We start from the raw sequence: 43,154 nt of genomic DNA, 5'->3' as shown, positions 1-43,154 counted from the left end.
CTTCCTTCTTTGCATTCCCACTCTCCAGTTCCGTCAAACACCTTATCTCGGTGTCCACGAAACCGGCAGCAGGCCAGTTTGCCAATCGAGACCGTGGACCAACAATCACCATCCGAGCGATCTCAAGCGACATTCACGCTCTATGCAGAGCGTCGCCGATAGCAGAAGAGTGCTTGTTCGATAGTGGGTCTAGGGATGTAACGGTCTCCCGACTCGAACCCCTGAAGTCAGACAACCATCCTATTTATACGCCGTGACCGCAATCCACCGCAGGACTTGATCGGCGCCCTTCCGGCGGAGATTGATACAATCTAGACCCTGATCTTGAACGGAAGGATGCCGGCAGCAAGATCATGAAAAGCGAGTCTTTCTCCTATCCCCCTCGAGGTCTCTCACGTGAAGAAGCCGCCCGATATGTTGGCGTGGGCATAACCAAATTCGACCAGATGGTTGCTGACCGCCGCATGCCGAAGCCGAAGAAAGTTGACGGTCGCGTGATTTGGGATCGGCTCAAACTCGAAGCGGCCTTTGGCGAACTACCTGGAGACGATGAAGACAATATCGTCGACTTCCTGTTGCAAGGGAATCATCGCAGGGAATAGATTCATTCCGCCATGACCGACAAATATCCTGGCCTTTCCTCCTACACCGATCGCCACGGCAAACGTCGCTGGCGCTATCGGACGAAGGAGCGTGTTGTCAGTCTGCCGGCGCCAAACCAACCCGGTTTCAAGGATGCCTACCAAGCAGCGGTCGAAGGCCGGAAAGTCCCCAAGGCTCCGGTCGTCCGCATGCCTGGAGCCGCCCTGCCCGGCACGTTCGGAGCGGCATTTCAACGGTTGAAGATCTCGGTCAAGTGGCTGGCGCTTGACGAAGCCAGCAAGCGCAAGAACACGCGTCTGATCGAAGAGTTTCTGGACCTGCGAGTGGTCCCTGATCACCCGCTCATCTGGCGGGATGTAGCGGTTAAGAACCTTAGACGCATCCATGTTGAAGAGCTTCTTGGCCGCTTCATCGCCACGCCCCACAAGGCCAAACACTTATTGGTCGGTATACGCAAGCTAGTCTATGTCGCGCTAAGGCAAGACTGGATCGAAATCGATCCCACAGCGGCGGTCGAGTGGCGGCCCGCCTATGCCGGCTGGAAAGCGTGGCCGCGCGAGGCGATGGCGCAGTTCGAAAACCGTTGGCAGCTGGGCACGGCGGCACGCACCTGTTACGGCTTGGCGCTTTGGCTCGGCAACCGCCGCGGCGACGTCGCGGGCCTGCGCTGGGACCAGAGGGTCACCCGCCGAGTCTTCATCGACGGTGTCGAGCGTCACTTCGACGGGTTTGATATCGTTCAGGCCAAAAATAAGGGACGAACGGGCGGCAAGCGGCTTTTCGTGCCGATCACACCGATGCTGTCTGAGATCCTGGATGCGGCCGACAGACGTGGCGAGACCGTCCTGGTTAACGGCTATGGGGAGCCGTTCTCCGCCAAGTCGCTGACTGGAATGATGGCGCATTGGTGCAAGCTTGCCGGCTTGCCGAAAGGCTTAACCCTGCATGGGCTGAGAAAGTCGCTTGGCGTTTATCTGGCGGAAGCAGAGGCCTCAACCAGGCAGCTCATGGATGTGCTCGGCCACGACGACATCGATCATGCCGAGCTCTATTCGCGCGAGGCCTCGCAGGTTCGGCTAGCGGTCCAAGGGATGGATCGAGTCGTGCGTCTCGTGACTCGCAAGCCGATGCTTGGCGAACCTATTGGCGAACCTCGTGGCGAACCACCCTATAAAGCATTGATAAATAACGATAATGGTGGGCCCGGAGGGACTCGAACCCCCAACCAAGCGGTTATGAGCCGCCGGCTCTAACCATTGAGCTACAGGCCCCACGCGCGCTGGCTTAGTGTTTTTCTTATCGTCGCACAAGGCTTTCGAAAGCGATGGCGCAGACCGCCAAAATCAGCCCATATTCGCTGCGTAGAGCGGCTTGCGCCCATAAGGTGCGTGAACAGGTCCCGGCCCATGCGCCGCATTGCAGGGAATCGATGCCTTTTGCCGGGTCGATGCAAGCGCGGCACGGGCTGCGGACCCCAGACATCGAGGAGTTTTCATGACCAGACATCTTTTGCCTATCGCACTCGCTGCCGCGGTCGCGTTCCCGGCGCTGGCAAGCGCCGCTGACACACAGCCCCCACCCCGCATCGTCGTATCTGGCGAAGGCGAAGCGACCGTGGCGCCGGACATGGCGATCCTTTCGCTGAGCGTCATGCGCGAGGCCAAGAGCGCCCGCGAAGCGCTCGACGCCAACAACGACGCCATGGCCGCGGTGATCGCGGCGATGAAATCCGCCGGCATTGCCGAGCGCGATCTGCAGACGGCCGGGATACAGATCAACCCGCGCTACAACTACACCAACAAGGCCGACGGCAGCCAGGAGGCCGAACTCGTCGCCTATCAGGTGACCAACACGCTGTCGGTGCGCGTACGCGACGTGGACAAGACCGGCGAGATCCTCGACAAGGCGGTTTCGCTCGGCGTCAACCAGGGTGGCGGCATCGCCTTCACCAATGACGATCCTAAGGCAACGATCACCGAGGCGCGCAAGAAGGCCGTCGCCGACGCGATGGCCAAGGCAAAGACGCTCGCCGAAGCGGCAGGCGTCAGCCTGGGCAAGGTGCTCGAGATCACCGACCAGAATATTGCGCCGGTGCCGATGCCGATGGCTGCCAAATCATTCGATGCGGCCCGTTCGGCCGTGCCGGTCCAGGCCGGCGAGAATTCCTACAACGTCCAGGTCACGGTCACCTTCGAGCTGAAGTGACGATCGGCCGGCGCACCGCAGGCGTCGCGACCGACATGCAAAAAGCTCCGGAGGATCGTTTCCTCCGGGGCTTTTTTCGAGCCGCGCCTCACCTCGAGAGGCTCCAATACTTAAGATTGATCTTCGCAGAAGATCATATCCCAAAGGCGATCCTCGCGAGCATCGTCGTCTCAGCCTCAGCGATAGATGATCGGGCAGCCGCGCTCGTTGGCGAACACAACCACGACACGGTCGCCATACTGGCGGCCGACCACCTTGACGGTGCGGCGGCTCATGTCGACGATGCGGGCGCGGTGCAGGCCCATGCGCTCGGCCTTGTCGAGGGCGCGCTCCGGCGAGCAGCCGCGCCAGTCGCGGTCACGGCGCCAGTCGCGGCGGTAGTAGCCGTCATCGTCGCCCGAATATACGCCGAAGCGCGGATCCTGGTTATTGCCGAAACCGAGATAGAGGCTGTCCGCATGTGCCGGAATCGCGGCAAGCGTGCCGAGCCCGACAAGCGCCGAAAGGGCAACCGTCTTGATCATGTTGAACATCGTCTTCTCTCCTTGCTGTCGGCTTTCGTCCATGGAACCGATGATTGGACAATGCCTTCTTGTGTCTGAATTTTCCGCGAACCATCCATTCATGTCCGGTTCATCTAAGCGCGAAGCCGCCGGGGTTCGTCGCTTGTACTCAAAAACGCCCCCCACGGGCTCTAAGCCCGAACGCGCAAGGTTCGTTGCTCGTGGCCAAAAACGCTAATCCCTAGACGCGAACACATAGGGTTCGACGTTGCTCGTCAAAAGCGCGCGCTCAGGGTTCGTCATCAAGGTACGACCCGGGTTACGGTTCGTCGTCCAGTATATAGTCAAAGTAGTCGTCCGGCTCGGCCAGATCGGTCTCCTTGGCTTTCACCCGACCCTGGATCGAAATGCCGGCTTCATGCACGGTCGTGTCGCTCCCCGAAACAAGCCTGTGCCACCAGTAGAGGTCATGGCCCTCGGCGATCAGCCGGTAGGCACAGGTCTTTGGCAGCCAGGTGATGGTACGCACATTCCGCGGCGTCAGCCCGACACAGTCGGGCACGCGCGTCAGGCGGTTTGCATAGTCGGAGCAGCGGCAGCTTTCGGCGTCGAACAGCCGGCAGCCAACGCTTGTCCAGAAGATCTCGCCCGTATCCTCGTCCTCGAGCTTCGACAGGCAACATTTGCCGCAGCCGTCGCAAAGTGATTCCCACTCGGCCGGGGTCATCGCCTCAAGCGTCTTGGTTTTCCAGAATGGTGCGGTCATTTCGGTGGATTTGGCCCTCCGCGACCTTCCGGTCAAGCACTGCTGTCACACAGACTCACTATCAACATTGGAAAAACACGAAATTGCCCTCAAAAGGCCGGCCGGGCATCCTTGGCTGGCGCCAATGCCTGACGGAACCAATTCCGGTCGATAAAAGTTTGGGCAGGGATGGGACCCCACTAGGAGAAATTGATATGAAACGCCAACCACGGATTCTGGCGGGCACGGCAATCGGCCTGCTTATGGCATCCGCGCCGTTGGGCGCGTACCCGCTGCAGGGGGGTGTCGCTTCGGGCAGCCTGCATGGCGCGCCGCTCGTCCTCGCTCAGGCGGCTTGCGCAGAAGGCCAATCGGCGGAGCAATGCGCCCAGGGCGGAGCGGAACAGCCGAAGAAGAACAAGCGCCAGCAGCAGCAAAGCGAATCGGCGCCGGCAGCCGAACAAGCCGCGCCTGCCGAGAGCGATCAGAAGCCGCGCAAGAAGCGGCAAGAACAGCAGCAGATGGATAATGGCCAATCCGGTGAAGCCGCCCCGGCCGAGCAGCAATTCAAGCCGCGAAAGAAACGCGACCAGCAGCAAATGGAAGCCGCACCTGCGGATCAAGGCGCCCAGCCTGCGACCAATGAACAGCAATTGAAGCCTCGCAAGAAGCGCGACCAGCAGCAGCAGATCGAGGCCGCGCCAGCAGATCAAGGTGGGCAGCCCGCGACCAACGATCAGCAGCCGCGCAAGAAGCGCAACTCGCAAGTGGCGCCGGCTGAACAGCCTGCCGATCAACTGGCTCCTTCGACTGATAATCAGCAGCAGCAGGGCAACCAGTTGCGCAAGAAGCCCAAGCAGCAAACGGAGGGCGCCACCACCGAGCAGCCCGCTGGCCAGGCTGCGCCCGCCGACCAGGCTGCACCTGCCAACGACAATCAGCAAGGCGGCAACCAACTCAGGAAGAAGCACAAGCAGAACCAGCAGAGCGAAACCACCCCGGCCGAGCAGACGCAGACCAACGAGCCGGCCAAAAAGCCGTCGCCGACAGGGGAGCCGGTGCCGCAGGCCAAGCCGCTGCAGAATGGCGAGCAGCCGGCTCAGAGCGAGCAGACCCAGGACCAGAAGAAACGCGGCAAGAAGCCGGTGGGCGAGCAGCCTGCTACCGGGCAGCAACCGGCGACGGGCGAGCAGCCGGCAACAGGCACTCAGCAGCCAACCACGGGTGAGCAAACCCTAGGTAGGAAGCAGCTCGGCAAGAAGCCGTTAACCGAACAGCCAACGACTGGAGAGCAGCCGGCGACAGGCCAACAGCCTGCTACAGGTGAACAGCCCGCCAACGGCAACCAGCCGGCCAACAACAACCAGCCCGCCAATGGCGGCAAGGCCGCGCAGGGCGAAACCGCCAATCCGAATGAGGCGCCCGTCCTCGACAGCCAGAAAGATGCCGTGCGCAAGCACCGAGTCCGCAACGACAACGCCCAGAACGGCGGTGCCCAGACCGGTGGCGCTCAAACTGGAAATGCCCAGACCGGCAATGGTCAGACCGCCAATCAGACTGGACAGCAGCAAGGCGGCGAGCAGGCCCAGAGGCCGGCTCCGATCGATCAGGGTCCCCCGCCCACCGACGACAAGACCGCGCAGCAGGCGATCAGGCCCGAGAAGATTGTTCCCGTCGATCAAGAGAAGGGCAAACGGATCGACCTTACGCCAGAGCAGGTGGTGCGTGAGCGTCGCCGGCCGCAGGGCGCGGACGTCGTCAAGCAGTTTGGCGACCGCGTCATCCTCCAGTTCAACAATCAGACATTCGTGGAAAGCAACGAGGCGCCTCGCATCACCCGCGGCGCCCGGGACGTCTACTATGAGGATCTTTCGGGCGGCCGCACCCGCGAAACGGTCGAACGAAGCAACGGCATCCGCGTCGTCACCATCCGCAACCGCTATGGCGATGTCATCCAGCGTTCGCGCATCATGCCGGACGGCCGAGAATATATCCTGAGCTATGTCGACGAGCAGCAATACCAGGGCGACGGCGACTGGCGTGATCCCGGCGATGACCTGCCGCCGATGCGGCTGACCATCCCGCAGCGGGACTACATCCTGAACTCCGAGGATGTCGAAAGCGACGACGACTATTACACCTTCCTCGAGCAGCCGCCGGTGGAAAGGGTGCAGCGTCTCTACTCGATCGACGAGGTGAAGCGGTCGGCCCGCGTGCGCGACATCGCCCGCCGCATCGATCTCGACACGCTGAACTTCGACTTCGGCTCGGCGACGATTTCCGACACCGAGGTACAGAAGCTCGATGGCGTCGCCAGCGCCATGGAAAAACTGCTGAAGAAAAATCCGGCCGAGACCTTCCTGATCGAAGGCCACACCGACGCCGTCGGCACGCCGGAGGCAAATCTTGCCCTCTCGGATCGCCGTGCAGAAGCCGTTGCCGAGGCGCTCACGAATGCCTTTGGCATCCCTGCCGAGAACCTCACCACGCAGGGCTACGGCGAGGAATATCTCAAGGTGAACACGCCCGGTCCGAACCGCGAGAACCGCCGGGTCGCCATCCGCCGCATCACCTCGCTGGTGGCGCCGGTGGCGAGCAACAGTGACCAGCAATGAGCGTTGGATTTCAAGATCCTGATCGGATTTTTGGATTCAGAGCTTGAGATGAAGGCCCGTCCGCATCGGACGGGCCTTTTCCTTCCCTGGCTCAAGAAGATTTATCCTGTCGACTGGGGCTAACTCATTGAATTGCCGCATTGCGACACCCAAATTCCCTGCAGGGCGTTCCCTGCCCTGTCCCGACTCCAGCGGGACACACTGAGCCCCGCCGGTCCCCTCTCCGGCGGGGTTTTTGTCTTGAAAGCCGGCCCTGTCTGGCCGAACTTATCGCAATCCGACCGGAACCCTTCATGAAGCATCTCGAACTCGCCATCGAATCCGTCATCCTGGCCTCGCGCTGGCTGCTGGTCGTCTTCTATCTCGGCCTCGGCGTCGCGCTGGCGATCTATGCGCTCTCCTTTTGCAAGAAGCTCTACGAGTTCGTGACGAGCGTCTTCACGCTCGGGGACACGGATACGATCCTTAAGATGCTCGGCCTGATCGACGCTGCGCTTGTCGCCTCACTGGTGGTGATGGTGATAATCTCGGGCTACGAGAATTTCGTCAGCCGCTTCGACGATCAGGATGGCGAGGTCCATTGGCTGGGCACGATCGATGTCGGCTCGCTGAAGGTCAAGGTCGCGTCGACCATCGTCGCGATCTCGTCCATCCATCTGCTACAGATCTTCCTCAACCACGCTTCCTACACGGCGGAGCAACTGATGTGGCTGACCATCATGCACCTGGCCTTCGTGCTTTCAGCGCTAATGCTGGCCTATATCGACCGGGTCATGGCGTTGGCGAAAGGCAAGAAGGCCGCGGCGGACTAAGGCCGCCGGCGCCTTCAGTAGATTCTTCTGACTTTCGTCTGCGAGTTCGCAAACACCTCGTCGGGAACAAAGAAGTCGCCCGCGAGTTGATCGGCCCCGCCCGGTGAGTAGACCGAAAAATCCGTCACGCCTTCGGCGCGCAGCACCTCTTCGTCGATGTAGAAATTGCCAGTCGCCTGGCGCGACGGGCGCATGAAGATCGCATGTGCCGCATCGGCCATGATGTCGGGCGAGCGACTCATCGAAGCCACCGTGGCTCCGCCCAGAAGATTGCGCACCGCGGCCGTATCGATCGTCGAGATCGGCCACAGCGAGTTCACCGCGATGCCATTCTTGGCGAACTCGGCGCTCATGCCAAGCGTGCACATCGACATGCCAAACTTCGCCATCGTGTAGGCGACGTGGTTCTTGAACCATTTGGCCTTCATGTCGAGCGGCGGCGCCAGATTCAGGATGTGAGGGTTCTTGGCCAACTTCAGGTGCGGAATGCACATCTTGGAGACCAGGAAGGTACCGCGCGTGTTGATCTGATGCATCAGATCGTAGCGCTTCATGTCGGTCTCCAGCGTGCCGGTGAGTTGGATGGCGCTGGCATTGTTGACGCAGATGTCGATGCCGCCGAATGTTTCGACCGTCTTGGCCACCGCCTCGGCGACCTGCGCTTCGTCGCGGATGTCGCAAATCACCGGCAGTGCCTTGCCGCCGGCCCGCTCGATTTCTTGCGCTGCGGTGTAGATGGTACCGGGCAGCTTCGGATGCGGCTCGGCGGTCTTGGCCGCGATCGTCACATTGGCGCCGTCGCGCGCCGCGCGCAGCGCGATCGCCAGCCCGATGCCGCGCGATCCGCCCGAAATGAACAGCGTCTTTTCGCTCAGCGACATCCTTCGCCTCCCTCTTTAATAAGGGAGGCAACTTGCGCGGCAGACAGCTGTGGCGCAAGGGGTAAGACGGATTACGCAGCGTCGCCGGATGGCCTATACCAGAACCAGCCCCTGCCGCATCGCGATCGCGATCGCATCGGTGCGGTTGGCGGCGCCGAGCTTGATCAGGATTGCAGCGACATGGAACTTCGCCGTGTGCACGGAAATGTTGAGCCGCCGGGCGATCACTTTGTTCGGGGCGCCTTCGGCCAGCAACGCCAGCACCTCCGCCTCGCGCGGCGACAAGGCCGGACGCGCCTGATTGTCCTCCGGCACGTCTTCTTCCGCGAGCCCGTCATGGAAATCGCCATGCGCGACCTCCGACGGCCCGGCCCTGTCGATGCGATAACCGGAAGCTGCGAGCCGCGCTGCCGCGGCGATCAACAGGCCGTCTGCCGATGGCGGCAGCACTGCGACCACGTTGCCGGGAAAGCGTTCGTGCCCACCGCGGCGGGACAGCAGGACAACAGGCATCGCCGAGCCGACGGCCCGGCTTTCCAAGGCCGCATCGTCGGTCACCGCGACATCCGCCGGCTGGCCGGTGCTGCTTCCGGCCAGCGTCGGCAGCAGATCGTCACTGGCGGCAAGCGCATCGGCAAGCTGCTCGGCGAGCTGGACATCGCCGAGCGCCACCAGCACCGTCAGCCGGTGGGCTGACGGTTCCGGTCGTGCGATCACTTGCGCCGCGCTGCTCGCCATCGATCCTCTCAGCTCAGCGGCTTCTCGCCGATGGTGATCGAGACGTCGCGTTGCGTGCCGCCGCTCGAGATACCAAGGGTCACGGTGGTGCCCGCGCTGTCCGGCCCGAGCTTGCGGATCAACTCGCGCGGGCCATGCACGGCCTCGCCGTTCCAGGAGACGACGATGTCGCCGACATGCAGGCCGGCGGCCTTGGCCGGACCGGTGTCGTCGAGGCTCATCACCATGGCGCCTTTCGTGTCGCCATTGCGGATCGGGTGCAGCCCGGCGCCGAGATAGCCGCGCGCCACGTGGCCCTTCTCGCGCAGCGTGGCAACCGCGCGCTCGATCGTCTCGTAAGGCATGACCAGCGCCCGCCGGCGGGGGCCGAACAACAGCATGCCGATCAGGCCGCCCTTGGCGTCGAGCACCGGCCCGCCCTCGAAACGCCCGCCGGTGTTGATGGCGAGGTTGATGCGTCGGTCGATCGTGCCGCCACGCATCGAGCGCCAAGCCGGCCCGACCTCGCCGACCGTGCCGAACACGGCAAGCGCGTCGCCATCGCTGTTGCCGACGGCAATCGCAAGATTGCCGGGGCGCACGGTGCCGGCCTGAGCGAGTTGCGGCAAACCGGCAGCGCCAGAAGCCGGCTTCAGCAGGGCAACGCCCGTCGACGGATCGCGGCCGGCAAGCTCTGCCTTCACGGTTTCGCCGGACGCCAGCGTCAATTCGATCTCCTCGCCGGCTTCGACCGCTTCCTCGGCGGTGACGAAGTAGCCGTCGCGCCAGTGAAAGGCGCTCGCGGTCCGATGATGGTGCGTAACGAAACTCGCCAGCGCGGGGGCAGCGGTTGCCGCGACATCGGCGATCGCGTCGGAAAAGGCACTGAGGTTGAAGTCGCTCATAAGACTGTCTCCTGGGTTCGGTGACCCAGATATCGCTCGCTAGCGCAGCCGCGGGTACTCGCCTGACGGCTAGTCACCGGCCCGACTGGCCATCTGGTCAGGTCGCGGCGCCCTTGGCCGCTCCGCACATATAGTCATCATTCTATGAGGGAACACGCTCATGGCTTTCGCAGCCGAAAAACTTCCATCCGATGACGCTTTACTCGATGCTTACTCGGCATCCGTTTCCGAGGCCGTCGACCGCATCGGTCCGGCCGTCTGCCGCATCGAGCGCATCGGCGCCGGCGGTCACGGTTCCGGCTTCGTGATCGCGCAGGACGGGCTGGTCGTCACCAATTTCCATGTCGTCGGCGATGCGCGCGCCGTGCGCGTGACCATGCCGGATGGCGCCTCGCGCGAGGGCCACGTGCTTGGCCGCGATCCCGACACCGACATCGCGCTGGTTCGCGCCGACGGCAGCTTCGCCGATGTCGCGCCGCTCGGCGATTCCAAACGCCTGCGCCGCGGCCAGATCGCGATCGCCATCGGCAATCCGCTCGGTTTCGAATGGACCGTCACTGCCGGCGTCGTCTCGGCGCTCGGTCGCTCGATGCGTGCCTCGACCGGCCGGCTGATCGACGACGTCATCCAGACGGACGCCGCGCTCAATCCCGGCAATTCCGGCGGCCCGCTGGTGTCGTCGGCGGGCGAAGTGATCGGCGTCAACACCGCCATGATCCATGGCGCTCAGGGCATCGCCTTCGCGGTCGCGTCCAACACCGCCAATTTCGTCATTTCGGAGATCATCCGCTTCGGCCGCGTGCGTCGCGCCTTCATTGGCGTTTCCGCCGACACCACCAACCTGCCGCGCCGAGCCGCGCTCTTGTCGCAGGTGACCACGAACACGGCGGTGCGCCTGCGCGGCGTCGAGAAGAACAGCCCCGCCGCCAAGGCCGGCCTGAAGGAAGGCGACATCATCGCGGCGATCGACGGCCGGCCGGTGACCGGCGTCGACGACCTCGTGCGCGTGCTCGATGCCGAGCGTATCGGCCGCGAGACGCTCTGCACGGTGGTGCGCCGCACTGGCGTCAGCCAGGTGACGGTGACGCCGGTGGCAAGGGGCTGAGCACACAAGGGCCGACGGACGGAATCCGGCGACGGCACGGATCATGTCATCGGCTTGCCATCTGGCGAGCTTATGGGAGAACTCTCAACAGAACTCCCAGAGGAAATCGACATGAACGCAAAAGTACTGGCGGTCGCGCTTGGCGTCTTGGCGGCGGCGAGCGGCAATGCACCGGCCGCCGACACGTCGCTAACGATGATGGCGTTCAACATCTGGGGCGGTGGCGGCAATGCCGGCAAGCCGGTCGATGAAACCGTGGCCGCAATCAGGGCGGCGGGCGCTGACATCGTCGCCATTTCGGAGACGCGGCTGGAGGGTGATCCCTGCACGGCGGATGTCTGTACGCCGCGCGGTGAATCCGTCGCACCGAAAATCGCCGCCGCCCTTGGCTTCCATTACTACGACCAGACCATGGCCAACCCGGCGATCTGGGCCAATGCCGTCATTTCGCGTTATCCGATCGTCAAGCCGACAGCGGACGATCTCGGCGTCGCCATCGATGTCAAGGGGCGAAGCGTCTATGTGTTTTGTGTCAACCTGGACGACGCGCCCTACCAGCCCTACCAGCTTCTTAACATCGAATATGGCGCTGCCCCTTTCCTCAAGACAGCGGACGAAGCCATCAAGTCGGCCGAGTCGACCCGCGGCAAGGCCTTCAATGCACTGATCGCCGATGCTGATGCCGCAACCAATGCCGACGCGGTCTTCATCGCCGGCGACTTCAACGAGCCTTCGCACCGCGACTGGACGCCGGGCACGGTCAAGGCCGGCTTCCAGCCACTGGCCGTCGCGTGGCCAGGCACCACCAAGCTGGAGAAAGCGGGCTTTGTCGACCTTTTCCGCGCTGCCTATCCCGATGAGGTTGCCAAGCCCGGCATCACCTGGACGCCGACCACCGAGGCCAGCAATCCGGAAGACCATCACGATCGCATCGACTTCATCTTCGCCCGTGCCAAGGCGCTGAAGGTTCACAGCGCCGGCGTCGTGGGCGAGAAGACCCCTGAAGCCGACATCGTCGTTTCACCATGGCCGTCGGACCACCGTGCGGTGGTAGCCAAAGTGTCATTTTGACGCGGGAAAAGTCAGCTGAAATAATGAGATAGAGCTGCGCGTTGATTCTGTTTGATCACGCGCCGTGCAAGAATTCATGAAGGCAGCGATCCCGGCAGCGCCGTCATGGAGCTGCGGGATGGGACGGCCAAGCGGCCGTCCAGGCCCCTCTCTACCGGCAGGATCTGTCGTTCAGACCCCCGCCGTGCCCTCCGCGTACTGCGCCAGGAATTCCTCGCTCGGCGGGATCGGCTTGATGACATCGATCAGCACGCCATTGGGATCCCTGGTGATGAAATGGCGCTGGCCGAACGGTTCGTCGCGCAAGCTGCGAAGGATCGGCAGGCCGGAGGCGACGACGCGATCATAAACGGCGTCGGGATCGCGGACCTCGAAATTGATCAAAAGGCCTGACGTGCGTCCCCGCCCCTCCTCCGGGATCGTCTCATGGTCGCCCTGGACGATGCCGAGATTGACGCGCCTGTCCTCGCTCGAGCGCAGGTGCACATACCAGTCGCTCGCAAACAGCGCCTCGAAGCGGAAATGCTCAACGTAAAAATCCGCCGTGCCCGCGATGTCCCCAGTCATCAGCACCGGATAATAGCTGGTCGTCTTCATCTTTCCTTCTCCTCTCATCCAACATACAGTCTGTATGTAAATGCGATAACATACAGGCTGCATGTATGCAACAAGAGTCCGGACGTCGCTCCAACCGCGACCGCACCGAGGCGACACGCGCCGATCTGGTCCGCGCGGCGCGGAAGCTGTTCACGGAAAAATCCTATGCCGAGACCGGCACGCCGGAGATCGTCGCCGAGGCCGGTGTCACGCGCGGCGCGCTCTACCACCACTTCGCCGACAAGCAGGCGCTGTTCGCGGCGGTCGTCGAGCAGGAGGCAGCGGCCGTGGCGGCCGAGATCGATCAGGCCTCGCCGCCCTCGCTGTCGGCGCGTGACGCGTTGATCGCCGGCTCGGACGCCTATCTCGAGGCAATGCGGGCGCCCGGCCGCACGCGGCTCCTGCTGCTCGACGGGCCGGCCGTGCTCGGCCGCGCCGCCATGGACGAGATCGACAACCGCCACGGCAACCGCTCGCTGCGCGAAGGCTTGGTCGCCGCGATGCGGGCGCAGGCGCTGACCAGATTGCCGGCCGAGGCGCTGACCGCCCTGCTGGCTGCCGCCTTCGACCGGGCGGCTCTGGCCATCGAGGCCGGCGCGCCCGCCGAGGACTATCGGGCGGTGCTGATCGCGCTCATGGGCGGTTTGTCTCCGGCCCCTCCTCGATCCACACGCCCGGCTCCATCTCGTTGAAGCAGCCAAGCTGGCGCTTGAATTCGTCGATCAGCCAGGTCGCCGCCGGCTTGGGACTGCGATCGTTGCGGTGCATGGCATAGAGCGGGGAGCGAACCTCGCGATAGGGCTCCAGATCGAGCTCGACCAGCCTGCCGTTGGCGAGGTCGTCGGCAATCAGCCAGCGCGGCAGGCCGCCCCAGCCGAGGCCTTCGCGCATCAAGGCATGCTTGGTGCGCACATCGGTCAGCCGACAGGTCCGATAGGCAAACACGCCATAGTCGCGCCCGCGCGTCCGCTCCGACTGGTCGGAGACGACGAGTTGGATATGCTCCCGCAGGTCCTCGACAGCCACCGGCTTCGGCAGTTTGGCCAATGGGTGGTCTGGCGCCGCCGCAGGCACCATCGAGGTGAAGCCGATGCGCAGCAGGTTGACGTCGGCATCGCCTTGCAGGCCGCCGAAGCCGAGATCCGCCTGGCCGTTGACGACCTGGTCGACGATCAGGCCGAGCGAGCCGATATAAAGTCGGAGCATGACCGCCGGGAATTGCGCCTCGAAAGCCCTGAGCACGCGCACCAGCGCCGGCGAAGGCAGCGCCACGTCGACCGATATCGCAACTTCCGCTTCCAGCCCTTGCCGGTAGCCGTCGGCGCGCGAGCGAATGCGCTGCAGCACGCCGATCATGCGCCGCGCATCCTCCAGCATCGCCTTGCCGACATCGGTCAGTTGCGGCTCGCGCACCCCTTCGCGCTCGAACAGCTTCAGGCCGAGCTGCGCTTCGAGATTGGCGATGCCGTAGCTCACGACCGACTGCGCCCGGTTGAGCTTGCGCCCCGCTGCCGAGAAGCTGCCGGTATCGGCCACAGCCACCAGGATTTGCAGTTGATCCAGGGTCGGGTTCGGCTGCATGGCTACGCCATCCATTTTGTTGATGGATTGTATATATATTATACCAGTTATCCTGATGGAGCAGCAATCCCCATATTGGCGTGGAAAGTTTCAATCCAACCCCAAGGGGAGACCGCCATGTCTATTCTTCTCGTTACCTCCAGCCCGCGCGGCGCCGCTTCGCACTCGACCCGCGTCGCCACCGACCTTGCCCAGAAGCTCGTTGCCGCCGACCCGTCGAACAGCCTCGTCGTGCGCGATCTCGTCGCCAAGCCGCTGCCGCATATCGACCCTGATTACGCCACCGGCATCTACACGCCGGCCGAAGCACGCACGCCGCGGCAGGCCGAGGTGGTCGGCGTTTCCGACGCTGTGCTCGACGAGCTTTTTGCCGCCGACACCGTGATCCTCGCCACCGGCTTCATCAACTTCAACATCTCCTCGACGTTGAAGTCCTGGGTCGACCACGTCGCCCGCTCCGGCAAGACCTTTGCTTACGGCGAAGGCGGTCCGAAGGGCCTCGTCAAGGGCAAGAAGGTTTATATCGTGCTCGCTTCCGGTGGCATCTATTCGCAAGGCGCCGCGGTGCAGATGGACCATGCGGTTCCTTATCTGCGCAGCGTGCTCGGCTTCCTCGGCATGACTGACATCGAAGTCATCCGCGTCGAAGGCGTCGGCATGGGCGCTGACGCCGTCACGGCCGCGCTTGCCAAGGCCACTGCCAAGGTCGACGCGATCGCCGCCGCCACGGCCGGCCAGATCGCCATCGCGGCCTGATTGCCGATGGTAGGAATGGAAGAGGCAGGCGCCCGTCAGCGCCTGCCTTTTTTCGCATCGCGCTCCCGGCCGGCGCTGGTGGTCGTGGCGATCAGAACGCGGTTCCCGATCTGGAACGACTTTTTCTTCCCGCTGGTGCTGATCATCTTCGATGATTTGAAGACACTGCCGCAAGGGCTGACCGTGTTCGTCGGCGAATTCACCACCGACTAGGGGGTGCTGTTCTCTGGGCTGACACTGGCGCAGCTGCCGATTACCTTGCTTTACATCGTGTTGTCGAAACAGTTCATCTCCGGCATCACGATAAGAGCGGTGAAATAGGCGCAGTCGAAATAACGAGAGATCGAGGATCATAAGTGGCGAACCTGAACAAGATCATCATCACCTGCGCCGTAACCGGCTCGATCCACACGCCATCGATGTCGCCGCATCTGCCGGTGACGGCGCAGGAGATCGCCACCGCCGCGATAGACGCCGCCGAGGCGGGCGCAGCGATCGTCCATCTCCATGCCCGCAATCCGGTCGATGGACGTCCCGACCAGTCGACCGAGGCCTTCGCCCCTTTCCTGCAGATCATCAAGCAGCGCTCCAACTGTGTCGTGAACATCACCACCGGGGGTGCGGCGACGATGAGCGTGGAGGAACGCGTCAGGCCGGCGAAGGTGTTCGCTCCGGAAGTCGCGTCGCTCAACATGGGCTCGATGAACTTCGCCCTGTTCCCGATGCTGGAGCGGTTCAAGACCTTTGAGCATGAGTGGGAGCGCCCCTATCTCGAATCCTCGCGCGACCGCATCTTCCGCAACACCTTTGGCGACATCGAGCACATATTGCGCACCTGCGCCGACAACGGCACGCGCTTCGAGATCGAGTGCTACGACATCGGCCATCTCTACACGCTGGCGCATTTCGTCGAGCGCGGCCTGGTCAAGGCGCCGTTCTTCGTCCAGAGCGTGTTCGGCATCCTGGGCGGCATCGGCACGCATCCGGAAGACGTCGCGCACATGAAGCGCACGGCCGACCGCCTGTTCGGCAACGACTATCACTGGTCGGTGCTGGGCGCTGGCCGGCATCAGCTGCCAATCGCCACGCAGGCGATCGCGCTGGGCGGCAACGTGCGGGTCGGCCTTGAGGATTCGCTGTGGATCGGCAAGGGCAAGCTCGCCCGCTCCAGCGCCGAACAGGTGACCAAGGTCCGCCAGATCATCGAAGGCCTCGGCGCCTCGATCGCTACACCCGACGAGGCGCGCCAGATCCTGCAACTCAAGGGCGGCGACAAGGTCGCTTTCTGATCGAGGAGAAGTTGGCCAGCGCTGCCTAGAGCAATTCCAGGACAAGTGTGAGCGGTTTTCCGCCCCGAATTGCGTAAAAACAAAGGGAAAGAGCGTTTCGCCGTGAAACGGTAAAACGCTCTAAGCTACGGCAGCTAGCCGAACATTCGCTCGCCCTGCTCGTCGACCAGCTGGATGCCCTTCTTGATCGAGATGTCGACGGCGTCGTCCAGCCCGGCGAAGCGATCGGCGCGGATGAAGCGGTGCTCTTTCATCACGCCGTCCACTTCCTTGGAGACGACCCCGCAGGTTTGGTATTGGCCTTCGGCCTTGTAGGGCGTCGCGCTGACTAGGAATCCCTTGTGCTCGACCTGCTTGGCGGGCTTGGCAGGGCCGGTCTCCGTTGCCTCACTGCTGCCGCCGCCGAAGAGCTTCTTCAGAAAAGACATTTTCAAAACTCCATTTTACGCGGGCGCCGAGGATCCACAGCGTCCTGTTTATTCAGGCTTTGTCTCAGCATGCGCGAATGCGCCGCCGTGTTCCAGTCCCTTGACGAAAACGCCGATCAGAAGCTCGATCTGATGCCAGATCTCATCGGCCTGCCGGCTGTTGGAATTCGCCACATAGCCGCTGGTCACGATGCCATGCACGCTTGACCACAAGGTCCGCGCCGCAAGCGCGCGGCGGTCGTCGTCGAGGCCGAAATCGCCTGCCTTGAGCACGCCGGCGACAATGTCGAACAGCGCGTCGAGCAGCGCGTCATAGGCATCGGGTCCCAGCCGCGTCGCACGGCGGCGGTTGAAGGCAAGCACCGCCGGCCAACTGCCGGGATGCGCCTCGACGAACCTCACATAGGCCGCGGCCATGGCCAGGATGCGGTGCTGGACATCCGTCACCCCTTGCCTTTCCAGATCGGCCATGGCCGCCAAGCCCGTCGCGCCGAGCCGGTCGAGCAGCCGAATGTTGACGGCGCGATGCACCTCGTCGAGATCGGCAAACAGGTTGTAGACCGATCCGACCGAAATGCCGGCCTGCTCGGCGATGGTGCGCGCTTTCAGGTTCTCGGCCCCGCCCTCGTTGAGCAGCGCCTCGGCGATGGCGAGCACCTTCTCGCTCATTTCTTCCTTGTCCAGCGCCATGCTCTGTCCTGTGCTTGTCTTCCGAATCCGGCCAGCCGGTCCCGATGCATTCCATTTGGCTGAATTTACCATTTCCGGCACTCTATGAACAGCGTTCAAAATTGATCTGAGCCATGTGTATTTGCGTCATACGAGGTCAGTGACCATCGTTCACACGCCCTAGAGCGCCCAGCGCTGGCCCAATCAAGACGCAGCTGGACGGCGTCCTTGTGCTCACCGGCTGCTCGGTGCACATGGTCAAGTACCGCGCCGAAGACAGGATCGCGGCCAAGCACCGCCATGATCGAGAAGGCGCGCAATGAAAGGCCAATGAGCGAGTATGTCGGCAAGGATGGGCCGATTCCGGCCGATCAGCGACAAGAAAAAAGCCCGGACCGCTCCGGGCTTTTCGTTGAATTGACGGGCTCAGGCCGCCTTAGCGCCGCGCCAGTGCCTCGATCGCCTCGGCGGCGTCTTCGAGGATGCTGATCGCCTCGGCCTGCTTGTCTTCCGGCGCCTCGGCGATGTCGCCGAGCGCGGCACGCAGACGATGTCGCAGCGCGCGGAACTGGTCGCGCTTTTCCGAACGGCCGCGGCGCCCCTCATCCTTGTCGTCGCCCCAGCCGAACCATTCGCGCGCCGCGGCCATCTTGCGGCCGAAGCGCTCGAGATGGTCGAGCACGCTGTCGATCATCTCGCGGTTCTCCTCGAGATGCGCCCTGCCGGCCTCGGTGATCGAAAACACCTTCTTGTTGCCCTCGCTCGAGGATACCGCGTAGCCCGCCTCCTCCAGGAAGGTCAGCGTCGGATACACTATGCCCGGGCTCGGGCTGTAGACGCCGCTGGTGCGCTCTTCCAGGGCCTTGATGATGTCGTAGCCATGGCGCGGCGCATCGGCCAGCAGCGACAGGGTGATCAGCTTGAGATCGCCGTCGGCGAGCATGCGCCCGGCGCGGAACATGTCGCCCGGGCCGCCGCGGCCGCCGCCCCTGCCGCCAAACGGACCGAAGCCGCCGCTCCCTCTGCCACCGAATTTGCTCCCAAACTTGCCGGCCATTTGCATGAACATGCGCTCGCCGAAATGGTGCTCGGAATGATCGTGTCTGTGCATGAATTGCTCCTTGAGTTATATCTTACGATACATCTTAAGTAAGACGCAGCTCTCATCGAGTCAAGATATATCTTACGATGTATCTCAAGATGCGCCAAGGCCTCAGGCATGCTGTCATTGGGAGCTGGAGATTCCTACCAGCGGCCCTTGCTTCGGTTCCAGGCGTAGAGAAGGTCCGCGAATCGGTCATAGGCGATGCGCGTCAAAGGCAGCGCGATCACGTTGCCGAACAAGCTCGCCAGCCACCCCTCGCCCGGCGTCAGCCGCCAGACCGCAATCGCCACGTCGGCGCCGACCAGCAACCGGCCTTCGCTGTCGGTCGCGTGCAAGCGCCGCCGGATATCCTCGAGCGAGGCGCCGAAGACCGAGAGCGCTTCAGGTTCGCAATTGATGTCGCGGAATGCAACGCGGCCGGCCTTGACCGCTTCGACCAGCCGCCGCTTCTGGCGGCGGATGCCCGCGTCGCACACCGGACAGCGCGTGTTGTACCAGACGGTCAGCAGCGGCTTGGGCATGGCGCGACTATCGGGAATGCGGCGCGGCTTCGCAACAGCCGTGCCGATCCCGGCTTGAGCCGCCTACCCGAGCGAACTGATGATCTCGCGATAGGCGAATTCCGGGAACGCCTTCATCGTCCGCGTCCTGACGCTCCCGCCAGACGACAGCATCAGCGCGAAGCGGGCGAGCACCGCATCGTCCGGCGCCTCGACGATGGCGACCATGTCGCATTCGCCCATGGTCAGATAGAATGCCTTGAAAGATCCGCCCATTTCCCCCAGCAGCTTCTTGGCGGCATCGAGCCGCTTCGGCGAGTCCCGCACATTCCTGGCGCCCAACTCGGTCCAGTTGATAAGCACGATATAGGTTGTCATGGCACACCTCACACCGGGAGCCACGGAGCGGGCGCCGGCTGTCACAGCCAGCGCCGGGGCGGGCATCCGGCTTGTCGCCCACAAATGCATCCGACACCCGAATTATCCTCCTGTCGGGCAAACCCGGCAAGGCGGCATCGCGGTGACCGGAAACGCAGCGTCAGCGAAGCCAACCCTCGCCAAGCATAACCGGCCCGTTAGGTGCGACGTCAATTCTCGCCGCAAAAAGCCCATTTACCGTGCCGCGTCCGGTCAACAAGACCTTCATGCCCGGATAAAGCGTCCTACGAACAGCTTCCGGGACGTCGCATAAAGTGCCAGTCATCATCGGCATGTCCGCGAGACTGACCATATGCGGGCAACGCATTGATGAACCAGTTATATCTCTGATGGAAAATTCGAGTTGCGTGTCTCCGCCCGCCACTGCCGCCAGCCACAGCGGGTATGCGGTGAGAACAATTGCTCGAGCAAAAACCCCGAAAATGAGAGGCACGACAAGAACACCGAAGCCGGAAACAAGGAAGGTCTTGGTGGATAAGCTCGGGCTCTGGAAGTCCTTCGCAAACTTCCGGCAGCAAAAAAACAACATCAGGCAGCCAACCGGTATAGCTACCGATTTCGCGATCAAATCGTGGCTGCTGACATAGGCTTGCGACGGCACAAAGGGGTGGCCGAAAATCAAGGCCCCAAGCAAAACCCACAGGTGGATTGCAAAGCCGAACAGACAGAAAAGAAAGACCCGTGGGAGAAGATGGCGAGGAGATTTGGCCACCGTCTCTCCCACGAGTGCTTAACTCAGCTGTCCAGGAAGCTTCTCAGCTTGCGCGACCGGCTCGGGTGCTTGAGCTTGCGCAGCGCCTTGGCTTCGATCTGGCGGATGCGCTCGCGCGTCACCGAGAACTGCTGGCCGACTTCCTCCAGCGTGTGGTCGGTGTTCATGCCGATGCCGAAACGCATGCGCAGGACGCGCTCCTCGCGCGGCGTCAGAGAGGCAAGCACCCGCGTCGTGGTCTCGCGCAGATTGGCCTGGATCGCCGCGTCGATCGGCAGGATCGCCATCTTGTCCTCGATGAAGTCGCCCAGATGCGAATCCTCCTCGTCGCCGACAGGCGTTTCGAGCGAGATCGGCTCCTTGGCGATCTTCAGAACCTTGCGCACCTTTTCCAGCGGCATGGCGAGTTTCTCCGCCAGTTCCTCCGGCGTCGGCTCGCGCCCGATCTCGTGCAGCATCTGGCGCGAGGTGCGCACGATCTTGTTGATCGTCTCGATCATATGCACCGGAATGCGGATGGTGCGCGCCTGGTCGGCGATCGAGCGGGTGATGGCCTGCCGTATCCACCAAGTGGCGTAGGTCGAGAACTTGTAGCCGCGGCGGTATTCGAATTTGTCGACCGCCTTCATCAGGCCGATATTGCCTTCCTGGATGAGATCCAGGAACTGCAGGCCGCGGTTGGTGTATTTCTTGGCAATGGAGATGACGAGACGCAGGTTCGCCTCGACCATTTCCTTCTTGGCGATTGCGGCCTCGCGCTCGCCCTTCTGCACCTGGTTAACGATCTTGCGGAATTCCAGGATCGAGATCGCGGTTTCGGTGGCGAGGTTCTGGATCTCGGCGCGCAGCTCCTTGATCGTGTCCTTCTCGTTCTTGGTGAATTCCTTCCAGCCGCGCGAGGTCAAATTGGCGATCGAGCGGGTCCAGTTCGGATCGAGCTCTGAGCCCTGATACTCCCTGAGGAATTCCTCGCGGCGCACGCCATAGCTCTCGGCGAGGCGCAGAAGCTTGCCCTCGTTCTGCACCAGGCGCTTGTTGATATCGTAGAGCTGCTCGACCAGCGCCTCGATGCGCGCGGCGTTGAGCGACAGCGACTTCACCGCCTTGATCAGCTGGTCCTTGAGCTCCTTGAGCCTCCGGTCCTGGCTGGGCGAGAGCGTGCCGGCGGCGGCGAGACGATTCTCGACCTGCTGGTCCTGCAGCTTGCGCAGCTTCTTGTAGGTGTCGGCGATTACGTCGAGCGTCTCCATCACCTGCGGGCGCAGTTCCGCTTCCATCGCGGCCAGCGACAGGCTCGCCTCGTCCTCGTCGTCTTCCTCTTCCTCCAGCCCGCGCGTGTCGCCGCCGACATTGGTGATGTCGTCTTCTTCTTCGCGCGCCGCCGCGCGGCCGCGCGGCTTCTCATCGGGCTTGGGCGCTTCCTCGATGCGTTCCACCACCGGCGCCTGCTTGGCCTCGGGGCCGGCATAGGTCGCCTCCAGATCGATGATCTCGCGCAGCAGGATCTTCGATTCGTTGAGCTCGTCGCGCCAGATGATGATGGCCTGGAAGGTCAGCGGGCTTTCGCACAGGCCCGCTATCATGGTCTCGCGGCCGGCCTCGATACGTTTGGCAATGGCGATTTCGCCCTCGCGCGATAGAAGCTCGACCGAGCCCATCTCGCGCAGGTACATACGCACCGGATCGTCGGTGCGATCGGTCGGCTCTTTCTTGGTGGTCGTGGCCGCAACGGCGGTGCCGGTCTGCTCGGCCAGCTCGTTGGCGTCTTCCTCGCTGTCGCCGGCGGGCTCGGCCTCGGCCTCTTCGCCCTGCTCGTCATCCTCGACGACATTGATGCCCATGTCACTGAGCATCGCATTGATGTCTTCGATGCGGTCTGGATCCGTCTCTTCCGAGGGCAGCACCGCGTTCAGTTCGTCGAGCGTGACATAGCCGCGTTTCTTCGCGGCCTTGATCATCTTCTTGACAGCATCGTCGGAAAGGTCGAGCAGAGGGCCATCGGTGGCGCCTTCGCGTTCGGTCTCGACCTCTTCCTTTTCCTTTGTCGCCATTCTTTGTCGTCTCCAAGCGGCCCAATATCGAGGCCGCGTAAACTGTCGGACCGGTTACGCCGGATGTTGTGCTCGTACCGGAATGCTTTTTACCGGCCCGGCAACCGCGTCATCTCTTTTGTTTTGCGCATCTCGTTTGCCCCAAATCGGTTTCCACTTTTGGGCGACATGCATTAAGTCCAGATTAACCCTGATATCTGGAGCAGGCATTTTGCCTGTCCAGCCGTCACCGGCACCTCACATCGCTCAAATTTCCCGCCGACGCCGGGGCACGGTTAACGTTTCGAATCGTCCTGATTCCGCCAATCTGCCAGAAGGTCAAGCGCCTCTGGCATGATTCGCATGAAAAAAGCGAATCAATTACCCGACTTAGAGGCGTCGATTCGACGCGTTGCGCATTTCCGTTTCACTTCCAATGGGTGGTGTCGGCCCTAAACGCGGCCAACCCTGCCCGACGAAACGCCGAACCCTTCGATCAGCGCTTCCGTTGCCTGCACATCGTTGAATTGCGCTTGAATCTCGACGAGATGCCGGAAATTTTCGTCCGAAGGGTCTGCATCGAGCGCCGCCTGCGCCTGTTTCAGTTCTCTATGTAAGGTGCGGGCGCTGCGCTGCAAGTGCATCGCCTGGTTGAAGGCGTCGCGGGCGTCGTCGAGCGCGGCAGTCTCGAGCGCCGGCCATTGCCGCGCCCGCTTGATCAGTTCCACCGCCCGCTCCCAGATGCCGCCGCAGCCGGCGCGCTCGATGGTAGCGATGACCGCGCCGCGCTCGTCGGCCGCGTCATGCGCCATCGAGTCGAGAATGGCAGCGTGGAGCTTGCGCAAATCGGAATTGGCAAGATCGAGGAATTCGACATGCTCGAAATTCTCGTCGATCAGCGCCGGATGGTTGACGAGCGCCACGATGATCGTCGCCTCGCGAACCGACATACCGTCGCCGCCGCGCTTGACCAGCGCCGACTGGCCAAGGCTTTCGGTGATGGCGATGCGGCCGCTTCCACCCTTGGCGAACTGTCCGCCGGGCGCCGCTGCCTTGCCATGGCCGCGCTCTCCTGGCCGGCCGCCATCCTGCCGGTTCTGCCTGGTGTCGCGTTGGGCGCCGAAGAAGCTCCGCACCCGTTCGCGCAACACCTGTTGATATTCGTAGCGCACGCTCTCGTCGCGGATACGGCTGGCGAGTTCATTCAGCCTCTTCCCCAGCTCGGCCCGCCGCTCCGGCGTTTCGAAGACGCCGCCTGCGGTCTCCCGCATCCACAGAAGGTCTACAAGCGGTCGCGCCTCCGTCAGCACCGCCCGGAACGCATCCGGCCCATCGGCCTTGACGAGGTCGTCCGGGTCCTTGCCTTCAGGGAGCAGCGCAAACCGTGCCGAGCGTCCTGCCTGCACCGAAGGCAGGGCCAGATCCGCGGCACGCCAAGCCGCTTTCAATCCGGCCTTATCGCCGTCGAAGCAAAGCACCGGCTCGGGCGCCATGCGCCACAACAGTTCAAGCTGGTTCTCGGTGAGCGCGGTGCCGAGCGGCGCCACGGCATTCTCGAAGCCGGCCTGCGCCAGCGCGATCACGTCCATATAGCCTTCGACCGCTATAACCGTGCCGCCTTTGGCCAGCGCCTTGCGGGCGCGAGCGAAATTGTAGAGCACATTGCCCTTATGGAAGAGTTCCGTCTCCGGCGAATTCATGTATTTGGCCAAGGCATCTGGGGCCAGTGCCCGACCGCCGAAGGCGATGATCTTGCCGCGCGAATCCGGGATCGGAAACATGATGCGATCGCGAAACCAGTCATAGGAGACCGGAATGTCGTCGCCGTGCCGCACCAGGCCGCAAGCCTCGATATCGGCCTTCGGCACGCCCTTGGCGGCGAGATGCTCTTTCAAGGCATTGCGGCTGTCGGGCGCGTAGCCCAGCCGGAATGATTGCTGCGTTGCCGACGTCAATCCGCGCTCCCTGAGATACGCACGGGCTTTGGCACCGTCGGCGCTCTGCAGCCGCTCCTGGAAGAAGGCGGTTGCCATTTCCATGACGTCGGTCAGGCTGGCGCGCTCCTTCTCGCGCCGTTCCTCCCGTTCATCGCGCACCGGCATCGGCACGCCGGCCATTTCGGCGATTTTCTCGACCGCCTCGGGGAAACTCATGCCGTCGAGCTCGGTGAGGAACTTGAAATGGTCGCCCGACACCGAGCAGCCGAAGCAGTGATAGCGGCCCTTCTTGTCCTCGCAATGGAAGGACGGGCTTTTCTCGCCGTGGAACGGGCAGCAGGCCCAATAGTCGCCGCGCGACGCGTTGGTCTTCTTCCTGTCCCACGCGACACGCGTGCCGATCACCGATGAAATCGGCACGCGGTCGCGTATCTCGTCGAGGAAGGCGGGCGGAAAGCGCATCTAAGAAAGCTCGTTTGCCCTCCATATAATCAAGCCGCCCGGGCACGGCGACTCTGTCCGGCGCATCGTACCCGCTTTTCACAGACGAAAAGAAGGCGGCCGGGGCGGCCGCCTCCTTTCCCCATTACCGATTGTCGCGGATCACTGTGCGGCGATCGCGCCGAAGACGATGCCGGACAGGATGCTGACCAGCACATAATCGTTGCCGACGCGGATCCACTCCTGGCCCGGGCCGGGGCGGCGCAGGCCGTAGCGGTTCCAGTCGCGGACCGGCCGATGGCGCTTCCAGTTCGAATATTTCTGGCCGGTGCGCCAATGGCTGCGCTTCACGACCTTCCTCTTGACGATGACGCGCTTGTCGACATGCCGGTCGGGCTTTTGCCAGTCGACCTGCGTGTAGTTCGAGTGCGGCGCGCTCGGCTGGGCGAGCGGCGCGGCCTGGCCGGAGAAGGCCGAGGCGGTCAGCATCGAGGCCGTGACGGCGCAAAGTATGAGACGCTTCATGGTCGGTACTCCTGGTTGTCGATAGACGCAGGGGTAGCCGCCACCGGATGAACCGAACCTGAACGCTATAATTAAAATTCCGTAATGATTTCCGAGGCTTGCGTAGACGACTTCAACGTCGGCTCGGATTGCCCTGGCCGCGCGATCGGGCGTCGAGCAGTATGGAGCGAAGCGCCCCCGCCAGGCGGTGCAACCAATGTCTTCTCCATTCATTTCCGACATGCGCCGTCGAGTCGAGACGATCATCGCATCAGAAAAATCTATTACTCGGCTAATCTTAATTGGTGTATTTCGACGCGTTGAATGGCTAAGAATCGTAACCCTCTCCGCATCGCCGGAGCCACCCCGCGAGGTTGGCTGTGAGCGGCTCCGTCGTTCTCCTGCACCTTGCCGGCGCGGTGGCGCTGATGCTGTTCGCCACCCGCATGGTGAAGACAGGCGTCGAGCGCGCCTATGGTGACGTGCTGCGCCACCGGCTGCGCGCCACCATGCGCAATCCGGTCATGGCGGTGCTCACAGGCTGTGGCCTGGCAGTCGCGCTGCAGAGCTCGACAGCGGTGACGCTGCTGGTAGGCTCCTTCGCCGGCGCCGGCATCGTTTCGGGTGCCGCCGGCCAATTGGCTGTGCGCGGCGCCGAGATCGGCTCGGCGCTGGTGGCCAAGCTGCTTACGTTCGACCTCACGCTTCTGGTGCCGCTCTGCCTGATCGCGGGCACGGTCATGTTCATGGCCACCGAGCGGCGGGATTGGAGGCAGACGGGCCGCATCCTGATCGGCGTCGGCCTGCTGATCCTGTCGTTGGAGATGATCGGCCAGGCGTCGGAGCCGCTGCGCAACAGCCAGCTGATGCCGCTGATCATCAACTATTTCTCGAGCGATTCCATCACCACCTATCTGCTGGCCGCGCTGATCACCTGGCTGTTCCAGTCGAGCATCGCCGCGGTGCTTTTGATGGCGACGCTGGCGGGCCGAGGGCTGATCACGCCGGAGCTGGGCGTCGTGCTGGTGCTCGGCGTCAACCTTGGCTCGTCGCTGATTGCGCCGATGCTGACGAGGTCGGCGCCGCCCGAGGTGCGCATCGTTCCGGTCGGCAACCTTTTGATGCGTGGACTCGGCTCGCTGATCATGCTGGTCCTGATCATGACCTTCAAGCCGGATGTCTCCTTCCTCGGCAGAAGCGCGCCCGATCAGATCGTCAACGCCCACATCCTGTTCAACGTGCTTATCCTGCTGGCCGGACTGCCGCTGGCCGGCCTCGTCTACCGCGCTTCCGAAAAGATCGTGGCGCTGGGCACCACGCCGCAGCCGGCCGTCGCGCTCGAGGTCGTGGAGCTGTCTGCGCTGAACGAGAGCGCCCTCGACACGCCGAGCCAGGCTTTAGCCAACGCGACGCGCGAGGTGGTGAGGGTATGCGAGATCGTCGAGATCATGCTGAAGCGCATCATCGAGCTTTACGAGGATGCCGATCCCGCCAAGATCAAGGCGCTTGCGGCGCTCGACGATCGCGTCGACAGGAAGCATGCCGCGATCAAGCTCTACCTCGCCAAGATCACCAGGAATCCACTCACCGAGGACGAGGCGTTGCGGTGCCAGGAGCTGATCGGCGCCTGCGTCAAGCTGGAGCAGGTCGGCGACATCATCGTGCGCAACATGCTGGTGCATGTCAGGAAGAAGCTGGAACGCGGCCTGGAGTTCACGCCGGAAGGCTGGCAGGAGCTTTGCGCCTTCCACTCCTCCGTGCTTGCCAATGCGCGCCTTGCCTTCAACGTTCTGGTCTCCCGCGACCCGGAAACCGCCAGGCAATTGGTTCTGGAAAAGGACCTTCTGCGCGAGCGCGAGAAGGAAACCAGCGCCAGCCATTTCCTTCGCCTGCGCGAAGGCACCGCCAAGAGCGTCGAGACGAGCTCGATCCACCTCGACACCATCCGCGACCTGAAGCAGATCAACTCGCTGCTTGCTTCCATTGCCTATCCGGTGCTCGAGGAGCGCGGCCTGCTTGGCGGCTCGCGGTTGAAGGCCGGTTGAGGCTATCCAAGTCAGCCGAAAAATTTGTCTTTGCTCATCCTCGCCCCTGTCGGCTAAGGATCGCCAGAGGACCTGTTGGGAGGACGATCGGCCGATGGACACGCATTCGCGCAGCTTCGCCAAGGCGCTTTCATGGCGCGCCACCGGCACGATCGACACCATGATCATATCGCTGGTGGTCACGGGAAGCATCAAGCTCGCGGCCACCATCGGGCTCACCGAAGTCGTTACCAAGTCGGTGCTTTACTATCTGCATGAACGGGCCTGGCTGAGGATCCCCTACGGGCGCAAAAAGCCTGCATATTCGGAGTGACAGGCCGGTTCTGATCGGTCCGGTCAAGAAAAGCTAAAGCGCCATCGTCAATTTCTGCATTGCCCCGTCCGCCCGGGCGTGGTTTGAGGCCATGCATTCCTCGCCTATGTTTTGATCCATGCTGCCGCTGATTGCCCTTTTCCTTGCCGCCTTCGCCTTCGGCACCACGGAATTCGTCATCGCCGGCGTGCTGCCGGAGGTGGCGCAGGGTCTCGGCGTTTCGGTGCCGACCGCAGGCTATCTCGTTTCCGGCTATGCCTGCGGCATTGCCATCGGCGGCCCGCTGCTGGCGCTCATGACCAGCAAAGTCTCGCGCAAGACGCTGCTGATCGGACTGACGATCGCCTTCACACTCGGCCAGGTGGCCTGCGCGCTGGCGCCCGATTTCACCGCGATGCTCCTGCTGCGTATCGCGACCGCCGTGGCGCATGGTTGCTATTTCGGCGTCGCCATGGTGGTTGCGGTCAGCCTGGTTCGCGAGGACCAGCGCGGCCGGGCGGTCGCGATCATTCTCTCGGGATTGACGGTTTCCAACGTCATCGGCGTGCCCGCGGGCACCGCGATCGGCAGCCTGTGGGGCTGGCGCGCGACCTTCTGGGTAATGGGCGCGCTGGGCATCATCGCGATACTCGCCATGCTGGCGCTGTTGCCGCCGACGGCGGGCGCCGCCAACCGCCCAGCCGGCCTGGCGCGCGAGGTTCGCGTGCTCGGCCGTCAGCAGGTCTGGACCTCGCTGATCCTGATGCTGATGCTGATGATCGGCCAGTTTGCGCTGTTCACCTACATCACGCCGATGCTGCTCGAGGTGACCGGCCTCGACGAAAGCCTGATCCCCTGGGTGCTCTTGCTCAACGGCGTCGGTGCCACGATCGGCGTCCTGGTCGGCGGCAAGCTCGCCGACTGGAAGCTGATGCCCTCGCTCATCGTCATGCTCGCCCTGCAGGCGGTGGCGCTCGGCGTCATCCATCTTGTCAGCCCCTACCCGGTACCGATGATCGCGGCCATCGTCATCTGGGGCGGTCTCAATTTCGCCATCGGCGCGCCGATCCAGACGCGCATCCTGGCCTGGACGGCCGATGCCTCCAACCTCGCCTCCTCGCTGATCCCATCGGGCTTCAATGTCGGCATCGCGCTCGCCGCGTCGCTCGGCGCGGCGCTGCTCAACGCCGGCTACGGCTATCGCAGCCTGCCGCTCGCCGGCGCCCTGGCCATGCTGGTGGCGGTGGTGGTGGCTGTCGGGTCACAAGCCTGGGAATGGCGCAGCCGCGCGACGCCGCCGCTGCCGGCGGCGGCCGAGTAACGTGCCGCGCCAAGCTTCGGTTTGCCGCCTCAGACCTTTGGTCGCGAGGAGCCCGGCACTCCCGAAAGGATGGAAGCGAGGCTTTCAAGACCCTCCTTCAACCGTTCGCGGTTGGGGGTAGCGCCCAGCGCCAAGCGGAAGCCGTTGGCGAAGTCCGTCCCTATTGCGAACTCTTCCGCGGGGCTGATGGCCAACCCTCGACGGCGGGCAATGTCGGCAAGTTCGGCCGAGCGCAACCGGCTCTCCAGCGGATACCAGAGGTGCAGACTGGCCTCCGATGCCGGAAAGCCCTTGGGCAGGATGTTGCGCGCGATCTTCTGCCTGGCCTGTGCTTCGGCGCGCACGGCAGTGGTGATCTCATCGGCTAGGCCGCTTCGCAGCCACTCGCAGGCAAGGCCCGTCATCAGCGGCGGCGCCATCATGGTGGTGCCGCGTATCGCTGCCGCGATGCGATCGGCCGCCTGCGGGTCGGGCGCTGTCAGGAAAGCCGTACGCAGGAAAGGCGAGATACATTTCGCCAACGTCGCGACGTGAAAAGTCCGCTCCGGCGCCAGCGTCAGAAAAGCCGGGGGCGGTGCCGCCAGCAACCGGCTGTAGGGATCGTCTTCGACGATGGTCAGCTTGAGCCTGTCGGCCATGCGGGCAAGCTCGCGCCGCCTGCCTTCCAACATGACAGATGCGGTCGGATTTTGCAGCGTCGGGTTGAGGTAGAGAACCCGGGCGCCATACCGTCGCGCCGTCTCTTCGAGACGGTCTGGCAGCATGCCGTCACCGTCGTTCGCGACAGCGGCGAGCTTGCGCCGCGTGGTCCCGGCCAGGGCGATCAGCCCGGGATAGGTCAGCGGATCGGCAAGGATCGTGTCGCCCTCGTGGGTCTCTGACAGGACGACGGCCGCAAGCAACGCCTGCGCGCCCGAGCCGACAACAACCCTGTCGACCGGCAGCCTGTCTCCCGCCATGGTAAGCCATGACGAGCCGGCGGCGCGCTCCGCGGGCGAGCCGGGGCCGGGATGATAGGATAGCAGCGCTTCCGCGCTGGATCGTTTGAGCAACCCCTCAATGCCCGTCCTGATCAAAGCCGGCAGGTTGAGGCCGGAGGGCGCCGGCGGAATGTTCATGCTGAGATCGAGGACAGGCTCTTCTGGTTCGCCCGGCGTGACGAAGGTCCCCCGGCCCGCCGTCGCATCGATAAGGTTCCTGCGTCGGGCTTCGGAAAACGCCCGCGTCACAGTCGTAAGATCGACCCCCAGCAGCCGCGCGAGTTCCCGCTGCGGCGGCAGCCTGTCACCCGGCTGCAATCGGCCGTTAGAGCGGGCATCCGCCAGGGCATCGACGATCTTCAAATAGACCGGTCGCGGCCCTGTCTCGATAACCGGAAGCCAGCTGACACCAATTTCACCGGTCACTTGTCGTCCACCCATACAATTTGTCGCATTGTCTGCATACAATCATTGTATATGTATGTATCCGAGATCTCAAGAAACCGGCTTGGCCTTACGCGAGTTCCACTGGAGCGACGATCATGGAAGACCTTGCGCATTATCCACCACTGGTGCCCTGGCAAGTGGGAATCCGCGGGCGCTGTCCGCGCTGCGGAGAGGGCCACCTGTTCGACGGATTCCTGAAGCTGGCACCGAAATGCGATGTCTGCGGGCTCGACTATTCCTTTGCCGACCCCGCCGACGGCCCGGCCTTCTTCGTGATCTGCTTTGCCTGTGTGCCTTCGGTGCTGTTCGCCGTCTGGGCGCAGGTGACCTTCGAACCCTCCATGTGGTTCCACACCTTCGTTTCGATCCCGATCGTTCTCGCGACCTGCATTCCGCCGCTCAGGCCGCTCAAAGGCTGGCTCGTGGCAAGCCAATTCTACCACAAGGCGGAAGAAGGCAGGCTGGCAAGGCCCGGCGAGTGACCGCGCAACCGCTTCGATCTAAAGATCGATCCGATATTTGAGGCTTTCCGCGCCACCATAGGCGGCGACCTTGGCGAAGCGCCCGATAAGGATGCCGCCATTGGCGAGGATCACCTTCTGGGATGCAAGATTATCAAGGTCCGTGGTGATCTCGACATGATCCAGGCCCACTGCCCTCGCCTCGCCGAGCATCAGCCGCAACGCTTCGGTGGCGTAGCCGCGTCCCTCTTTCCATGGCACCACCGCATAACCTATATGGCCAAGCACGTGCGGCGGCAGCGCCGATGTGCCTCTTTGCCAGCGCAGCCCTATCGAGCCGACTGCCTCGCCGTCCCAGATCCAGCGCCGGAAGCCGGGCAGCCGCGGCACGGTCGTGCCGTCGGGCAAGGTGATGGGCGACCCCTTGGCCTCAAGGTCGTCCAGGCTGGCGAGAAATTCGACAGGATCTTTCTCGATCGCAGCGAGCTGTTCGCTCGTCGCTTCCAGCAGCCGCACATTGTCGGGCGACCATCCGCGCTCCAGCGCCGCCTTGTAGGACGGCAAATGTTCGAGCGCTGGTTTGACGATCTCGACCATGGTTCGTTTCCCTGTCGAGACCCAGATAGCCGCCACCCGGATGGCTCTCAAGTCGCCTGGAACTGGATTTCGCCCTTGTTCAGGAAACAGGCTTTGTCGAACAGCGACAGGTCGAGTGGGTTCGGCAACCGGATATCGCCGATATCTGGCAAATCCCTCCTTATGCGTAGCGCTCGAACAGGTGGTTGGTGATGGACTGCCCTGCATGAACAATGCTTCCCGATGGAGGGAGGAGGCGTGGGCGCGCCTGAATCAAATCGTAGCGCAATCGAAGCAGGTCGAAAATCCGACCTCCAAAAGTCGTCGCTAAACTAGAAGTGTTTCGCCGATGCGCGCGAGACCTTCTATGATCGGCCCGAGTGATTCACGGGTATGAGACATGCCGACAGGAGGGCAAAACGGTGCGGTTGACATCTGTTCCGCTGGGCGCGGCCATCTTCTGTCTTGTCGCGATCCTGGCCGCGCTGACGGCATCGGCCAGCTCATTTGCCGCCTTGCGGCCATCGACCATTCCCGACTGGTTGCAGCGCCATGTCGGCGATGGCGAAGGACAGATCTCTGAGGTCGTGCTGGAGCGGGCACGCGCGCTCTACCAGAAGAAGGTCAGAGACGGTTCGGTCAGCAACCCCTGCTATTTCGCCATGGATGCCACGCGCCCCGGTGACTTGGGCAACAGCGCGCTTGGCCAGCGCTATTACATCATCTGCGAAGCGAAGCAGATCTTCCGCGCGGTTTCCTCCGGCCATGGCGGCGGCCGCAACCTGAAAGGCGTCGCCGATTTCTCCAACGGCAGGCGTTGCGCGAAGAATTTCGGCAACGCGATGGATTCCGAGCTGACGGCCGGCGGCGCCTATATGACGGCGGAAACCAAGACGTCCTTCAAAGGCTACTATCGGATCGGCGCGCAGAACGCGGTGTTCATGCGCAGCTTCATCCAGTTCGACGGCGAAGGGGAAGCGGCGAACGCCAGGCAGCGCGTCATCGGCGGGCATCCGGCGGCCATCCTGAAGGGCTTGTGCATGCGCAAGAACCCGCAAAGCTCTTACGCCGACCATGACGGCTTTGTGCCCTACGGCAAGCTGGTGAATTACGCGGGCGGCCGCAGCAATGGCTGCACCAGCTGGTCGCCGGCCGATGCCGAGCAGATCATCCCCCTCGTGAAGAACAGCCCGACGACGCTCTACATCTATCCGGAATCGCGCGACATCGCCGCCGTTGCGCGCGCCAAGGCCGCAGGCCAGGCGCTCTCAAGTGCGGGCACCTATTGGAACGCCTCCTGCTTGAAGGAGATCGGCACGCCCAAATTCTGGCCCAAGCAGACGCTTGAGCCGATCATCGCGCAATACAAGAAGGACCATCCGGCGTCACCCCCGCAGCCGGTGCCGATCTGCCAGGACTAGCGAGGCCGGGCCCTACTGCAGCAGCCCCTTGATGATGGCGCTCGCCTTGGCGAAATCCATCTGGCCGGCATATTTCTGCTTCAGCGCGCCGATCACCTTACCCATGTCCTTCTGGCTGGTGGCGCCGGTCGCCGCGATCGCCTCGCGCGCCGCGGCCGTGATCGCCGCGTCGTCGAGCTGCGTCGGCAGGAACTCGCGAATGATCTCCATCTCGCCACGCTCCTGCGCCGCCAGCTCCGGCCGCTTGCCGTCCTCGAAGGCCTTGGCCGATTCCTCGCGCTGCTTCACCATCTTGGCAAGGATCTGCAGGATCTCCTCCTCGCTCGCCGGCGGCTTGCCGGCGCCGCGATTGGCGATGTCGCGGTCGTGGATGGCGGCCTGGATCAGCCGCAGCGTCGGCAGGCGGTGCTTGTCCTGCGCCTTCATCGCGCTCTTCATGGATTCGGCGATTTTCTCGCGCATTGTGCTTCTCCTTCGAATGCGGCGGACAATAGCTTCGTCGAACGGGTAACGCAAATTCCCACAAGCCACTGATATTGCTGGACGAATGGAAAACGGAGCTGGCTGACGGGTGTCCGCATTGACCGCTCCCGCGCCTTCCCCTATGTACTCAGTCCTGCATGAGACAATGAGTTGACGCGCGAGGGCTGGGACATCCTGCTTCGCGCGCTTTGCCGCGCGGGTGGTCCCGTTGACCAGTCGCAGCGCCTGACAGGAGCGCCGCCATGGCCACGACCACCGCCCCCTGGGCCACCGAAAAGCCGACCGCCCTTCTGGTGCTCGCCGACGGCACGGTGATCGAGGGCCGCGGTCTCGGCGCCACCGGATCGGCCGTTGCGGAAGTGTGCTTCAACACGGCGCTGACCGGCTACGAGGAGATCCTCACCGATCCATCCTACGCCGGCCAGATCGTCACCTTCACCTTCCCGCATATCGGCAATGTCGGCACCAATGACGAGGACATCGAGGATTTGCATCCGGCGGCCCGCGCCGGCGCGGTCGGCGCGATCTTCAAGGCCAATGTCACCGACCCGTCCAACTATCGCGCCGCCGGCCATCTCGACCAATGGCTGAAGCGGCGCGGCATTGTCTCGCTGTCCGGCATCGACACCCGCGCGCTGACCGTGCTGATCCGCGAGAAGGGCATGCCCAATGCCGTCATCGCGCATGCGCCCGACGGCGTCTTTGACATCGAGGACCTGAAGCGCCAGGCCGCGGCCTGGTCAGGCCTTATCGGCCTCGATCTCGCCAAGGAAGTCACGTCGGGCCAGTCCTCGGTCTGGCGCGAGACGCCCTGGATCTGGAACGAGGGCTATGGCGAGCAGGACGCGCCGTCGATGCATGTGGTGGCCATCGACTATGGCGTCAAGCGCAACATCCTGCGCCTGCTGGCGGGCCTGGGCGCCAAGGTCACCGTCGTCCCGGCCAAGACCGGTGCGGAGGAAATCCTCGCCATGCAGCCGGACGGCATCTTCCTGTCCAACGGCCCGGGCGACCCGGAAGCGACCGGCGAGTATGCCGTGCCGGTGATCCAGAACCTCTTGAAGACCGACATTCCGGTGTTCGGCATCTGCCTCGGCCATCAGATGCTGGCGCTGGCGCTCGGCGGCAAGACCGAGAAGATGCATCAGGGCCACCACGGCGCCAACCATCCGGTCAAGGACCACACCACCGGAAAGGTCGAGATCGTCTCGATGAACCATGGTTTCGCCGTCGACGCCGACTCGCTTCCGGAAGGCGTCGAGGAAACCCATGTCTCGCTTTTCGACGGCTCAAATTGCGGCATCGCGCTCACCGGCCGGCCAGTGTTCTCGGTCCAGCATCATCCCGAAGCCTCGCCCGGCCCGCAGGATTCGCATTACCTCTTCCGTCGCTTCGTCAACCTGATCCGCGAGCGGCGCGGCGAGGCAGCGATGGCAGAGCGCGCCTAACTCAACCACAAGCCTAAGCCGCTTCCGTCACCGCTGCTTCCTGCGTGTGCATGCGCTCGATTTCCTTCGGCGCCGGCCTGGCCACTTTCGTGACGAAGACGATGACCGCCAGCGTCAGGAAGATCGCGCCGAGAACATAGGGCGCGCCGCCGAACACGACCGGCGCGGTCGGGCTCGTGAACCATGAGAAGATCGCCGTATAGAGCAGCGGCGTGATGATCGAAGTGATCGAGAAGATGGAGGTCATCGCACCCTGCAATTCGCCCTGCGCCGAGGGCGGCACCTTGGCGGCGGCGAGGCTCCTGAGCGGCGGGTCGGCCAGCGCCTCCAGACAGCCGGCCACGATTACCGCATAGATCATCCAGCCCTGCGTCGAAAACGCATAGCCGAAAGCGCTGAGCGCGGTGAAAGTCAGCCCGATCGCCGCTGTCCTCCACTCGCCGAGCTTCGGAATGATGCGCGGCAGCACCGTCGCCATGATGATCGCGCCGCACAGGCCGAAGGCACCGAGCGAGAAGCCGATCTGCTGCTGGTTCCACCCATAGCGATAGTTGGAGACGAACGCCCAGACCGCCGGATACATCATATGGCCGAGCGTCATCAGGAAGAACACCAGCCCGATCCAGCCGATACCCGGATAATTGCGCATCTGCATCAGCGTGCCGACCGGATTGGCGCGCTTCCACTCGAAGTGCCGGCGGTGTTTTTCGTCCAGCGTTTCGGGCAGGAACACCATCGCGATCAGGAAATTCACGAAGGCAAGCGCTGCGGCGAAATAGAACGGCACACGCGGCCCGAACGTGCCGAGCAGTCCGCCCAGCACCGGGCCGATGACGAAGCCGACGCCGAAGGCGATGCCGAGCAGGCCGAAATTCTTCGCCCGGTTCTCGTCGTTCGAGATATCGGCGATGAAGGCCGATGTCGTCGAATAGCTGGCGCCGGAAACGCCGGCGAGCACGCGGCCGATGAACAGCATCGGATAGGACCAAGCAATGGCGCAGATCAAATTGTCGATCGAGAAGGTCAGCACCGAGGCAAGCAGGACCGGCCTGCGCCCGAAACGGTCGCTCAGGCCGCCGATGATCGGCGCGAAGAAGAACTGCATCGCAGCATAGACGAAGAACAGCCATCCGCCCTCGATCGCGGCCTCGCTGACGCTGACGCCGCTCAGTTCCTCCAGATAGGCGGGCAGCACCGGCATGATGATGCCGAAGCCGATGATGTCGAGCAAAAGCGTCGTGAAAACGAGCGCAAGGCCCCGCTTGGCGGTTCTCGAGTCGATCATGGTGACAAGCTCCTCATCCGCCCTGGGGGCACAGGCGGGATGGACCTTATAGGCGACGTCAGCGGCGGGAACAATCCGCGAACGAACGCAAATGTCTTATGCTGACATCACTTGCCAGCCTGCCGCCGATCGCGGACTGTCACGGAAAATGAAGCGGCAGCGCCTCTCAAATCGGACCGCTCATCGTGTTGCAGTCGGACAGCTTGCCGCTCTTGAAGCCCCGCGCCAGCCAGGTCTGCCGCTGCTGCGAGGTGCCATGGTTAAAGCTTTCCGGCACGACATAGCCCTGCATCTTCTTCTGCAGCGTGTCGTCGCCGATCTGCTTGGCCGCATTGAGCGCGCTTTCGATGTCGCCCTGCTCCAAAATGCCCTTCTGCTGGGTGAAATGCGCCCACACCCCGGCGAAGCAATCGGCCTGAAGCTCGATGCGCACCGACAGCTGGTTGGCGTCTACTTCGCTCATGCCCTGCCGCATCTGGTTGAACTTGCCCATGATGCCGGTGAGGTTCTGCACGTGATGACCGACCTCATGCGCCACCACATAGGCCCGCGCGAACTCGCCTGAAGCGCCGAACTGCTGGTCAAGCTGCTGGAAGAAGGTCATGTCGAGATAGACCTTGTGATCGCCCGGGCAGTAGAACGGCCCGGCCGCCGCCGAAGCGAAACCGCAGGCCGAACGAACCTGGCCGCTGAACAGCACCAGCTTGGGATCCTCGTAGGTCAATCCCTGGGATTTGAAAATGCCGGTCCAGGTGTCCTCGGTATCGGCAAGCACGGTCGCGACGAACTGCTTCATCTCGTCATTGGCAGGCGCGTTGCCATTGTCCTGCGTCTCGGTGATCTGGCCGCCGCCATCCGGCAGCAGACCGCCGTCGCCGCCACCGAGGATCTGCGATGGGTCGAAGCCAAAATACCATCCCGCGAGCACGACCAGGATGACCAGCAGGATGCTGCCGCCACCGCCGGTGCGGCCGCCGATTGGAATGCGGAACTGACCGCCGCCGCCCAATCCGCCGCCACCGCCGCTGTCGCTGCGGTCGTCCTCGATGTTGTCGCTCTGACGACGGCCTCTCCAAAGCATGGCAACTCCTCGCAATGCGAATATCCTGGAGGGGCTGGCCCGCGACCGCCCCGTGCTGACAACTATCGCAACGGCCAACCTAAGTCACAGAATTTTCGCGCCCGAAAAATGCGTGGGCCGGAGGAAACTCCGATCGGCTGGTTAATTCCACTCCCCATAAACAGGCCAAGAACCTCAGCTTTTCTGCTTGGCGCCGGCGCTCTTGCCGTCCGAACTCTTCGACCGTTCCTCGAAACGTGCCGCGCCCTTCTTCAGCGGATGGCCGGTCTCGGCCTCGGTCTTGCGTTCGTCGCCGGCGGCCGCCTGCTGCAATCCCCTGGCCGCCTGCTTTCCCTTGGCGGTCGGTGCCTGTTCGATGCCCATTGCTTCCTCCCTATGCGCGATGATCGCGCGATGTGGAAAGTAATGCGGCCAAGATCAGTCGGTTCCGTTTTCAAGCACTCAGGCCGATCGAACTCTACGCCCGGCGGTCCGTCATCGCCCGGCGGAAGGCGTCCAGCGTTTCGGCGCTGACATGGTGCTCGATGCCTTCGGCATCGATGCGCGCCGTCTCGGCGCTGACGCCAAGCGAGCGAAGAAAGGCCTCCACCGTCTGGTGGCGGATGCGGCTTTCCTCGGCGACCTTGCGGCCGGCCTCGGTCAGGAACACGCCGCGATAGGGCTTTCGCGAGACCAGCCCGTCGGCGCACAGCCTGGTCAGCATTTTGGCCACCGTCGGTTGCGCGACGCCGAGCCTTGCCGCGATATCCACCTGCCGCGCCTCGTTGCCGTCTTCGATCAGATCGGCGATCAGTTCGACATAGTCCTCGACCAGCGCGCTACGGCGCGCCTGGCGCTGCTGCCGGAATCCTTCCGAATGGATTTCGGCATCGGGAAGCGGCTCTTCGCGTCGAACCGGTTTGTTCCTCAGCGCCAATATGCGCTCCTCCTGGTAGCCCCTAAAGCCTGATGCCGAAAAGTGCGAACCGGTTTCGGACGACATCATGCTCTGTCGCTTTGAATCGGATCGCATCCATAGCACGAACCCCTTACGGTCCGGCCGTTTATTTGCATTACCGGCCAGGCTCAACCGAAGTTTGCGGTCACCCGCCTTGGAACCTGCTTCGGTTGATCACGAAAGCATGATCAATAAAATATAGCATATTGCATAATGTTGAGCTATGGCATAGATTAAGGGCACGTTCGATACGTTCCGGCGGAAATATCCATGTCTGATGCCGACGCAGCAACCGTAGCCCGACCCGCGTGGCGGTTCGACAGGCCGGACGACGTGCAGCCCAGCCTGCGCGAGGTGAACGCCTCCATCGCGGTGCCACGGAGCGGCGTCTGGTTCCGCCGCCTGTTCGCCTTCATGGGACCAGGCTACATGGTTTCGGTCGGCTACATGGACCCGGGCAACTGGGCGACGGACCTCGCCGGTGGCGCGCAGTTCGGTTACACCCTGCTTTTCGTCATCATGCTGTCGAACCTGATGGCGATCCTGCTGCAGGCGCTCGCAGCGCGTCTCGGCATCGCCACCGGCCGCGACCTCGCCCAGGCTTGCCGCGCTTATTATCCGCGCCCCGTCAATCTGATGCTCTGGATCGCCTGTGAGCTGGCGATCATCGCCTGCGACCTCGCCGAGGTCATCGGCACAGCGATCGCGCTGCAGCTTCTGTTCGGCATTCCACTGATCGGCGGCGCCATCCTCACTGCGCTCGACGCCTTCCTGGTGCTCCTGCTGATGAACAGGGGCTTCCGCTATCTCGAGGCCTTTGTCGTGGCGCTGCTGATCATCATCTTCGGCTGCTTTGCCATCCAGATCTTCGTCGCCGCACCGCCGGCCGGCACGATCCTGCATTCGATGTTCGTGCCGTCATCGCAGATCGTCGCCAATCCGGCGATGCTCTACATCGCCATCGGCATCATCGGCGCGACGGTCATGCCGCATAATCTCTATCTGCATTCCTCGATCGTGCAGACCCGCGCCTATGAGCGAACCGAGACCGGCAAGCGCGACGCCATCAAATGGGCGACGACGGATTCGACCATCGCGCTGATCCTGGCGCTGTTCGTCAACGCGTCGATCCTGATCGTCGCGGCAGTCGCCTTCCACGATACAGGCCATCACGAAGTTGCCGAGATCGGCCAGGCTTTCGAGCTCCTGTCGCCGCTTCTCGGCCTGAGCATCGCCTCGATCCTGTTCGCCGTCGCGCTGCTCGCCTCCGGCCTCAACTCGACCGTCACCGCAACCCTTGCCGGCCAGATCGTCATGGAAGGTTTTCTGCGCCTGCGCGTCCCGCAATGGGCGCGGCGTCTCCTGACGCGCGGCATCGCCATCGTCCCGGTCGTGGCCGTCACCGCGCTCTACGGCGAGAAGGGCACGACCGAGCTTCTTGTGTTCAGCCAGGTCGTGCTGTCGATGCAACTGCCCTTCGCCGTCATACCACTGGTGCAGTTCGTGTCGGACAGGAAGAAGATGGGCAGTTTCGCCATACCGCGCAGCGTTGCGGCGCTGGCCTGGGCGGTGGCGGCCGTCATACTCGTTCTCAACTTCAAGCTGCTCTACGACACCATCGCCGGCTGAGCGCGACATTCCAGCCGGACGCGCTATTCTTGGCGCATGGCCGACACGGACGAAGCCCGCAGATTCTACGCCAGGCTGATGGCCGCGCAGGCACGGTCGGCCGATCCGCGCATCGAGGAGGTGTTCGCCTCGGTCTTGCGGCCCTCGTAACCCGCCTGGAAAACGGCTTTGCCTGCCGGCCCTTCATGGGCTTTCGGTTCATCCCTTGCGTCGGCGCCTCCGCCGCCGAGCCGGGCGCGAAAATACCGACCCTCGAGCGCGCCGCGCGCACCCGATCGATCTGGCTCAGGAAAGACAAGGCGCCCGACCGCACCGCCACCGCCGTTTTCGGCGATGTCTGGTGCTCGTCACGGATCATTCGCGCTGACAACACGCGGTAGAAATTCGCGAGGCCGTGTCGGAAAACGGCCTTGCCGTTCGTCCTAGAAGCATGATCCCGAAAAGTGGGAATCGGTTTTCGGAGACCAGGCCAGATCCGGCCGCGAGGGCGCGGATCAGCGAAAAGGAAAAGATAGATGCGCAAGATCATCGCCGCCACATTCGTCAGCCTCGACGGTGTCATGCAGGCGCCAGGCGGGCCGGAAGAGGATCCGGTCGGCGGCTTCAAATTCGGCGGCTGGACCTTTCATTATTTCGACGAGGTGGCAGGCACCGCAATGGAGGAATTGTTCTCCAAACCCTTCGCCCTCCTGCTCGGCCGCAGAACCTACGACATTTTCGCCGCGTACTGGCCATATCAAAAGGATCAGATAGCGGACGTCTTCAACCCTGCGATCAAATATGTGGCGACGCACCGGCCGGATTCGCTGACCTGGCAGAACACGCAGTCGCTCGGACCGGATGTCGTTGCTAGGCTTAAGGAGATCAAGCAGGAAGACGGGCCGGACCTGCTTATCCAGGGGTCAGGCAATCTAATCCAGACCTTGCTCGCCAAAGGGCTGATCGATGAGATCCGGCTGATGATCTTTCCGCTGCTGCTCGGCAAGGGCAAGCGGCTGTTCGGCGACAACGCGATGCCAGCGGCCTTCAGGCTCGTCAAATCGCAGGCTTCCACCACCGGCGTCATCATGGCGACCTATGAGCGCGCGGGCGAAATCCGCACGGGCTCGTTTGCCCAGCAGGAGCCTTCCGAAGCCGAGCTCGAACGACGCAGGACCTGGAAGTAGCATTGGGATGCGGGCGGGCCGGCCTCGCCGACGCCTCGCCCACGACCGATGCCTTTCGACGCCATGATCAGGAGCCGCCGATGAAACTCACCATCACCGCCTTTGAACGCTCGCCCGATGGCGGCAGAGGGCTGGCGCGCGACATGCAAGTGCGCTGGGCGCTCGAGGAAGTCGGACAACCTTACGACGTTCGTCTCATCTCGTTCGCTGCGATGAAACAACCCCCGCATCTAGCGCTCAACCCGTTCGGCAGTATCCCGACTTACGAAGAAGGCGATCTCGCTCTGTTCGAGTCAGGCGCGATCGTCCTCCACATCGCGGAGCGTCACGCGGGCCTCTTGCCGGACGATGCGAACGCCCGGGCGCGCGCGGTTGCCTGGATGTTCGCCGCCTACAGCACGGTGGAGCCGCCGATCCTCGAGCGCGCAACCGCCGTGATCCTGGAGCGCGATGCGCCGTGGCACGATAAGCGCTTGCCCCTGGTAGACGACCGCATCCGCAAGCGGCTGGGCGAACTCTCCCGCCATCTCGGTGATTCCGACTGGCTCGATGGCGACTTCAGCGCCGGCGGCCTTGTCATGGTGGCCGTGCTGCGCCGACTGCTCAGATCGGGGCTGCTGAACGAATTTCCGAACCTTGCCGCCTATGTCGCCCGCGGAGAGACGCGGCCGGCCTTCAAGCGCGCTTTCGAAGCGCAAATGGCGGTCGCCATGGCGGCAGCGAATGGCTGAGGCGCTCGCGTTACGCCGCCTGGCGATAGCGGGAAAGACCCTCGCGGATGTGGCTGGCAAAAGCTTTTGCCGCTGGCGCGGTGGCATGCTTTGGCAGGTGCAGGTTGACGGAGAAATTCGGCAGCGCCGGAAGACCGGCATCGGACAGGATGTCGAGATCGGCCGGCACCGTCGAGGCAAGCCAGGTGGTGACGGCAAGGTCGGAGCGCACCGTAGCGGTCGTCGCGTCGATGTTGCCGTTCTCGAACACGGTGCGCCAGTCGAGCCCGTGCTCGCCGAGCGCCGCCAGCACTGCCGGGCGGAAGGCGCAGGTGTCGGCGACGATCGAAACCGGCAGCGGCCGCTTCAGCCGCGCCGTCCCGGCTCTGGCGCCGACCCATACCAGCCGGTCGACGAGCAGGCATTCGCCGGCGCTGGGACCGACGCGCTCCTCGATGACGGCCAGGTCGATCGTGCCCGCCGCCAGGGCCGCCGCGAGTTCCGGTGACGAGGCGCAGACCAGCGAGATCTCCACCTGCGGATAGGCTTCGGCATAGGCTTTCAGCACGGGCGCGAGCAGGGTGCCGACGAGATCGTAAGGCACGCCGATCCGCACCTGTCCGGCAACCGCCCTGCCCCTGATTTCGGCGAGGATCTCGTCGTTGAGCTGCAGCAGGCGCCTTGCCTTCTCGAGCAGCCGCTCACCCACCTGCGTCAGCTTGAGGCCGCGGCGATCGCGCTCGAAAACGCTTTGCCCCAGCACCTCTTCCAATCGTTTGACCTGTTGGCTGACGGCGCCTTGCGTCAGGTGGAGCGCGTTGGCGGCCGCCGTCATGCTGGCCTTGTCGGCCGTCGTGACGAAGGTGCGGATGAGGGTCGTGTCGAGATCGCGGATCATGGCCTGCATTATAAACTCTAATGCTAACTATATCAAACATTGCATTTACTGATGCTGCCAAGCGCCTAAGCATGCCGGCTTCTTTGACTGGGAAGCCGCATGTCCGAAACCATCATCCCGCTCGTCCTGTTTGCGCTGATCTCGACCTCGACGCCCGGCATTGCCACGACGTTGTCGACCGCCTCCGGCGCGCAATTCGGCTTTCGCCGGTCGGTGCCGCTGATGGCCGGCAGCGCCGCCGGGCTGGCGACCGTGGCGGCCGCTGGCGCGGCAGGCCTCGCCGGCCTGCTTGCAGCCGTGCCGTCCCTGCAACTCGCCATGAAGATAGCAGGCTCGCTCTATCTGATCTGGCTGGCCATCAAGATTGGCCGCAGCGGTCCGCCCAACCTCGACATCAGCATGGCCGGGCCGAACAGCTTTTTCGGCGGCGCCGGCATCCAGTGGATGAACCCGAAGGGCTGGGCAATGGGGCTCGGAGCCGCCGCGTCCTTCGCGGCGCTCGCCGACGGTCCCTTGCAACTCGCGCTGCTGCTCGGCACCGTCTTCGGCCTGGCCGCAACCTTCTCGTTGTCGCTGTGGTGCGCGGCGGGAACCCTGCTTGCGCGTCTGCTCAAGACGGAGCGCCAGTGGCGCGCGCTCAACATCGTGCTTGGCCTGCTGCTGGCCGCCTCGATCCTGCAGATGTGGCGGCCAGTATAAAACACCGGTTCCTCGCCCCCACGAAGGTGGGGGAGAGGTGCCTCGGCGAAGCCGAGACGGAGAGGGGGACTCGCGCCACCGCAACCAAGTATTCGGCGACAAACTCGCCCTACGAAGCCCCCTCTA

46 protein-coding genes, 1 tRNA gene and 2 pseudogenes are annotated in these 43,154 nt (G+C 63.3%); 22 read left to right on the top strand and 27 right to left on the bottom strand.

Going from position 1 to position 43,154, the window contains the following annotated elements; all coding sequences use genetic code 11:
• The first annotated feature begins 353 nt into the window (after positions 1-353).
• Positions 354-602, top strand: a complete 249-nt coding sequence (locus tag P9272_RS23200) for a hypothetical protein (protein ID WP_278162317.1) — start codon at positions 354-356, stop codon at positions 600-602.
• On the opposite strand, the gene P9272_RS23195 is transcribed toward P9272_RS23200, so the two are convergent.
• Positions 537-1,040 (bottom strand): hypothetical protein, encoded by a 504-nt coding sequence (locus P9272_RS23195; protein ID WP_278162325.1) that lies wholly within the window; start codon positions 1,038-1,040, stop codon positions 537-539. The genes P9272_RS23200 and P9272_RS23195 overlap by 66 nt on opposite strands.
• Before the next feature lie 126 nt (positions 1,041-1,166).
• Between P9272_RS23195 and P9272_RS23190 the strand changes: the two are divergent.
• Positions 1,167-1,607 (top strand): annotated as a pseudogene (locus P9272_RS23190) (tyrosine-type recombinase/integrase); the annotation flags it as partial.
• 191 nt (positions 1,608-1,798) lie between these two features.
• Here the strand turns inward: P9272_RS23190 and P9272_RS23185 are convergent.
• Positions 1,799-1,874: transfer RNA gene (locus P9272_RS23185), tRNA-Ile, on the bottom strand.
• A gap of 223 nt (positions 1,875-2,097) precedes the next feature.
• Here P9272_RS23185 and P9272_RS23180 point away from each other — a divergent pair.
• Complete coding sequence (locus P9272_RS23180) at positions 2,098-2,808, top strand: SIMPL domain-containing protein (RefSeq protein ID WP_128258284.1); 711 nt, start codon at positions 2,098-2,100, stop codon at positions 2,806-2,808.
• 176 nt (positions 2,809-2,984) lie between these two features.
• Here P9272_RS23180 and P9272_RS23175 read toward each other — a convergent pair whose 3' ends face one another.
• Positions 2,985-3,341, bottom strand: coding sequence for a hypothetical protein (locus P9272_RS23175; protein ID WP_128258285.1), 357 nt, complete (start codon positions 3,339-3,341; stop codon positions 2,985-2,987).
• Positions 3,342-3,630: 289 nt separating this feature from the next.
• Positions 3,631-4,077: a YcgN family cysteine cluster protein gene (locus P9272_RS23170; protein ID WP_128258286.1), complete on the bottom strand. Its 447-nt coding sequence runs from the start codon at positions 4,075-4,077 to the stop codon at positions 3,631-3,633.
• 83 nt (positions 4,078-4,160) lie between these two features.
• On the opposite strand from P9272_RS23170, the gene P9272_RS23165 reads away from it, so the two are divergent.
• Together P9272_RS23165 and P9272_RS23160 are read left to right on the top strand one after the other, a co-directional pair.
• Complete coding sequence (locus P9272_RS23165) at positions 4,161-6,671, top strand: OmpA family protein (RefSeq protein WP_347404062.1); 2,511 nt, start codon at positions 4,161-4,163, stop codon at positions 6,669-6,671.
• A 293-nt stretch (positions 6,672-6,964) separates the two neighbouring features.
• Positions 6,965-7,483, top strand: coding sequence for a TIGR00645 family protein (locus P9272_RS23160; protein ID WP_128258287.1), 519 nt, complete (start codon positions 6,965-6,967; stop codon positions 7,481-7,483).
• A 14-nt stretch (positions 7,484-7,497) separates the two neighbouring features.
• Here P9272_RS23160 and P9272_RS23155 read toward each other — a convergent pair whose 3' ends face one another.
• From P9272_RS23155 to P9272_RS23145, 3 genes are all read right to left on the bottom strand, one after another.
• Positions 7,498-8,364: an NAD(P)-dependent oxidoreductase gene (locus P9272_RS23155; protein ID WP_128258288.1), complete on the bottom strand. Its 867-nt coding sequence runs from the start codon at positions 8,362-8,364 to the stop codon at positions 7,498-7,500.
• Between the two features lie 93 nt (positions 8,365-8,457).
• The gene (locus P9272_RS23150; RefSeq protein ID WP_278162316.1) at positions 8,458-9,102 is read right to left on the bottom strand and encodes a helix-turn-helix transcriptional regulator; all 645 of its coding nucleotides are present in this window, start codon (positions 9,100-9,102) and stop codon (positions 8,458-8,460) included.
• 8 nt (positions 9,103-9,110) lie between these two features.
• Positions 9,111-9,986 carry a S1C family serine protease gene (locus P9272_RS23145; RefSeq protein WP_278162315.1) on the bottom strand — a complete coding sequence of 292 codons (876 nt, stop codon included), beginning with the start codon at positions 9,984-9,986 and terminating at the stop codon, positions 9,111-9,113.
• Between the two features lie 160 nt (positions 9,987-10,146).
• On the opposite strand from P9272_RS23145, the gene P9272_RS23140 reads away from it, so the two are divergent.
• Together P9272_RS23140 and P9272_RS23135 are read left to right on the top strand one after the other, a co-directional pair.
• Positions 10,147-11,091, top strand: a complete 945-nt coding sequence (locus P9272_RS23140; RefSeq protein WP_128258291.1) for a trypsin-like peptidase domain-containing protein — start codon at positions 10,147-10,149, stop codon at positions 11,089-11,091.
• Positions 11,092-11,202: 111 nt separating this feature from the next.
• Positions 11,203-12,162, top strand: a complete 960-nt coding sequence (locus P9272_RS23135; protein ID WP_278162314.1) for an endonuclease/exonuclease/phosphatase family protein — start codon at positions 11,203-11,205, stop codon at positions 12,160-12,162.
• Between the two features lie 171 nt (positions 12,163-12,333).
• On the opposite strand, the gene P9272_RS23130 is transcribed toward P9272_RS23135, so the two are convergent.
• Positions 12,334-12,759, bottom strand: a complete 426-nt coding sequence (locus P9272_RS23130; RefSeq protein WP_128258293.1) for a VOC family protein — start codon at positions 12,757-12,759, stop codon at positions 12,334-12,336.
• Positions 12,760-12,824: 65 nt separating this feature from the next.
• Between P9272_RS23130 and P9272_RS23125 the strand changes: the two genes are divergently transcribed.
• A complete protein-coding gene (locus P9272_RS23125) occupies positions 12,825-13,451 on the top strand; it encodes a TetR/AcrR family transcriptional regulator (RefSeq protein ID WP_278162313.1) in 627 nt (208 codons plus the stop codon).
• Here the strand turns inward: P9272_RS23125 and P9272_RS23120 are convergent.
• Positions 13,393-14,340, bottom strand: coding sequence for a LysR family transcriptional regulator (locus tag P9272_RS23120; RefSeq protein ID WP_278162312.1), 948 nt, complete (start codon positions 14,338-14,340; stop codon positions 13,393-13,395). The genes P9272_RS23125 and P9272_RS23120 overlap by 59 nt on opposite strands.
• Before the next feature lie 117 nt (positions 14,341-14,457).
• On the opposite strand from P9272_RS23120, the gene P9272_RS23115 reads away from it, so the two are divergent.
• From P9272_RS23115 to P9272_RS23105, 3 genes are all read left to right on the top strand, one after another.
• On the top strand, positions 14,458-15,096 hold the full coding sequence (locus P9272_RS23115; RefSeq protein WP_278162311.1) for an FMN-dependent NADH-azoreductase: 639 nt from the start codon (positions 14,458-14,460) through the stop codon (positions 15,094-15,096).
• Between the two features lie 15 nt (positions 15,097-15,111).
• Complete coding sequence (locus P9272_RS23110) at positions 15,112-15,309, top strand: hypothetical protein (RefSeq protein WP_278162310.1); 198 nt, start codon at positions 15,112-15,114, stop codon at positions 15,307-15,309.
• A gap of 143 nt (positions 15,310-15,452) precedes the next feature.
• On the top strand, positions 15,453-16,385 hold the full coding sequence (locus P9272_RS23105) for a 3-keto-5-aminohexanoate cleavage protein (protein WP_278162309.1): 933 nt from the start codon (positions 15,453-15,455) through the stop codon (positions 16,383-16,385).
• Positions 16,386-16,519: 134 nt separating this feature from the next.
• Here the strand turns inward: P9272_RS23105 and P9272_RS23100 are convergent, their stop codons facing one another.
• The 9 genes from P9272_RS23100 to P9272_RS23060 form a co-directional block, all read right to left on the bottom strand.
• On the bottom strand, positions 16,520-16,813 hold the full coding sequence (locus tag P9272_RS23100) for an HlyU family transcriptional regulator (protein ID WP_278162308.1): 294 nt from the start codon (positions 16,811-16,813) through the stop codon (positions 16,520-16,522).
• A gap of 48 nt (positions 16,814-16,861) precedes the next feature.
• On the bottom strand, positions 16,862-17,503 hold the full coding sequence (locus P9272_RS23095; RefSeq protein WP_278162307.1) for a TetR/AcrR family transcriptional regulator: 642 nt from the start codon (positions 17,501-17,503) through the stop codon (positions 16,862-16,864).
• Between the two features lie 415 nt (positions 17,504-17,918).
• Positions 17,919-18,593: a PadR family transcriptional regulator gene (locus P9272_RS23090; RefSeq protein WP_128258299.1), complete on the bottom strand. Its 675-nt coding sequence runs from the start codon at positions 18,591-18,593 to the stop codon at positions 17,919-17,921.
• 134 nt (positions 18,594-18,727) lie between these two features.
• Positions 18,728-19,108, bottom strand: a complete 381-nt coding sequence (locus tag P9272_RS23085) for a DCC1-like thiol-disulfide oxidoreductase family protein (RefSeq protein WP_278162306.1) — start codon at positions 19,106-19,108, stop codon at positions 18,728-18,730.
• 63 nt (positions 19,109-19,171) lie between these two features.
• Positions 19,172-19,465 (bottom strand): GYD domain-containing protein, encoded by a 294-nt coding sequence (locus P9272_RS23080; protein ID WP_128258300.1) that lies wholly within the window; start codon positions 19,463-19,465, stop codon positions 19,172-19,174.
• Between the two features lie 160 nt (positions 19,466-19,625).
• Entirely contained in the window at positions 19,626-20,237 is a 612-nt protein-coding gene (locus P9272_RS23075) for a hypothetical protein (protein ID WP_278162305.1), read from the bottom strand.
• Positions 20,238-20,260: 23 nt separating this feature from the next.
• The gene (rpoD, locus tag P9272_RS23070) at positions 20,261-22,288 is read right to left on the bottom strand and encodes an RNA polymerase sigma factor RpoD (RefSeq protein ID WP_128258302.1); all 2,028 of its coding nucleotides are present in this window, start codon (positions 22,286-22,288) and stop codon (positions 20,261-20,263) included.
• Positions 22,289-22,719: 431 nt separating this feature from the next.
• On the bottom strand, positions 22,720-24,666 hold the full coding sequence (gene dnaG, locus P9272_RS23065) for a DNA primase (protein WP_278162304.1): 1,947 nt from the start codon (positions 24,664-24,666) through the stop codon (positions 22,720-22,722).
• Positions 24,667-24,807: 141 nt separating this feature from the next.
• Positions 24,808-25,170, bottom strand: a complete 363-nt coding sequence (locus tag P9272_RS23060; RefSeq protein ID WP_278162303.1) for an RcnB family protein — start codon at positions 25,168-25,170, stop codon at positions 24,808-24,810.
• Positions 25,171-25,529: 359 nt separating this feature from the next.
• Here P9272_RS23060 and P9272_RS23055 point away from each other — a divergent pair, with 359 nt between their 5' ends.
• From P9272_RS23055 to P9272_RS23045, 3 genes are all read left to right on the top strand, one after another.
• Positions 25,530-27,194, top strand: a complete 1,665-nt coding sequence (locus P9272_RS23055) for a Na/Pi cotransporter family protein (protein WP_128258305.1) — start codon at positions 25,530-25,532, stop codon at positions 27,192-27,194.
• 94 nt (positions 27,195-27,288) lie between these two features.
• Positions 27,289-27,507, top strand: coding sequence for a DUF2061 domain-containing protein (locus tag P9272_RS23050; protein ID WP_128258306.1), 219 nt, complete (start codon positions 27,289-27,291; stop codon positions 27,505-27,507).
• Positions 27,508-27,625: 118 nt separating this feature from the next.
• Complete coding sequence (locus P9272_RS23045; protein WP_278162302.1) at positions 27,626-28,807, top strand: MFS transporter; 1,182 nt, start codon at positions 27,626-27,628, stop codon at positions 28,805-28,807.
• 29 nt (positions 28,808-28,836) lie between these two features.
• On the opposite strand, the gene P9272_RS23040 is transcribed toward P9272_RS23045, so the two are convergent.
• The gene (locus P9272_RS23040) at positions 28,837-30,213 is read right to left on the bottom strand and encodes a PLP-dependent aminotransferase family protein (protein WP_278162301.1); all 1,377 of its coding nucleotides are present in this window, start codon (positions 30,211-30,213) and stop codon (positions 28,837-28,839) included.
• Between the two features lie 116 nt (positions 30,214-30,329).
• On the opposite strand from P9272_RS23040, the gene P9272_RS23035 reads away from it, so the two are divergent.
• Positions 30,330-30,716 (top strand): DUF983 domain-containing protein, encoded by a 387-nt coding sequence (locus P9272_RS23035; protein ID WP_128258309.1) that lies wholly within the window; start codon positions 30,330-30,332, stop codon positions 30,714-30,716.
• An 18-nt stretch (positions 30,717-30,734) separates the two neighbouring features.
• Here the strand turns inward: P9272_RS23035 and P9272_RS23030 are convergent, their stop codons facing one another.
• Positions 30,735-31,292 carry a GNAT family N-acetyltransferase gene (locus P9272_RS23030; protein ID WP_128258310.1) on the bottom strand — a complete coding sequence of 186 codons (558 nt, stop codon included), beginning with the start codon at positions 31,290-31,292 and terminating at the stop codon, positions 30,735-30,737.
• 47 nt (positions 31,293-31,339) lie between these two features.
• Positions 31,340-31,450, bottom strand: a pseudogene (locus P9272_RS23025) (DNA helicase); the annotation flags it as partial.
• A 243-nt stretch (positions 31,451-31,693) separates the two neighbouring features.
• Here P9272_RS23025 and P9272_RS23020 point away from each other — a divergent pair.
• Complete coding sequence (locus P9272_RS23020; protein ID WP_278162300.1) at positions 31,694-32,692, top strand: hypothetical protein; 999 nt, start codon at positions 31,694-31,696, stop codon at positions 32,690-32,692.
• A gap of 12 nt (positions 32,693-32,704) precedes the next feature.
• Here the strand turns inward: P9272_RS23020 and P9272_RS23015 are convergent, their stop codons facing one another.
• A complete protein-coding gene (locus P9272_RS23015; RefSeq protein WP_278162299.1) occupies positions 32,705-33,154 on the bottom strand; it encodes a GatB/YqeY domain-containing protein in 450 nt (149 codons plus the stop codon).
• 263 nt (positions 33,155-33,417) lie between these two features.
• On the opposite strand from P9272_RS23015, the gene carA reads away from it, so the two are divergent.
• Positions 33,418-34,623: a glutamine-hydrolyzing carbamoyl-phosphate synthase small subunit gene (gene carA / locus P9272_RS23010; protein ID WP_278162298.1), complete on the top strand. Its 1,206-nt coding sequence runs from the start codon at positions 33,418-33,420 to the stop codon at positions 34,621-34,623.
• A gap of 13 nt (positions 34,624-34,636) precedes the next feature.
• On the opposite strand, the gene P9272_RS23005 is transcribed toward carA, so the two are convergent.
• The 4 genes from P9272_RS23005 to mntR form a co-directional block, all read right to left on the bottom strand.
• Positions 34,637-35,908 (bottom strand): TCR/Tet family MFS transporter, encoded by a 1,272-nt coding sequence (locus P9272_RS23005; RefSeq protein ID WP_278162297.1) that lies wholly within the window; start codon positions 35,906-35,908, stop codon positions 34,637-34,639.
• A gap of 166 nt (positions 35,909-36,074) precedes the next feature.
• A complete protein-coding gene (locus tag P9272_RS23000) occupies positions 36,075-36,989 on the bottom strand; it encodes a neutral zinc metallopeptidase (RefSeq protein ID WP_278162295.1) in 915 nt (304 codons plus the stop codon).
• 174 nt (positions 36,990-37,163) lie between these two features.
• Complete coding sequence (locus P9272_RS22995; RefSeq protein WP_128258316.1) at positions 37,164-37,352, bottom strand: hypothetical protein; 189 nt, start codon at positions 37,350-37,352, stop codon at positions 37,164-37,166.
• Positions 37,353-37,446: 94 nt separating this feature from the next.
• Positions 37,447-37,905, bottom strand: a complete 459-nt coding sequence (gene mntR, locus P9272_RS22990) for a manganese-binding transcriptional regulator MntR (RefSeq protein WP_128258317.1) — start codon at positions 37,903-37,905, stop codon at positions 37,447-37,449.
• 291 nt (positions 37,906-38,196) lie between these two features.
• Here mntR and P9272_RS22985 point away from each other — a divergent pair, with 291 nt between their 5' ends.
• The 4 genes from P9272_RS22985 (at position 38,197) to P9272_RS22970 (ending at position 41,452) form a co-directional block, all read left to right on the top strand.
• Positions 38,197-39,555 (top strand): Nramp family divalent metal transporter, encoded by a 1,359-nt coding sequence (locus P9272_RS22985; protein WP_278162294.1) that lies wholly within the window; start codon positions 38,197-38,199, stop codon positions 39,553-39,555.
• 185 nt (positions 39,556-39,740) lie between these two features.
• Positions 39,741-39,935 (top strand): hypothetical protein, encoded by a 195-nt coding sequence (locus P9272_RS22980; protein WP_347404061.1) that lies wholly within the window; start codon positions 39,741-39,743, stop codon positions 39,933-39,935.
• A 135-nt stretch (positions 39,936-40,070) separates the two neighbouring features.
• Positions 40,071-40,721 (top strand): dihydrofolate reductase family protein, encoded by a 651-nt coding sequence (locus tag P9272_RS22975; protein WP_128258320.1) that lies wholly within the window; start codon positions 40,071-40,073, stop codon positions 40,719-40,721.
• An 80-nt stretch (positions 40,722-40,801) separates the two neighbouring features.
• Positions 40,802-41,452, top strand: a complete 651-nt coding sequence (locus tag P9272_RS22970; RefSeq protein WP_278162293.1) for a glutathione S-transferase family protein — start codon at positions 40,802-40,804, stop codon at positions 41,450-41,452.
• Between the two features lie 10 nt (positions 41,453-41,462).
• On the opposite strand, the gene P9272_RS22965 is transcribed toward P9272_RS22970, so the two are convergent.
• Entirely contained in the window at positions 41,463-42,329 is an 867-nt protein-coding gene (locus P9272_RS22965) for a LysR substrate-binding domain-containing protein (protein ID WP_278162324.1), read from the bottom strand.
• Between the two features lie 99 nt (positions 42,330-42,428).
• Here P9272_RS22965 and P9272_RS22960 point away from each other — a divergent pair, with 99 nt between their 5' ends.
• A complete protein-coding gene (locus P9272_RS22960) occupies positions 42,429-43,028 on the top strand; it encodes a LysE family translocator (protein ID WP_278162292.1) in 600 nt (199 codons plus the stop codon).
• The last annotated feature ends 126 nt before the right edge of the window (positions 43,029-43,154 follow it).

The sequence above is a fragment of the Mesorhizobium sp. WSM4976 genome (genome assembly GCF_029625685.1).
Lineage (GTDB): Bacteria > Pseudomonadota > Alphaproteobacteria > Rhizobiales > Rhizobiaceae > Mesorhizobium.
Note: the sequence above shows the minus strand (reverse complement) of the source record. Positions and strands in the feature narration are given on the sequence as shown.

Coding starts and splice junctions, on each gene's coding strand:
- carA (WP_278162298.1), top strand. CDS start 33,418: ATGGCCACGACCACCGCCCCCTGGGCCACCGAAAAGCCGACCGCCCTT.
- P9272_RS23135 (WP_278162314.1), top strand. CDS start 11,203: ATGAACGCAAAAGTACTGGCGGTCGCGCTTGGCGTCTTGGCGGCGGCG.
- P9272_RS22960 (WP_278162292.1), top strand. CDS start 42,429: ATGTCCGAAACCATCATCCCGCTCGTCCTGTTTGCGCTGATCTCGACC.
- P9272_RS23125 (WP_278162313.1), top strand. CDS start 12,825: ATGCAACAAGAGTCCGGACGTCGCTCCAACCGCGACCGCACCGAGGCG.
- P9272_RS23170 (WP_128258286.1), bottom strand. CDS start 4,077: ATGACCGCACCATTCTGGAAAACCAAGACGCTTGAGGCGATGACCCCG.
- P9272_RS23150 (WP_278162316.1), bottom strand. CDS start 9,102: ATGGCGAGCAGCGCGGCGCAAGTGATCGCACGACCGGAACCGTCAGCC.
- P9272_RS23060 (WP_278162303.1), bottom strand. CDS start 25,170: ATGAAGCGTCTCATACTTTGCGCCGTCACGGCCTCGATGCTGACCGCC.
- P9272_RS23145 (WP_278162315.1), bottom strand. CDS start 9,986: ATGAGCGACTTCAACCTCAGTGCCTTTTCCGACGCGATCGCCGATGTC.
- P9272_RS22975 (WP_128258320.1), top strand. CDS start 40,071: ATGCGCAAGATCATCGCCGCCACATTCGTCAGCCTCGACGGTGTCATG.
- P9272_RS23095 (WP_278162307.1), bottom strand. CDS start 17,503: ATGGCGCTGGACAAGGAAGAAATGAGCGAGAAGGTGCTCGCCATCGCC.
- rpoD (WP_128258302.1), bottom strand. CDS start 22,288: ATGGCGACAAAGGAAAAGGAAGAGGTCGAGACCGAACGCGAAGGCGCC.
- P9272_RS23050 (WP_128258306.1), top strand. CDS start 27,289: ATGGACACGCATTCGCGCAGCTTCGCCAAGGCGCTTTCATGGCGCGCC.
- P9272_RS23200 (WP_278162317.1), top strand. CDS start 354: ATGAAAAGCGAGTCTTTCTCCTATCCCCCTCGAGGTCTCTCACGTGAA.
- P9272_RS22995 (WP_128258316.1), bottom strand. CDS start 37,352: ATGGGCATCGAACAGGCACCGACCGCCAAGGGAAAGCAGGCGGCCAGG.
- P9272_RS23035 (WP_128258309.1), top strand. CDS start 30,330: ATGGAAGACCTTGCGCATTATCCACCACTGGTGCCCTGGCAAGTGGGA.
- P9272_RS23130 (WP_128258293.1), bottom strand. CDS start 12,759: ATGAAGACGACCAGCTATTATCCGGTGCTGATGACTGGGGACATCGCG.
- P9272_RS23110 (WP_278162310.1), top strand. CDS start 15,112: ATGGAAGAGGCAGGCGCCCGTCAGCGCCTGCCTTTTTTCGCATCGCGC.
- P9272_RS23080 (WP_128258300.1), bottom strand. CDS start 19,465: ATGACAACCTATATCGTGCTTATCAACTGGACCGAGTTGGGCGCCAGG.
- P9272_RS23140 (WP_128258291.1), top strand. CDS start 10,147: ATGGCTTTCGCAGCCGAAAAACTTCCATCCGATGACGCTTTACTCGAT.
- P9272_RS23030 (WP_128258310.1), bottom strand. CDS start 31,292: ATGGTCGAGATCGTCAAACCAGCGCTCGAACATTTGCCGTCCTACAAG.
- P9272_RS22970 (WP_278162293.1), top strand. CDS start 40,802: ATGAAACTCACCATCACCGCCTTTGAACGCTCGCCCGATGGCGGCAGA.
- P9272_RS23160 (WP_128258287.1), top strand. CDS start 6,965: ATGAAGCATCTCGAACTCGCCATCGAATCCGTCATCCTGGCCTCGCGC.
- P9272_RS23120 (WP_278162312.1), bottom strand. CDS start 14,340: ATGCAGCCGAACCCGACCCTGGATCAACTGCAAATCCTGGTGGCTGTG.
- P9272_RS23180 (WP_128258284.1), top strand. CDS start 2,098: ATGACCAGACATCTTTTGCCTATCGCACTCGCTGCCGCGGTCGCGTTC.
- P9272_RS23175 (WP_128258285.1), bottom strand. CDS start 3,341: ATGTTCAACATGATCAAGACGGTTGCCCTTTCGGCGCTTGTCGGGCTC.
- P9272_RS23000 (WP_278162295.1), bottom strand. CDS start 36,989: ATGCTTTGGAGAGGCCGTCGTCAGAGCGACAACATCGAGGACGACCGC.
- P9272_RS22965 (WP_278162324.1), bottom strand. CDS start 42,329: ATGATCCGCGATCTCGACACGACCCTCATCCGCACCTTCGTCACGACG.
- P9272_RS23015 (WP_278162299.1), bottom strand. CDS start 33,154: ATGCGCGAGAAAATCGCCGAATCCATGAAGAGCGCGATGAAGGCGCAG.
- P9272_RS23005 (WP_278162297.1), bottom strand. CDS start 35,908: ATGATCGACTCGAGAACCGCCAAGCGGGGCCTTGCGCTCGTTTTCACG.
- P9272_RS22985 (WP_278162294.1), top strand. CDS start 38,197: ATGTCTGATGCCGACGCAGCAACCGTAGCCCGACCCGCGTGGCGGTTC.
- P9272_RS23045 (WP_278162302.1), top strand. CDS start 27,626: ATGCTGCCGCTGATTGCCCTTTTCCTTGCCGCCTTCGCCTTCGGCACC.
- P9272_RS23155 (WP_128258288.1), bottom strand. CDS start 8,364: ATGTCGCTGAGCGAAAAGACGCTGTTCATTTCGGGCGGATCGCGCGGC.
- P9272_RS23115 (WP_278162311.1), top strand. CDS start 14,458: ATGTCTATTCTTCTCGTTACCTCCAGCCCGCGCGGCGCCGCTTCGCAC.
- P9272_RS23100 (WP_278162308.1), bottom strand. CDS start 16,813: ATGTCTTTTCTGAAGAAGCTCTTCGGCGGCGGCAGCAGTGAGGCAACG.
- P9272_RS23085 (WP_278162306.1), bottom strand. CDS start 19,108: ATGCCCAAGCCGCTGCTGACCGTCTGGTACAACACGCGCTGTCCGGTG.
- P9272_RS23090 (WP_128258299.1), bottom strand. CDS start 18,593: ATGCACAGACACGATCATTCCGAGCACCATTTCGGCGAGCGCATGTTC.
- dnaG (WP_278162304.1), bottom strand. CDS start 24,666: ATGCGCTTTCCGCCCGCCTTCCTCGACGAGATACGCGACCGCGTGCCG.
- P9272_RS22980 (WP_347404061.1), top strand. CDS start 39,741: ATGGGCTTTCGGTTCATCCCTTGCGTCGGCGCCTCCGCCGCCGAGCCG.